Source organism: Microbacterium sp. CH1 (assembly GCF_001595495.1).
In the GTDB taxonomy this organism is placed as follows: Bacteria; Actinomycetota; Actinomycetes; order Actinomycetales; family Microbacteriaceae; genus Microbacterium.
Map to the genome: position 1 here is coordinate 109,807 of NZ_LOSO01000001.1, position 55,191 is coordinate 164,997.

Annotated in this window: 58 protein-coding genes (1 of these 58 only partly in view); 28 read left to right on the plus strand and 30 right to left on the minus strand. The window is 71.7% G+C overall.

Annotated features, from left to right (window positions below; genetic code table 11):
* Positions 1–106: the end of an SDR family oxidoreductase gene (locus tag AUV07_RS00600; RefSeq protein ID WP_062633042.1), read on the plus strand. It extends 722 nt beyond the left edge of the window; only the last 106 of its 828 coding nucleotides appear in the window; its start codon lies off the left edge, out of view; it ends in the stop codon at positions 104–106.
* Positions 107–113: 7 nt separating this feature from the next.
* Here AUV07_RS00600 and AUV07_RS00605 read toward each other — a convergent pair whose 3' ends face one another.
* The 5 genes from AUV07_RS00605 to AUV07_RS00625 all read right to left on the minus strand — a co-directional run bounded on the left by AUV07_RS00605 (position 114) and on the right by AUV07_RS00625 (position 5,989).
* Positions 114–1,520 (minus strand): DUF6716 putative glycosyltransferase, encoded by a 1,407-nt coding sequence (locus AUV07_RS00605; protein ID WP_062632926.1) that lies wholly within the window; start codon positions 1,518–1,520, stop codon positions 114–116.
* Positions 1,517–2,389, minus strand: a complete 873-nt coding sequence (locus tag AUV07_RS00610) for an N-acetylneuraminate synthase family protein (protein ID WP_062632928.1) — start codon at positions 2,387–2,389, stop codon at positions 1,517–1,519. Before AUV07_RS00610 ends, AUV07_RS00605 begins: the two co-directional genes overlap by 4 nt.
* 92 nt (positions 2,390–2,481) lie before the next feature.
* Positions 2,482–3,642 (minus strand): acylneuraminate cytidylyltransferase, encoded by a 1,161-nt coding sequence (locus tag AUV07_RS00615; RefSeq protein ID WP_062632930.1) that lies wholly within the window; start codon positions 3,640–3,642, stop codon positions 2,482–2,484.
* Between the two features lie 11 nt (positions 3,643–3,653).
* A complete protein-coding gene (locus AUV07_RS00620) occupies positions 3,654–5,012 on the minus strand; it encodes a polysialyltransferase family glycosyltransferase (RefSeq protein WP_062632932.1) in 1,359 nt (452 codons plus the stop codon).
* Entirely contained in the window at positions 5,009–5,989 is a 981-nt protein-coding gene (locus AUV07_RS00625) for a glycosyltransferase family 2 protein (RefSeq protein ID WP_062632934.1), read from the minus strand. The genes AUV07_RS00620 and AUV07_RS00625 overlap by 4 nt, the downstream gene beginning before the upstream one ends.
* A gap of 369 nt (positions 5,990–6,358) precedes the next feature.
* Here AUV07_RS00625 and AUV07_RS00630 point away from each other — a divergent pair, with 369 nt between their 5' ends.
* Entirely contained in the window at positions 6,359–7,285 is a 927-nt protein-coding gene (locus AUV07_RS00630) for a hypothetical protein (RefSeq protein ID WP_062632936.1), read from the plus strand.
* 9 nt (positions 7,286–7,294) lie between these two features.
* Positions 7,295–7,585 (plus strand): DUF4229 domain-containing protein, encoded by a 291-nt coding sequence (locus AUV07_RS00635; protein ID WP_062632938.1) that lies wholly within the window; start codon positions 7,295–7,297, stop codon positions 7,583–7,585.
* A 227-nt stretch (positions 7,586–7,812) separates the two neighbouring features.
* On the opposite strand, the gene AUV07_RS00640 is transcribed toward AUV07_RS00635, so the two are convergent.
* The 3 genes from AUV07_RS00640 to AUV07_RS00650 all read right to left on the minus strand — a co-directional run bounded on the left by AUV07_RS00640 (position 7,813) and on the right by AUV07_RS00650 (position 9,629).
* Positions 7,813–8,781 carry a 1,4-dihydroxy-2-naphthoate polyprenyltransferase gene (locus AUV07_RS00640; RefSeq protein WP_062632940.1) on the minus strand — a complete coding sequence of 323 codons (969 nt, stop codon included), beginning with the start codon at positions 8,779–8,781 and terminating at the stop codon, positions 7,813–7,815.
* Positions 8,782–8,817: 36 nt separating this feature from the next.
* Positions 8,818–9,108, minus strand: coding sequence for a DUF4287 domain-containing protein (locus AUV07_RS00645; protein WP_062632942.1), 291 nt, complete (start codon positions 9,106–9,108; stop codon positions 8,818–8,820).
* Positions 9,109–9,170: 62 nt separating this feature from the next.
* A complete protein-coding gene (locus tag AUV07_RS00650; protein ID WP_062632944.1) occupies positions 9,171–9,629 on the minus strand; it encodes an Lrp/AsnC family transcriptional regulator in 459 nt (152 codons plus the stop codon).
* Positions 9,630–9,701: 72 nt separating this feature from the next.
* Here AUV07_RS00650 and AUV07_RS00655 point away from each other — a divergent pair, with 72 nt between their 5' ends.
* Together AUV07_RS00655 and AUV07_RS00660 are read left to right on the plus strand one after the other, a co-directional pair.
* Positions 9,702–11,153 (plus strand): DUF6421 family protein, encoded by a 1,452-nt coding sequence (locus tag AUV07_RS00655; RefSeq protein WP_062632946.1) that lies wholly within the window; start codon positions 9,702–9,704, stop codon positions 11,151–11,153.
* Positions 11,154–11,255: 102 nt separating this feature from the next.
* The gene (locus tag AUV07_RS00660) at positions 11,256–11,915 is read left to right on the plus strand and encodes an SDR family NAD(P)-dependent oxidoreductase (RefSeq protein ID WP_062632949.1); all 660 of its coding nucleotides are present in this window, start codon (positions 11,256–11,258) and stop codon (positions 11,913–11,915) included.
* Between the two features lie 36 nt (positions 11,916–11,951).
* Here AUV07_RS00660 and AUV07_RS00665 read toward each other — a convergent pair whose 3' ends face one another.
* Positions 11,952–13,385 carry an MFS transporter gene (locus AUV07_RS00665; RefSeq protein ID WP_025102459.1) on the minus strand — a complete coding sequence of 478 codons (1,434 nt, stop codon included), beginning with the start codon at positions 13,383–13,385 and terminating at the stop codon, positions 11,952–11,954.
* A 60-nt stretch (positions 13,386–13,445) separates the two neighbouring features.
* On the opposite strand from AUV07_RS00665, the gene AUV07_RS00670 reads away from it, so the two are divergent.
* Entirely contained in the window at positions 13,446–14,513 is a 1,068-nt protein-coding gene (locus tag AUV07_RS00670) for a threonine aldolase family protein (RefSeq protein WP_062632951.1), read from the plus strand.
* Between the two features lie 97 nt (positions 14,514–14,610).
* On the opposite strand, the gene AUV07_RS00675 is transcribed toward AUV07_RS00670, so the two are convergent.
* Positions 14,611–15,216: a DUF4916 domain-containing protein gene (locus AUV07_RS00675; protein WP_025102462.1), complete on the minus strand. Its 606-nt coding sequence runs from the start codon at positions 15,214–15,216 to the stop codon at positions 14,611–14,613.
* A 65-nt stretch (positions 15,217–15,281) separates the two neighbouring features.
* Here AUV07_RS00675 and AUV07_RS00680 point away from each other — a divergent pair, with 65 nt between their 5' ends.
* Positions 15,282–15,962: an alpha/beta hydrolase gene (locus tag AUV07_RS00680; protein ID WP_062632953.1), complete on the plus strand. Its 681-nt coding sequence runs from the start codon at positions 15,282–15,284 to the stop codon at positions 15,960–15,962.
* On the opposite strand, the gene AUV07_RS00685 is transcribed toward AUV07_RS00680, so the two are convergent.
* Positions 15,935–16,204, minus strand: a complete 270-nt coding sequence (locus AUV07_RS00685; RefSeq protein WP_062632955.1) for a hypothetical protein — start codon at positions 16,202–16,204, stop codon at positions 15,935–15,937. The genes AUV07_RS00680 and AUV07_RS00685 overlap by 28 nt on opposite strands.
* Before the next feature lie 281 nt (positions 16,205–16,485).
* Between AUV07_RS00685 and AUV07_RS00690 the strand changes: the two genes are divergently transcribed.
* The 7 genes from AUV07_RS00690 to AUV07_RS00720 all read left to right on the plus strand — a co-directional run bounded on the left by AUV07_RS00690 (position 16,486) and on the right by AUV07_RS00720 (position 25,490).
* A complete protein-coding gene (locus AUV07_RS00690; RefSeq protein WP_062632957.1) occupies positions 16,486–18,114 on the plus strand; it encodes an ABC-F family ATP-binding cassette domain-containing protein in 1,629 nt (542 codons plus the stop codon).
* A 150-nt stretch (positions 18,115–18,264) separates the two neighbouring features.
* Positions 18,265–22,848, plus strand: coding sequence for an ATP-dependent helicase (locus AUV07_RS00695; protein WP_062632959.1), 4,584 nt, complete (start codon positions 18,265–18,267; stop codon positions 22,846–22,848).
* Between the two features lie 55 nt (positions 22,849–22,903).
* Positions 22,904–23,152: a type II toxin-antitoxin system Phd/YefM family antitoxin gene (locus tag AUV07_RS00700; RefSeq protein WP_062632961.1), complete on the plus strand. Its 249-nt coding sequence runs from the start codon at positions 22,904–22,906 to the stop codon at positions 23,150–23,152.
* Positions 23,149–23,415, plus strand: a complete 267-nt coding sequence (locus AUV07_RS00705; RefSeq protein WP_062632963.1) for a Txe/YoeB family addiction module toxin — start codon at positions 23,149–23,151, stop codon at positions 23,413–23,415. The genes AUV07_RS00700 and AUV07_RS00705 overlap by 4 nt, the downstream gene beginning before the upstream one ends.
* An 18-nt stretch (positions 23,416–23,433) precedes the next feature.
* Positions 23,434–24,228, plus strand: a complete 795-nt coding sequence (locus AUV07_RS00710; RefSeq protein ID WP_062632965.1) for an EI24 domain-containing protein — start codon at positions 23,434–23,436, stop codon at positions 24,226–24,228.
* Positions 24,228–25,001, plus strand: coding sequence for a DNA-formamidopyrimidine glycosylase family protein (locus AUV07_RS00715; protein ID WP_062632967.1), 774 nt, complete (start codon positions 24,228–24,230; stop codon positions 24,999–25,001). The genes AUV07_RS00710 and AUV07_RS00715 overlap by 1 nt, the downstream gene beginning before the upstream one ends.
* An 81-nt stretch (positions 25,002–25,082) precedes the next feature.
* The gene (locus AUV07_RS00720) at positions 25,083–25,490 is read left to right on the plus strand and encodes a DapH/DapD/GlmU-related protein (RefSeq protein WP_025102471.1); all 408 of its coding nucleotides are present in this window, start codon (positions 25,083–25,085) and stop codon (positions 25,488–25,490) included.
* A gap of 6 nt (positions 25,491–25,496) precedes the next feature.
* Here AUV07_RS00720 and AUV07_RS00725 read toward each other — a convergent pair whose 3' ends face one another.
* A complete protein-coding gene (locus tag AUV07_RS00725) occupies positions 25,497–26,156 on the minus strand; it encodes a LuxR C-terminal-related transcriptional regulator (protein WP_062632969.1) in 660 nt (219 codons plus the stop codon).
* Complete coding sequence (locus tag AUV07_RS00730) at positions 26,149–27,375, minus strand: ATP-binding protein (protein WP_062632971.1); 1,227 nt, start codon at positions 27,373–27,375, stop codon at positions 26,149–26,151. Before AUV07_RS00730 ends, AUV07_RS00725 begins: the two co-directional genes overlap by 8 nt.
* 114 nt (positions 27,376–27,489) lie before the next feature.
* On the opposite strand from AUV07_RS00730, the gene AUV07_RS00735 reads away from it, so the two are divergent.
* Genes AUV07_RS00735 through AUV07_RS00750 form a run of 4 tightly spaced genes read left to right on the plus strand, consistent with a single transcriptional unit; the run spans position 27,490 to position 30,841 of the window.
* Positions 27,490–29,052: a PspC domain-containing protein gene (locus AUV07_RS00735; protein ID WP_062632973.1), complete on the plus strand. Its 1,563-nt coding sequence runs from the start codon at positions 27,490–27,492 to the stop codon at positions 29,050–29,052.
* A complete protein-coding gene (locus AUV07_RS00740; protein ID WP_062632975.1) occupies positions 29,049–29,324 on the plus strand; it encodes a hypothetical protein in 276 nt (91 codons plus the stop codon). The genes AUV07_RS00735 and AUV07_RS00740 overlap by 4 nt, the downstream gene beginning before the upstream one ends.
* A gap of 10 nt (positions 29,325–29,334) precedes the next feature.
* A complete protein-coding gene (locus tag AUV07_RS00745; protein ID WP_062632977.1) occupies positions 29,335–30,084 on the plus strand; it encodes a substrate-binding domain-containing protein in 750 nt (249 codons plus the stop codon).
* Positions 30,085–30,124: 40 nt separating this feature from the next.
* Positions 30,125–30,841: a glutamine amidotransferase-related protein gene (locus AUV07_RS00750; protein WP_062632979.1), complete on the plus strand. Its 717-nt coding sequence runs from the start codon at positions 30,125–30,127 to the stop codon at positions 30,839–30,841.
* Positions 30,842–30,843: 2 nt separating this feature from the next.
* Here the strand turns inward: AUV07_RS00750 and AUV07_RS00755 are convergent, their stop codons facing one another.
* Entirely contained in the window at positions 30,844–31,317 is a 474-nt protein-coding gene (locus tag AUV07_RS00755) for a hypothetical protein (protein ID WP_062632980.1), read from the minus strand.
* Entirely contained in the window at positions 31,314–32,528 is a 1,215-nt protein-coding gene (locus AUV07_RS00760) for a cation:proton antiporter (RefSeq protein WP_062632981.1), read from the minus strand. The genes AUV07_RS00755 and AUV07_RS00760 overlap by 4 nt, the downstream gene beginning before the upstream one ends.
* 83 nt (positions 32,529–32,611) lie before the next feature.
* Here AUV07_RS00760 and purU point away from each other — a divergent pair, with 83 nt between their 5' ends.
* Positions 32,612–33,463, plus strand: a complete 852-nt coding sequence (purU, locus tag AUV07_RS00765) for a formyltetrahydrofolate deformylase (protein ID WP_062632982.1) — start codon at positions 32,612–32,614, stop codon at positions 33,461–33,463.
* A gap of 11 nt (positions 33,464–33,474) precedes the next feature.
* On the opposite strand, the gene AUV07_RS00770 is transcribed toward purU, so the two are convergent.
* The 3 genes from AUV07_RS00770 to AUV07_RS00780 are packed head-to-tail and all read right to left on the minus strand — an operon-like array spanning position 33,475 to position 35,190.
* Positions 33,475–33,867 (minus strand): type II toxin-antitoxin system VapC family toxin, encoded by a 393-nt coding sequence (locus tag AUV07_RS00770; protein ID WP_062632983.1) that lies wholly within the window; start codon positions 33,865–33,867, stop codon positions 33,475–33,477.
* Positions 33,864–34,121, minus strand: a complete 258-nt coding sequence (locus AUV07_RS00775; protein ID WP_062632984.1) for a type II toxin-antitoxin system Phd/YefM family antitoxin — start codon at positions 34,119–34,121, stop codon at positions 33,864–33,866. Before AUV07_RS00775 ends, AUV07_RS00770 begins: the two co-directional genes overlap by 4 nt.
* 31 nt (positions 34,122–34,152) lie before the next feature.
* On the minus strand, positions 34,153–35,190 hold the full coding sequence (locus AUV07_RS00780) for an NAD(P)H-dependent flavin oxidoreductase (protein ID WP_062632986.1): 1,038 nt from the start codon (positions 35,188–35,190) through the stop codon (positions 34,153–34,155).
* 93 nt (positions 35,191–35,283) lie between these two features.
* Between AUV07_RS00780 and AUV07_RS00785 the strand changes: the two genes are divergently transcribed.
* Both AUV07_RS00785 and AUV07_RS00790 read left to right on the plus strand, forming a co-directional pair.
* Complete coding sequence (locus tag AUV07_RS00785; RefSeq protein WP_062632988.1) at positions 35,284–35,556, plus strand: DUF6412 domain-containing protein; 273 nt, start codon at positions 35,284–35,286, stop codon at positions 35,554–35,556.
* A 64-nt stretch (positions 35,557–35,620) separates the two neighbouring features.
* Positions 35,621–36,385, plus strand: a complete 765-nt coding sequence (locus AUV07_RS00790) for a YidC/Oxa1 family membrane protein insertase (RefSeq protein ID WP_062632990.1) — start codon at positions 35,621–35,623, stop codon at positions 36,383–36,385.
* A 22-nt stretch (positions 36,386–36,407) separates the two neighbouring features.
* On the opposite strand, the gene AUV07_RS00795 is transcribed toward AUV07_RS00790, so the two are convergent.
* The 3 genes from AUV07_RS00795 to AUV07_RS00805 form a co-directional block, all read right to left on the minus strand.
* Positions 36,408–37,325, minus strand: coding sequence for an EamA family transporter (locus AUV07_RS00795; RefSeq protein ID WP_062632992.1), 918 nt, complete (start codon positions 37,323–37,325; stop codon positions 36,408–36,410).
* A gap of 59 nt (positions 37,326–37,384) precedes the next feature.
* Positions 37,385–38,284: an SDR family oxidoreductase gene (locus AUV07_RS00800; RefSeq protein ID WP_062632994.1), complete on the minus strand. Its 900-nt coding sequence runs from the start codon at positions 38,282–38,284 to the stop codon at positions 37,385–37,387.
* 112 nt (positions 38,285–38,396) lie between these two features.
* Positions 38,397–38,735 carry a DUF7882 family protein gene (locus tag AUV07_RS00805; RefSeq protein WP_062632996.1) on the minus strand — a complete coding sequence of 113 codons (339 nt, stop codon included), beginning with the start codon at positions 38,733–38,735 and terminating at the stop codon, positions 38,397–38,399.
* 198 nt (positions 38,736–38,933) lie between these two features.
* Here AUV07_RS00805 and AUV07_RS00810 point away from each other — a divergent pair, with 198 nt between their 5' ends.
* Positions 38,934–39,467, plus strand: coding sequence for an FHA domain-containing protein (locus tag AUV07_RS00810; protein WP_062632998.1), 534 nt, complete (start codon positions 38,934–38,936; stop codon positions 39,465–39,467).
* On the opposite strand, the gene AUV07_RS00815 is transcribed toward AUV07_RS00810, so the two are convergent.
* The gene (locus AUV07_RS00815; protein WP_062633000.1) at positions 39,443–40,120 is read right to left on the minus strand and encodes a DUF6766 family protein; all 678 of its coding nucleotides are present in this window, start codon (positions 40,118–40,120) and stop codon (positions 39,443–39,445) included. The two genes, AUV07_RS00810 and AUV07_RS00815, sit on opposite strands and share 25 nt — an antisense overlap.
* 265 nt (positions 40,121–40,385) lie before the next feature.
* On the opposite strand from AUV07_RS00815, the gene AUV07_RS00820 reads away from it, so the two are divergent.
* Positions 40,386–40,895 (plus strand): CinA family protein, encoded by a 510-nt coding sequence (locus tag AUV07_RS00820; protein WP_062633002.1) that lies wholly within the window; start codon positions 40,386–40,388, stop codon positions 40,893–40,895.
* Positions 40,896–40,899: 4 nt separating this feature from the next.
* Here AUV07_RS00820 and AUV07_RS00825 read toward each other — a convergent pair whose 3' ends face one another.
* The 6 genes from AUV07_RS00825 to phnD form a co-directional block, all read right to left on the minus strand.
* Complete coding sequence (locus tag AUV07_RS00825; protein ID WP_062633003.1) at positions 40,900–41,988, minus strand: alcohol dehydrogenase catalytic domain-containing protein; 1,089 nt, start codon at positions 41,986–41,988, stop codon at positions 40,900–40,902.
* A gap of 9 nt (positions 41,989–41,997) precedes the next feature.
* Positions 41,998–42,705, minus strand: a complete 708-nt coding sequence (locus AUV07_RS00830) for an HAD family hydrolase (RefSeq protein ID WP_062633004.1) — start codon at positions 42,703–42,705, stop codon at positions 41,998–42,000.
* On the minus strand, positions 42,702–43,841 hold the full coding sequence (locus tag AUV07_RS00835) for a TIGR03364 family FAD-dependent oxidoreductase (RefSeq protein ID WP_062633006.1): 1,140 nt from the start codon (positions 43,839–43,841) through the stop codon (positions 42,702–42,704). The genes AUV07_RS00830 and AUV07_RS00835 overlap by 4 nt, the downstream gene beginning before the upstream one ends.
* Positions 43,838–45,445: a phosphonate ABC transporter, permease protein PhnE gene (gene phnE, locus AUV07_RS00840; protein ID WP_231868159.1), complete on the minus strand. Its 1,608-nt coding sequence runs from the start codon at positions 45,443–45,445 to the stop codon at positions 43,838–43,840. Before phnE ends, AUV07_RS00835 begins: the two co-directional genes overlap by 4 nt.
* 275 nt (positions 45,446–45,720) lie before the next feature.
* Entirely contained in the window at positions 45,721–46,548 is an 828-nt protein-coding gene (gene phnC, locus AUV07_RS00845) for a phosphonate ABC transporter ATP-binding protein (protein WP_062633008.1), read from the minus strand.
* A 28-nt stretch (positions 46,549–46,576) separates the two neighbouring features.
* On the minus strand, positions 46,577–47,500 hold the full coding sequence (gene phnD, locus AUV07_RS00850; RefSeq protein WP_062633010.1) for a phosphate/phosphite/phosphonate ABC transporter substrate-binding protein: 924 nt from the start codon (positions 47,498–47,500) through the stop codon (positions 46,577–46,579).
* A gap of 170 nt (positions 47,501–47,670) precedes the next feature.
* On the opposite strand from phnD, the gene AUV07_RS00855 reads away from it, so the two are divergent.
* A complete protein-coding gene (locus AUV07_RS00855) occupies positions 47,671–48,414 on the plus strand; it encodes a GntR family transcriptional regulator (RefSeq protein WP_231868160.1) in 744 nt (247 codons plus the stop codon).
* A gap of 215 nt (positions 48,415–48,629) precedes the next feature.
* Here the strand turns inward: AUV07_RS00855 and AUV07_RS00860 are convergent, their stop codons facing one another.
* Complete coding sequence (locus AUV07_RS00860; protein ID WP_062633014.1) at positions 48,630–49,772, minus strand: sensor histidine kinase; 1,143 nt, start codon at positions 49,770–49,772, stop codon at positions 48,630–48,632.
* 226 nt (positions 49,773–49,998) lie between these two features.
* Here AUV07_RS00860 and AUV07_RS00865 point away from each other — a divergent pair, with 226 nt between their 5' ends.
* Positions 49,999–50,652: a response regulator gene (locus AUV07_RS00865; protein ID WP_231729504.1), complete on the plus strand. Its 654-nt coding sequence runs from the start codon at positions 49,999–50,001 to the stop codon at positions 50,650–50,652.
* A 9-nt stretch (positions 50,653–50,661) separates the two neighbouring features.
* Here the strand turns inward: AUV07_RS00865 and AUV07_RS00870 are convergent, their stop codons facing one another.
* Entirely contained in the window at positions 50,662–51,525 is an 864-nt protein-coding gene (locus AUV07_RS00870; RefSeq protein WP_062633019.1) for an EamA family transporter, read from the minus strand.
* Positions 51,526–51,751: 226 nt separating this feature from the next.
* On the opposite strand from AUV07_RS00870, the gene AUV07_RS00875 reads away from it, so the two are divergent.
* The 3 genes from AUV07_RS00875 to AUV07_RS00885 all read left to right on the plus strand — a co-directional run bounded on the left by AUV07_RS00875 (position 51,752) and on the right by AUV07_RS00885 (position 55,178).
* Positions 51,752–53,035 (plus strand): M18 family aminopeptidase, encoded by a 1,284-nt coding sequence (locus tag AUV07_RS00875; RefSeq protein WP_062633021.1) that lies wholly within the window; start codon positions 51,752–51,754, stop codon positions 53,033–53,035.
* 44 nt (positions 53,036–53,079) lie between these two features.
* Positions 53,080–54,519, plus strand: a complete 1,440-nt coding sequence (locus tag AUV07_RS00880) for a purine-cytosine permease family protein (RefSeq protein WP_062633023.1) — start codon at positions 53,080–53,082, stop codon at positions 54,517–54,519.
* A 134-nt stretch (positions 54,520–54,653) separates the two neighbouring features.
* The gene (locus AUV07_RS00885; protein WP_062633025.1) at positions 54,654–55,178 is read left to right on the plus strand and encodes a cysteine hydrolase; all 525 of its coding nucleotides are present in this window, start codon (positions 54,654–54,656) and stop codon (positions 55,176–55,178) included.
* Positions 55,179–55,191: the final 13 nt, after the last annotated feature.

Below are 55,191 nucleotides of genomic sequence, written 5' to 3' on the forward strand. Positions count from 1 at the left end.
GGCCGCCTACATCTCGGGGGCCTCGGTCGTGATCGACGGCGGCATGCTGCAGATGGGGCCCCAGGCGGGCGCGGCGATCGAGAGCCACGACTGGCGCACGGTCTGAGCGCGGGTCAGCGCCGGATCGAGTCCTGGAAGGGGTTCGGTTCGAGCGTGTAGTCCGTCGTCGGGTCGGCCCAGGTGTCCTGGCCGGTCCGACGACGGCTTGCACGCAGTGCCGAGAGCGCATGCGTCACGGGCACGCCCGCGGCGAGCGCGAGACCGCCGGTGAGAGAGCGGTCCGCGCGGCCGAGCACGCTGGCGCGATGCCAGGCCTCGTGAAACACCCCGCCCCGGGCCGCGGGCACCCGTCGATGCGGCAGAGCGCCGGCCCGACGCAGCGCCACGAGCTCCTGCACCCGATCCCACCAGTCCGACTCCGCCTCCGGGTGGAAGTAGTTGTCGCGGAGCCAGGACGGGTGCGGGTGGCGGAATCGGCCGGCGACGACCTCGCCCGCGCCGCCCAGCAGACCGCTGCCGACGAAGACCGTGTTGAGGAGGCTCTTGTGCACCCCGAACCGGTCGAGCGCGATCACGGGAACCCCGTGGGCCAGCGCCTCGACCGCCGCCGTCGAGCTCACCGTGACCAGACCGGCGGCGGACTCGAGAGCGGTCGCCATCGGCGCGTGCGAGAACACGAGATTCGCCGGGCGGCCCCCCGCGAAGAGACGGGTGTACGGATCGCGGTCGAGGTGGGTCTCGGCCTCCCCCGGCCGGGACCGCAACTTCACGACCACCCGGCGCGACGGATCGGCCTCCGCGGCGCGCACGAGTAGGGCGGCGATCGCTGCGCGCTCCTCCGGCCGTCGGGGCACGAGGGCCTGCGCGGCGAAGACGACGTCCGTCGCCCCGGGTCGACGGACCGCCCCGGGTGTTCCGCCGACAGGACGTTCCGCCAGAGCGATGCCGCCCGCACCCCCGGAGAGCCCTCCGGCCGCCGCGGACTCCCGGAGTCGGCTGCCGCCCCACCGCTCCCGCCCCCGCGCGAAGGGCAGGGTCGCCAGAGCGAGCGGCGTCCGCACCCCGATGCGCGCGCCGAGCTCGGCGAAGGCACGGCGCTCGCGGTGCGAGTGCACGATCAGCAGGTCGGAGTGCCGGCGGTAGTCGAGCGCCCCGCGCTGGGCCGGGATCGCCATACCGGGGAGCCCCGAGACGGTCACGGGGCGATGCGGCAGCGCATCGACGACTCGGCCGAGGAGGCGGACGAACGGTCCCCGGCCGGCGAGCAGCACGACGTCCGGACGCTGCACCTCCAGCCATTCGCGCACACGGTCGAAGTCCAGCCGCGTGACCGCGTCGGCGCTGAGCCCGGTCCCCGCCAGCGCGGCGCGCTCCTGGGCCGCACTCACCGTCAGCGGCGTGCGCACCAGCAGGAGCTGCGCCCGCAGGTCGGGCACGGAACCCAGCAGCGACGCCGCCCACTTCACGAAGGAGTCGGCGTCCGCGATGCCCACGACGCGCATCCCGGCGCCAGCGGTCATGCCGGCACGCGGCGGAGCTTCGCCATCGGCGCACGCTCGCTGTCGAACACGCGCTTGACGCCGTCGCCCACTGCACTCTCGATGACCCGGATGTCGCGGACCAGGTGCTCCAGGCCGCCGGGCTCCAGCGACGCGGCGTGGTCGGAACCCCACATCGTCCGGTCCAGCGTGATGTGGCGCTCCACGGCGACGGCTCCCATCGCGACCGCGGCGAGCGAGATCTGCAGGCCTCGCTCGTGTCCCGAGTAGCCGACCGGGATCCCCGGATAGCGGTCCCGCAGGGTCGCGATCACCCGCAGGTTCGCCTCCTCAGGCTCGAGCGGGTAGGTCGAGGTCGCGTGCATGAGGACGACCCGGTCGGTGCCGAGAGTGTCCAGCGCGCGGTCGATCTGCGCCATGGTGGACATGCCCGTCGAGAGGATGACCGGCTTCCCGGTCTCCCGCAGTGCGAGGAGCAGCTCCGTGTCGGTCAGACTCGCCGAAGCCACCTTGTGCGCCACGACGTTGAGGTCTTCGAGGAAGGCGACACTCGGCACGTCCCACGGCGAGGCGAACCAGTCCAGGCCCTGCATCGTCGCGTGGTCGCCGATCTCGACGTACTCGTCCCGGCCGAACTCCACCCGACGCCGGTAGTCGAGATAGCTCATGGTGCCCCACGGCGTCTCCCGCGGCACGTCGCGCATGTGCTCCGGCGTGGAGATCTCGGGCGTGCGCTTCTGGAACTTCACCGCGTCCGCGCCGGCCCGGGCCGCGACGTCGATCAGGCGTTTGGCGATGTCGACGTCGCCGTTGTGGTTGAGGCCGATCTCCGCGATGACGTAGGCGGGACGGCCGCCGCCGATCACGTGCGATCCGATGCTGACAGTCATGATTCCTCCGGTCGTCGAGCGGTTTTCACCCCGTCCTTCCTGAGTACGGGCCACGGGTGAACGTCCGTGGACCGGACGGTTACCGGGGGCGGTCAGCTCGACAACACCCGCTCCACGAGCTCCCGCACCGCTCCGTCGCCGCCTCGCCGCCCCAGCACGACCCGTGCCTCCGCCCGCACCTGAGGGTGCGCGTTCGCCACGGCGACCGGCCACCCCACGATCCGCATCGCGGGAAGATCGTTGACGTCGTTGCCGAGGTAGGCGATGTCGGCGAGGCCCACATCCTGCTCCTGCGCCCACTGCCGCAGCGCGGCCTCCTTGTCGGCGACCCCGTGCAGGACGGGGACGCGAAGCTTGTCGGCTCGGGCTCGCACCACGGGGTTCACCTCGGTGGAGAGGATCAGCATCGGCACCCCCGCCCGCCGCAGGAGCGCGACACCCATCCCGTCCTCCCGGCTGACCCGCACCCGTTCTCCGCCGTCGGCGTCGAGGATCGCCGTGTCGTCGGTATGCACGCCGTCGAAGTCGGTGACCACGGCGCGGGCGGGGATCCGCACCGGGCTCTCATGAAGAACAGCAAGGGCCCGGGCGGCCTGAAGCTGCGCGGCATCGTCGATCTCGATCGCCGTCTCCTCGGGCACGGGGGCGATCCCGATCCGCCCGAAGAAGCGGTGGCGGTGGGTGCGGAACCCGTCGGCCCGGAAGACGTAGAAGGCTCCGGTCTCCAGGTAGTGCGACTCGCGGTCCTGGCGGCGAGGGCGGTGGCCGGCCTCGTGGTTGATCGCCTCGGCGGTGCTGTCGGCCCCCCGGCGCCAGAGGAAGCCGTAGGTCTCGACGGCGGAGAAGACGCTGTCGGCCTCTCCCTGCCGCACATCGGCGACGGCATCGGCCAGCGCTGCGCTCGGGAGGAACGGCGAGGTGGCCTGCAGGAAGGCGACGACCTCGAAGCGCTCGCCGTCGCGCTCCAGCTCATCGAGCGCATGGAGGAGCGCCGCCTCCGAGGCCGCGGTGTCTCCGGAGAGCTCGGCCGGGCGCCGCACCACCCCTGCGCCCGCCTCCTCGGCCACCGCGGCGATCTCGTCGTCGTCGGTCGAGACGACCACGAGATCGAAGCACGCCGCCGCCCGCGCGGCGTGCACGGCTCTGGCCACGAGCGGAATCCCTCCCACACGCTCGAGGTTCTTCCTCGGGATCTGCTTCGACCCGCCCCGCGCGGGGATGATCGCCACCGCCGGCCGCACGCGTTCGTCCATGTCGTGTCTCCTCATCGTCCCCGGATCTCCCGCCAGGCACGGCCCACGCGGCGTCGGGCCCCGACAGCGGTCAGCCGCCATTCCTCGATCCGCCCCACGCCTCCGCGTGGACGCAGCAGGCCGCGCGCGCCGCGCGGTGCCGAGCCCCCGGGAAGGGCGAGCGCAGCCAACCGATCGGGGGCGAAGTAGCGGCGACGTTCGTCCTCGTCGAGGCCGTCGAGCAACTGCTCCGCCCTGGCGCGAAGGTGCCCCGCGATCTCCGGCTGCATCGTGTAGCCCACCGCATCCACGAGGAGCTGCAGCCGATCCGAGTCGGCGTAGGGCGAGCGCGTCCGGGTGAGCGCATCGACGATCGTCAGCGGGATGCGGTTGCTGTTCTCCACCGGGGTCAGGGTGCGGAGCAGCTCCGTCGCGCCCGCGGCGCCGATCGTCCGTCCGAACAGAGTACGGACCGCGGGTAGAGCCGTCGAGAAGGTCGCCACGACGGCGCGTGCGTCGAGGCGCTCCGCCAGGAGTTCGGCAGGCAGGCGGCCGCGTTCCTCCACGAACGCCAGCCCGCGGCTCTCCGCATGCGCGCGCACGGCGTGGGCGAGCTGCGGCGGTGCCGCGGGGTGGGGCTTGAAGACGATGCGCTCCGGGCGCTCTTCCGCCGCCCGGTCGACCAGGCGGCGCTGGAGCGCAACCTCCTCGGCCGCAGTCATCAGGCCGAGGGCCGCGACGTACTGTCCGAGCACGAGCGCGGTCGCCGGTCCTGCGGCGGTCGACCCTTCGGGTTCCCCCGTCTCCTGCAACGCTGCCGCGAAGGGCTCTGGAGGCACCGGGACTGCTACCGCGTGCGGAGACGCCACCAGCGGACGGACGCCGGGGACCACGTCGGCGTACACGACCCGTCCGATCCGCGCCGTGACGGCGTGCGGCAGTCGTACCCGCATCGGCGCGTAGGTCATGAGGCCGTCGCCGACGATGGTCACCTGTGCCTCCGGGAACAGCGAGAGGAGTGTGCGAGCGGGTGCGACCTGGGGGCTCTGCACGAACAGCTCGATCTCCCGCGGGTCGAGCCGCCACGCTCGCGCGAGAAGCCGCCCCAGCACCGGGAGGTCGGTATCCGCGGGTTCCCACGAGCTCGGGTGCACGGGTCCCAACACGTCGGCCAACGGCTCCACACGATGGAATCGGCCGCGGAGGGACCGCAGCGCGGGATCCGTGTCGATGCCGACGACCGTCTCCGGGACCCGCGACGAGGTGAACGGCACGAGCACCCGCTCGGCAGCGCCGTCGGTGCCCGCGCCCGCGTCGAGCAGGCCCGCATCGATCGCGGCGACCGCGGTCGCCAGTCCATAGGCGCTGTGCAGGGCGAAGAGGCGGGTCATGTCGCGCGACCTCCGCTGCGCAGGCTGCGCGCGAGCACCCGACGACGCGGACCGTCGAGCCGGCCGAGCACCGCGGTGACCTCCGCTTCCGGGAGGTCGTGCAGCAGCGCGCGGATCCGCCTCCGCATCTCGCGACGCACGGGCGGCGCCATGCGCCGCGAGCGCACCAGGTGATGCGCGCTGAGGGCGAGCGCGGTCCAGACGGCCTTCGGAAGGAAGCGGTCGGCGTCGCGGTCCGCTCGGACGAGCTCGATCACTTCCGCCAGCGCCGGGGCGAAGTCGAGCTGTCGGCGGTCGTGCACCTGGGTGAGCGACGTCTCGACGCCTCGGCGGTAGAGCAGCGCCGGGGCGTCCACCACGGCGAAGGAGTCCGCTTCCAGATGCAGGCGCCAGATCCACGGGCGATCCTCGGCTGTGAAGAGGCCGGAGGGGAACGCGGCGAGTCCGCGGTCGAGCACACGGCGGTGCAGGAGTCCCGCCCAGGCGAACGGGTAGTCCACCATGCTGGGCTCATCCACCGGAAGGATCGCCTCACGGGGTGGCACGACCCGCTCGCGCCACGGATGCGGAGCACGGACAAGCGCGCGGCGCATCCCGGTGACGGTGACATGATCCGTCCGGAGGAAGTCGCACCGGAGCTCTCGCAGGCGCGCGGCGAGGACCGTGAGGCGCTGCGGCTGCATCCAGTCGTCCCCGTCGACGAAGCAGAACGCTTCGCCCTCGACGTGCGCGAGCCCCTGGTTGCGTGCCGACGCCAACCCACGCGGCTCGACGTTCCGCAGCACCTGGGCGTGCGGAAACCGCTCTGCGTAGTGCGCCATGAGCGCGCCGGTCTCGTCGCGGGAGCCGTCGTCGATGGCCACGAACTTCAGAGCGGCCGGATCGTCGAACTGTCGGGTGAGCGTCTCGAGGGTGGTGCCGATGTACGGGCCGGCGTCCTTCGCAGGCAGGATGACGGTGACGAGGGGCGTGCGCACGGAGCTCCCGGAGTGGACGATGGGCTCGTCATCGTGACAGGCGACGGTGTCCTCGTGGCGACCGTGCGGTGAACGCCCGGTGACGGCGCGAGGCGGACGCTGAGGTGTGGCCCGCACCCGAACGAGCCACACCCCCAGTGCGTTGCACTGCCGGATGCGAGCATCCGGTGAACCGCCACCGTGAGGCGACGGCCACCTCGCGGCGGTACTGGCCCCCACCAGCGGACCGCGAGGCGTCGTCGAGCGCGACTCCATGAAGATCAGCACTCAACAGGTAACACGATACAACCGTCTGTTCCATCGTGCGAATCGACCTAGGTCAATCCGTGAAAATTCGCACCCACTCTCCGGATCGGCGACGATGGAGGGATGCGGTGGCCGTGGAACACGATGTGGCGCCCGGTGCGCCGGCGCCGTCGGCAGGGCGGCATCGAGCTGCGCTGGCTTACCGCCCGCTCGTGGACGCAGCGCTGGTACCCCCAGGGCATCGACGTCGGCGAGCGCCGCGGACGGCCCGCCCTCGCGGTGAGCTGGTTCCGCCAGGATCGCACCGGTCGCCACCTCGCCTCGCGGGTCGTCCTCGTGGATCGAGCGCGCGCCCGCCGCCTCGACATCGTGCTGGCCCTCACAAACGACGACGGCGTCCTGCAGCCCGCGCCCATCCATGCGGGCGGTCTCGCTTGGTTCGGCGACCGCCTGTTCGCGGCGGCGACGGGGCAGGGCATCTGGGAGTTCGACCTCGGGGCGCTCCGCCGGGTACACGGCGAGGAGGCACAGCGGGTGCGCGGCGGGCACGGACGCCGGGACCGCCGGACGGCCGTGGTCGCAGTGCGGACCCGTCGCCACCCGGTCGCCCTGCGGTGCTCCTTCCTCGGTCGGGTGTTCGACGCGGACGGGACGCCGCTCCCCCGCGTGCTCATCGGGGAGTACCGGGGTCAGGAGACCGGGGCGATCGGCGAGTTCACGATCCCGGAAGGCCCCGACGGCGCCTTCGCCGAAGGCGAGCGCTTCACGCCCGGCATCCCCCACATGCAGGGAGCCGTGCGGTGGGGCGACCGCTACTTCGTGTCGCAGTCCGACCACCTGCGCCCCGGGGTGCTGTGGTCCGGCCGGCAGGCAGCCCTCACGCGGCATCCGGTCCCCCTGCCCGTCGGCTGCGAAGACCTCGCGCTCGATCCGGACGACGAACTGCTGTGGACCCTGGGGGAGCATCCGTGGCGGCGCGTCGTGCGGGGCATCCCCTTCGCGAGCCTCGGACTCCGGCGTCACAGCGGGAGCACGGAGCGGCGAACGTAGACTGAACGGGTGAAGAAGCCCGCCCCCCTCCTCGTCTACACCGTGCTGCGCCTGCTGGCGTTCCTCGTCCCGCTGGCCATCCTGTGGTTCTTCTTCCCGATCTTCCGCGAGTTCTGGTGGCTGGCGGCGATCTTCGCGGCCCTCATCGGCGCGAGCATCTCGATGCTGTTCCTCCGCACCCCGCTCTCCGACGCATCCGCCCGCCTGCATGAGCGTCGGCAGGGCAAGGTCTCCGGCCGACAGGCCGACGCCGCGGCGGAGGACGAACTCGTCGACCGCTCCCCCGACGACCGCCCCTGACGCGGCCCCGCCGTACACAGCTTCGGAGATCCGAGGCAAGTCCGATTGTTGGACCGGGTCTCAAAACTCTCGGCTAAGCCATAGGTTCGACCAGCATCCCGGTCCTTGTGCCCGGGTCGCCGGGTACAACTTCGGAGCGACCGCACGACGCGCCGAGGATTGGCCCGAGACGACGGCGTGTCGGTCGCGAGGTCCGAAGCTGTGCGCGGCGAGGCGCGGGAGGGCCGTCAGCCGACGAAGGCCCAGAACAGGGCGCCGGCGTAGAGCAGCGAGGTCAGCGACGTCAGGGCGAGGGCGATGACCAGCTCCCGCGGCTGCCGGTAGGTCCACACGATCACGATCGCGGGGAGACCGGCGAGGAGGGCGAGCAGCGAGATCCAAGCGATCGGGAACAGCAACGCGAGGAACACGGCGATGCCGAACGGCACGAGCACGAAGAGCGTGAAGAGGACCTGCGTGGCGCGGCGGCCGATGAGGACCGTCAGCGTGCGCTTGCCGACCTCGCGGTCCTGATCGATGTCGCGGAGGTTGTTGGCCAGGAGCACGGCGCAGGCGAACAGTCCGGCGGCGATCGCTCCCAGCCAGGCTTGCTGCGGGAGCATGAAGACCTGCACCCAGGTGGTGCCGAGAGTGGCGACGAGTCCGAAGAACACGAAGACGAAGACCTCGCCGAGGCCGTAGTACCCGTAGGGCCTCTTGCCCCCCGTGTAGAACCAGGCGGCGACGATGCAGGCCGCGCCCACGGCGAGCATCCACCACTGCCCGGTCCGCACGACGATCGCGATACCGACCGCCGCGGCGAGCGCGAAGAACACGAGTCCGATGACGAGCACCGTGCGCGGCTTCACCCGCCCGGAGGCCGTGAGCCGCGCCGGGCCGACCCGGTGGGCGTCGGTGCCGCGGATGCCGTCGCTGTAGTCGTTGGTGAAGTTCACGCCGATCTGCAGCAGCACCGCCACAGCGAGACACGCGAGCGCGATCACCCAGTGGAACTCCGGCCCGGTGCTGCGCGCGGCTCCCGTGCCGATGACGACGGGGGCGATCGCGAGGGGCAGCGTGCGCAGACGAGCCGCGCCGATCCAGTCGCCGATCGTCACGGGACCCGCCTCGACGACCGGCCGCTTGGCCGGGTTGCCGCTGGTGCGCGGCGGGGTGCGCCGACCGGACTTCTTCTTGCGCTGGGAGGATGCTGCCACCCACGGAATCCTAGTCGTCGCGGCGAGGCGGCGAACTCAGCGGTGCGGGTTGCTGTCCTTGCCGTCGAGCCAGAGCTCGTCGGTCTTGTCGGCGTGCGCCCCGGTCGTGCCGACGTGCTTGTCGCTGATCTTCGGCCCCTTGAGGATGACGTGGACCATCGCCTGCGCGTGGCCATGGCCGAGGCCATACTCCTGCTTGAGCCAGTTCAGGACGACGGTGGACTTCGTGGTCTCGTCGAACCCCTGCTCGTGAGCGAGTTCGATGAACTGCCGCGGCGTGAGGCCGGTCTGGGTCTCGACCTTGTCGAGGTACGCCTGGAAGGACATGGTGCTCTCCGCTCTCCGTCCTCGTCGAGGAACGTCGAGACGATGATCCCACGCAGCCCGCCTTAGTCGGTGGTCGAGACCGGGATGATGGGCCGGTGCTCGTAGTACGTCTGCAGGACCACGGTCGTGCGGGTACTGACGTTCGCCGCGAGCCGGACGTCGCGGACGAGCTGCTCCAGGTCGCGCGGCGTCGGCACGCGGACGAACAACATGTAGCTCGCGTCACCGGCGATGGAGTGGCAGGCCTCGATCGCGTCGAGGTGCTCCAGGAGCTCGGGGGCGTTGTCGGGCTGGGCCGGATCGAGCGGCGTGATCTCGATGAAGGCGGACAACGGCGTACCCGCCTGCTCGGGGTCGAGGATCGCGCGGTAGCCGGTGATGACACCGCGAGTCTCAAGGCGCCGCAGCCGGGACTGCACCGCCGATACCGACAGCCCGACGGCGTCGGAGAGCTGCGACAGCGTCGCCCGCCCGTCGCGGGAGATGGTCGCCAGGATCGCACGGTCGACAGAATCATCCATGGCTGTAAGATTATCGTCAGGATTCCGTTATCACCGGAATCTTTCCGTTTTTCACTGCGATCGGAGGTTCCGATGTCCCTCGTTTCCGCCAACAGTTCCGCTGTTCAGGCCGTCGTCGGCGAACCCGAGGTCGTCGAGGATGCGTCGATCGCGGAGGACTCCGCCGCCTGGGCGCAGCTCAAGCAGGCCGCGATCGCCCTCCGTGAGCTGCAGATCAAGGACGGCTCGATCCCTGGCGCTTCGACGAGCGCAGCGACCCAGGACCAGGCCACCGCACTCGTCGGGCAGATCACCGCCGCGATCCGGGCCCTCGCCCCCGCCTTCCCGCACGACGCGGACTACCTCGCCGCCTCCGTGGCCGACTTCGAGCGCTGGGCCTCCGAGGGCTTCGGCGTGCCGGACTTCCTCGACTCGCTCGTGGCGTTCCAGCCGCAGCAGCACCGCGTCGACGGCATCCGCCACCTCGTGGTCTTCCCGATGTACACGCAGAACGGCTCCAGCGACCGCCTGGTCGAGGCGCTCATCGTCGAGACCATCTGGCCGGAGTTCATCGCCGCACTCGAGGCGGGCGACTACGGCAACAAGCTCTTCGTCTCGCTGCGCCTCGTGGACTTCACCCCTGGGTACGACACGAATTCCGCGGTGCTCTTCCCGGAGACCGTCGCCATGCGCGAGATCCCGACCTTCACCTGGGGCGCGATCTTCCAGGACCGTGAGGCCGCCCGCTACCGCCGCGTGGTCCGTGCGGCCTCGGAGATCACCAACCTCGACCTCCCCGAGCGTGCGGCGGCGATGCTGGAGGATCAGGAGGTCGCCGAGAAGACCTTCGTGATGTGGGACATCATCCACGACCGCACCCACATGCGCGGAGACCTGCCCTTCGACCCGTTCATGATCAAGCAGCGGATGCCGTTCTTCCTCTACTCGCTGGAGGAGATGCGTTGCGACATGACGGCGTTCCGCGAGTCGGTGAAGATCGAGCGGGCGCTGGACGCCCGGGTCGCCGCGGGCGAGGAGCTCACGGAGACCGAGCGGGAGATGCACGAGTACGCGCACCTCGTGCAGTACGCCGTGATCTTCGACCGCATCTTCCGCTTCGCCATCACCGGCACCCGTGTGCGCAACTACGACGCGGTCGGCGGTCAGCTCCTGTTCGCGTGGCTGCACCAGCGCGGCGTGCTGCACTGGACCGACACGGCGCTCGCCTTCGACTGGGAGAACGTGCCGGACGCCGTGGTGGCCCTCGGTGACGCGATCGACGACCTGTACTGGCACTCGATCGACCGCCCGAAGGTCGCGCACTGGCTCGCCGCGTACGACCTGGTCCGCGGCACGCTGACCCCGCACCCCGCATCGCAGTGGGCGCGCGGACTGTCGGACGAGATCCTCGCCGGGGCTCCGAAGGGCTACACCGACGCGGTCCTGGACGACGAGTTCCCGCTGTCGATGTTCTTCGAGACGCTCGACAAGAAGATGAAGCCGGTCATCGAGTCGACGGTCGGCATCCGCGGTACGGACGACTGATCCGCATCGCTTCATTGTGACGCTGGGGCGCACCCCCTCTGCGGCCGGAGACCCGGATCCCGGGTCCGGCCGCAGAGGCATCTCCGACCGAGAGGACACCGCATGACGACGCCGACGAGCCAGGGAGCACGGGGCCGCGTGGTCGTGCTGGCGGGGGCAACGAGCGCGGCGGGACTCGCGGCGACGCGAGCACTGCGCGATGCCGGTGCCCGGGTGATCGCCACCGGCCGCACGGACGAGCGACTGCGTCCGCTGGCCGAGGCGGGCGCCGAGACAGAGCTCGCCGATGCGACCTCCCTCGCCGAGATGACGACGCTCGCCGATCGGCTCGAGACGGTCGATGCGGTCGTGCCCCTCGTGGGCGGCTGGCGGGGCGGCGGCGGACTCGCCGGGCAGACCGACGACGACTTCGCGGCGCTGCTGCCGGCGCTGGAGGCGGTGCGGGCGACGAGCCGCGCCTTCGACGGCCCCCTCCGCGCCTCCACCGCCGGACGATTCGCGATCGTGTCGTCGACCGCCGTCGCACGCCCCCTCGCCGGCGGAGCGAACTATGCAGCGGTCAAGGCGGCGAGCGAAGCGTGGACCCGCGCCGTCGCTCAGGGGTACGCCAAGGCGGCGCGCGAGGCCGACGAACCGCTGCGGGCCGCCGCCGTCGTGTTCCGCGCCAAGGCCCTCGACCCCGATGCTCTCGCGGCGCGTCTCGTCGGGCTCTGGGACACCGACGCCGCAGATCTCAACGACCGGGTGCTCGACCTGGGCTGAAACCCGCTCCTCGAACCGCCACCGGGGCTCGGATCGTCACCGGGACTCGGGCGGTATGCCGGGGACGATCGGCGGGGCGTCGCGGAACGTGTCCGGTTCGCCGGTCGCTTCGTGTGCACCGTCGGCAGCCTGTTCCGGAGCCTCGTCGGGAGCTGAATCCGGGGCGGTCGCGTACAGCTCGGTGAGCGTGCGATACGACCGGGTGAAGAAGGCCAGGGTCGCGGCGACCACCATGATCAGACCCGCGAAGAGGCAGATGAGCGCGATCCCGCGCGCCTCACCTTCCCCGAGGAGCCACCCCCACTGGCGCTGTCCCTGCGCGCTGTCCATGTACGGGATCACGAGGAACTCGGCGATCGGGGCGATGAGGAACGCGGTGATCGGGGCCGCCGCCGCCTCCATCGCGGCCGCGGTGCCGAACACCCGTCCCTGGCGCGCGAACGGGACGACCTTCTGGATAACGGTCTGCTCCGCGGCCTCGACGGGCGGCACGAGCGCCATGTACACCCACATGCCGAGGACGTACAGCGGCCACCATTCGCGCAGCATGAAGATCGCCCCGAGGAGTCCCATCGCGATCACGATGAGCAGCATCGTGCGCACGGGCTTCCTGCCGAGGCCGAACTTGGCCACCAGTCCCCCGCCGATCAGGAATCCGGTCGACGCGAAGGCCAGGGCGAACCCCCACATCTGCGCGTCGAAGAGCGTGAGCCCGTACGGATCCATGAGCGCCATGTAGACGCCGCCGATGAGGTTGTTGAAGGTCGAGAAGACGATGAGCGCGAACAGCCCGGGAGCCTGGCGGATGGCCTGGACGCTGCCGCGGAAGTCGACGGCGCTCTTCGCCTCCGGATCGACCTCGGGCTCGGACTCCGGGATCCGGATGAACAGCAGGTGGGCGAAGGTGAGGGCCATCGCCACGATCGCGATCCCCAGGGTCCAGCCCATGCCGAGGAAGCCGATGGAGAGGCCGGAGAAGACGCTCGTGACGAGGAAGGCGAGCCCCTGCACCGTGCCGACGAGACCGTTGGCGTTGGCGCGCTTCTCCTCCGGCACCAGCAGCGTCACCGTGGTGGACAGCGCGATGTTGCGGAGCTGCTCGATCACCCCGCCGAACAGGATGACGCCGGAGAACAGCCAGAACCACGGTCCGCCGAGGTCGAGCAGGGACGCCTCGGGCTGCCACAGGTAGAGGACGCCCGCGACGAGGAACGCCGCTGCCGAGATCACGCTCGACAGGAGCATGACGCGGTGCTTGCGATGACGGTCGACGATGGTGCCGAACACCATCGCGAAGAACGCGACGAACAGCATGTAGGCACCGCCGATGATGCCCGTGGCCAGCACCGACCGGGTCTCGATGTAGACCCAGAAGGTGAGGGCGAACCACAGGAAGCTCGTCGTGACGTTGGCGATCAACGTGTTGACGAGGACGTTCGCGAAAGCGGTCTTCGCCGCGCTGCGTTCCATGGGTTCGAGGGTAGAGCGGGCCTCGGACATCCGGTAGGGGAAGGCGATTAGGCTTGTCCGGTGAGCATCCCGCACGACCCCGCCATCCGGGGCTTCGCCAGTGACAACTACTCCGGCATCCACCCCGAGGTCCTGGCGGCCCTCGCGGCCGCGAACGGGGGCCATCAGGTGGCCTACGGCGAGGACGCCTACACGGCCCGCCTGCAGGAGGTGTTCCAGGCGCACTTCGGCGAAACCGCCGCCGCGTACCCGGTGTTCAACGGCACCGGGGCGAACGTCACCGGTCTGCAGTCGATGCTGCCGCGCTGGGGTGCCGTGATTGCGGCCTCGACCGCGCACATCAACGTCGACGAGGGCGGAGCGCCGGAGAAGATCGGCGGCTTCAAGCTCCTCACCGTCCCCACCGACGACGGCAAGCTCACCCCCGAGCTCATCGACCGCGAGGCCTGGGGCTGGGGCGACGAGCACCGGGCACAGCCGCTCGTAGTCTCGATCACGCAGTCCACCGAGCTCGGCACGCTGTACACCGCGGAGGAGATCCGCACGATCGCGGATCACGTCCACGCGCGCGGCATGAAGCTGCACGTCGACGGCGCGCGCCTGTCGAACGCGGCCGCCGCCCTCGATCTGCCGCTGCGGGCGTTCACGACCGACGCCGGGGTGGACGTGCTGACCTTCGGCGGCACGAAGAACGGCGCCATGCTCGGCGAGGCCATCGTCGTGCTGAACCCGGACGCCGCCGTGGGCCTCAACTACGCACGCAAGTTCAACATGCAGCTCTCGTCGAAGATGCGCTTCGTCTCGGCACAGCTCATCGCCCTGCTCGACGGCGACCTGTGGCTGCGCAACGCCCGGCACGCCAACGCCATGGCGGCCCGGCTCCGCGCGCGGATCGAGGACGGCCTCGCCGACGGATCGATCGTCGGGGTGGAGTTCACGCAGCCGACGCAGGCGAACGGCGTGTTCGCGACCCTGCCCGAGGGCGTCGCCGATCAGCTCCGTGACGTTTTCCGCTTCTACGACTGGGACGCCGCCCGCCGCGAGGTGCGCTGGATGTGCGGCTTCGACACCGAGGAGTCCGACGTCGACGCCTTCGTCGACGCCCTCGCCCGACTCACCCGCCCCTAGTCCCGAGACCCCGGGGTCGCGTCGAGACCCCGGGCTCCGCGCGGGCGTACGCCGGGGTCTCGGCGGGAAGCCGGGGTCTCGGCGGCAAGGAAGCGGGTCAGCGGAGGAGGCCGAGGCTGGCGAGCGCGTGCCGGATGAGGGTGCCGCGGCCGCCCTCCATCTCGGCGGCGACGGCGTCGGAGGCGGCCGCCTCGGGCGAGAACCACGTCACCTCGAGGGCGTCCTGGCGCGGCTCGCACGTCCCGGTCACGGGCACCACGAAGGCGAGGGAGACGGCGTGCTGACGATCGTCGTGATACGCGCTCACCCCCGGGATCGGGAAGTACTCGGCCACCGTGAACGGCAGCGGCTGCGGCGGCAGGAGCGGGAAGGCCATCGGCCCGAGGTCGTTCTCGACGTGGCGGAACAGCGCGTCGCGGATCGTCTCGCCGAAGCGCACGCGGCCCGACACGATCGTGCGTGTGATCTCGCCGAGCGGGGTGGACCGCAGCAGCACGCCGATCTCGGTGACCTGACCGGAGCCGTCGGTGCGCACGGGGATCGCCTCGACGTAGAGCATCGGAAGGTGGCGCCGCGCCTCTTCCAGCTCGACGTCGCTCAGCCAGCCGGGGTTCGCATCCGGCACCGGCGGGTTCGCATCGCGGAACGAACCGAGGCCCTCGTCTTCGGGCTCCGGCTCCGGATCGGGTGTGCGCACCGCCATGCCTCCTTTCTACCAGCCGTCCTCGTCGATGGCAGCACCGGCGCGAGCCCTGGCAGGATGACGGTGTGACCGAGAACCTGACGATCGACGATGCGGCGACGCGCTGGTCGCACACCGACCGCGCCGGGCTCCCGCTGCTCGTGCTGCTGCACGGGTACGGCGCCGATGAGCACGACCTCTTCGGCCTCGTCCCGTATCTCCCCGCCGGCGTCGCCGTGGCCTCGGTCGCCGCACCGCTGACCCCGCCGTGGCCGACCCCCGGTCGCTCCTGGTACCCGATCGAGGGGCTCGACGGACGCAGCTCCACCGCCGTCACCCTCGCGGCGGAGGCGTTCCTGCGCTGGCTCGACGACGCCGCGGCGGACGCGCCGTCGGTGGCGCTGCTCGGGTTCTCTCAGGGCGCCGCGGTGTCACTCCAGGCCCTGCGGCTGGCCCCCGAACGGTTCGGCGCGGTCGTCGCGCTGAGCGGCTACGCCGCCCCGGACGCCCTCCCCGGCGATGCGCACCTCGCGGAAGTCAGCCCCCCGGTGTTCTGGGGCCGCGGTTCCCACGACGACGTCATCCCCGCGCCGCTGATCGCCCACACGGCGCAATGGCTCCCCGCGCACACGTCCCTGTCCGGTCGCGTCTACAGCGGACTGACCCACAGCATCTCCGAGGAGGAGCTCGGCGACGTGCACCGGTTCCTCACGACCTGGGTCGAGGGGATCGGCGCGGATCAGGCGGAGGGGTCCCGGCCGTCCTGAACGCCGTCAGCGGAGTCCGGGTCATCGACATCGCCCTCCGCCGCGTCTCCCCTGCCGCCCGCGGAACCCCGGAAGGCCACGGACAGGGCGACGCCGATCGCGAGACCGATCCCGATGCCGAGGATCCAGTTGCCCAGCGCCATCCCCATCGAGACGCCGATGGCCACGCCCACCGCGAGACCGATGCCGAGCCCTGTCCGTGCGCGCATCTCGTCGGGACTGGGGTTCCGATCGTCTGCCATGCCTCCACGGTACGTGGCGTCGCGCGGCCCCGCATCCTCCGCGCGACGGACCGGCGACACGCCCGGGAGTTGCGCGGCGCGACACGCCCGGGTATCGTCGTGGCGTCCTGTCCGCCGTGTCTGGAAGTCCTTTGATCTGAATCGTCGCCTCCGCGCCCCTCTTCTCGCGCGCTGACCCGACGATCGCCGACTCCCCGGCAGACGCCCTCCTCCGCTTCCGTGACTCCACGGTCCGAAGGGCTCGGTGTCAGTGCACCCTCGCACTCGACAGGAGACACCCCATGTCACAGCCCTCTTCCTCGCACGCCGCCGTCGTCCTCGACCGCCTCTCCCTCACCTGGCCCGACGGCACGGTCGCCCTCGACGGCGTGTCCGGAGCCTTCGGCGCCGGGCGCACGGGACTCGTCGGCCGCAACGGCGCCGGCAAGTCCACGCTGCTCCGGCTGATCGCCGGGGAGCTCGCCCCCACCTCCGGAACGCTCAGCACCTCGGGCGAGGTCGCCTTCCTCCCCCAGCAGCTCACGCTCGACGTGGACCGCCGGGTGTCCGACCTCCTCGGGGTGACGGCCGCCCTCGATGCCGTGCGGGCCATCACCGCCGGTGATGTCGACCCCGCGCACTTCGACGCGGTCGGCGACGACTGGGACATCGAGGCGCGGGCGGAGGCCTCCCTCGCGGAGGCCGGGCTCGCCCCCGCCTTCCTCGACCGCACGGTCGGTGAGCTGTCCGGAGGGGAGGCCGTGCTCGTCGCGATCGCCGGCATCCGGCTGCGGCGGGCTCCCATCACCCTCCTCGACGAGCCGACGAACAACCTCGACCGCGACGCCAGGGCGGCCCTCGCCGCGATGGTGCAGTCGTGGAAGGGCACGCTCATCGTCGTGAGCCACGACCTCGCTCTGCTCGAGCTCATGGACGACACCGCCGAGCTGTATGGACGGAACCTCTCCGTGTTCGGCGGCCCCTACTCCGAGTGGCGCGCCTGGCTGGACGCGGAGCAGGACGCGGCGAAGCAGGCCGAGGTCGCCGCCGCCCAGGTGCTCCGCAAGGAGAAGCGGCAGCGGATCGAGGCCGAGGTCAAGCTCGCCCACCGGGCCCGGACCGCCAAGAAGGCCGAGGTCGAGAAGCGCGTCCCGAAGATCGTCGCGCACGGTCGGAAGATGGCCGCCGAGGTGTCCGCGGGGAGGCTGCGCACCGAGGTCGGCGCGAAGGAGGACGCGGCCCGCGCGGCACACGATGCCGCGGGGCGACGGGTCCGCTCCGACGCGTCGATGAAGATCGAGCTGCCGGACCCCGACGTGTCGCGGAGCCGGCGGATCGCCGAGCTCGGCGGACCGGAGCGGTCGTGGGTGATCCAGGGTCCCGAGCGCGTGGCCCTCATCGGCCGGAACGGCGCCGGCAAGACGACGCTGCTGGAGCGGTTGGTCTCTGGCGCCGCGCCCCACTCCGAAGACGAGGCGTCGGAACGACCGGAACTGCGGGCGGAGGCGCTCACCGACCGGATCGGCTACCTGCCGCAGCGGGTGGACGGTCTCGACGAGGGCCTGTCCGTGTTCGAGAACGTGGCCGCCGCGGCACCCCAGGTCCCGGAGAAGGAGCTCCGCAACCGGCTCGCCCGGTTCCTCATCCGGGGCGGGACGACCGACCGCCCGGTGTCGGCGCTCTCCGGCGGGGAGAGGTTCCGGGTCGCCCTGGCCCGGCTGCTCCTCACGGATCCGGCTCCCCACCTCGTCGTCCTCGACGAGCCGACGAACAACCTCGACCTCGACACGGTCGACCAGCTCGTCGAGGCGCTGCGGGCGTACCGCGGGGCGGTGCTCGTCGTGAGTCACGACGACGCCTTCCTCGCCCGGCTCGACCTCGACCTCACCCTGGAGATCGATGCCGACGGCGGGTTGCGGGAGGTCGGGTGACATCTTCCGTCGTTCCGTCTGCACGACCTGGGTCCGCCCGCACGACCGGAACCGTGGTTCCGTCGTGCGGGCGGAACCGGGTCGTGCGGGTGGGGCAGCAGCGTGTCAAGGTCCGGGCCGGATGTCGGTGGGGTCGGGAATGATGGAGGCATGAGCGACGTGCTCGACCGCTTCACCCCGGCCACACAGGACTGGTTCCGGGGTGCCTTCACCGCACCCACGCCGGCGCAGGCGGGCGCGTGGGAGGCGATCTCCGCCGGCAAGCACGCCCTCGTCGTCGCCCCGACGGGTTCCGGCAAGACGCTGTCGGCGTTCCTCTGGGCCATCGACAGCGTGTTCCGCGAGCGTGCCGACCTCCCGGAGGAGCCGAAGAAGGACGGGTCCCGCACGCGGATCCTGTACATCTCCCCGCTCAAGGCCCTCGGCGTCGACGTGGAGCGCAACCTGCGCTCGCCCCTCATCGGCATCGGGCAGTCCGCGCGGCGACTCGGTCTCACCGCCCCCGGCATCACGGTGGGCGTCCGCTCCGGTGACACCACGTCGAGCGATCGCCGCAAGCTCGTGTCCGATCCGCCCGACATCCTCATCACGACGCCCGAGTCGCTGTACCTCATGCTCACCAGCCGGGCCGGCGACACCCTGCGCGACGTGCACACGGTCATCATCGACGAGGTGCACGCGGTCGCCGCCACCAAGCGCGGCGCGCACCTCGCGGTGAGCCTGGAGCGCCTCGACGCCCTCCGCCGCTCCCACGGGGCGGAGACCGCGGCGCAGCGCATCGGCCTCTCGGCGACCGTCCGCCCGATCGACGAGGTGGCGCGGTTCCTCGGCGGCGCCGACCCGGTCGAGATCGTCGCTCCCCCGGCATCGAAGACCTTCGAGCTCGGCGTCGTCGTGCCGATGGACGACATGACCAACCCGCCACCGCCGCCCGGGGCGCCGCCGGAGGCCCCGGGGATCGATGCGGAGTACACCGAGGTCACCGGCTCGGTGTGGCCGCACGTCGAGGAGGCGATCGTCGACCGCATCCTCCAGAACAACTCGACCATCGTCTTCGCGAACTCCCGCCGCCTCGCCGAACGGCTGACCGGACGGTTGAACGAGATCTATGCGGAGCGGATCGGGGTCGCTCTTCCGGAGTCGACCGTGCCCGCCGCGATGATGGCACAGGCGGGGTCGACCGCCGGCGCCGATCCCGTGCTCGCCAAGGCTCACCACGGCTCGGTGTCGAAGGAGCAGCGCGCGCAGGTCGAGGAGGAGCTGAAGTCGGGGGTGCTCCGCTGTGTGGTCGCCACGAGCAGCCTGGAGCTCGGCATCGACATGGGCGCCGTCGACCTCGTGATCCAGGTCGAGGCACCGCCGTCCGCGGCCTCCGGGCTCCAGCGCGTGGGACGGGCCGGGCACCAGGTCGGCGAGATCAGCCGCGCGGCCCTGTTCCCCAAGCACCGCGGGGACGTGCTGCACACCGCGATCGTGACGGAGCGGATGCTCGCGGGGAAGATCGAGGCCATCCAGGTCCCGCGGAACCCGCTCGACATCCTCGCCCAGCAGACCGTCGCGGCCAGCGCCCTCGGAGCGATCAGCGTCGAGGAGTGGTTCGAGACCGTCCGCCGTTCCGCCCCGTTCCAGTCGCTCCCCCGCTCCGCGTACGAGGCCACGCTCGACCTGCTGGCCGGCCGCTTCCCCTCCGACGAGTTCGCCGAGCTGCGCCCGCGCCTCGTCTGGGATCGCGACGCCGGCACGCTCACGGGCCGTCCGGGGGCACAGCGGATCGCGGTCACCAGCGGCGGCACCATCCCCGACCGGGGCCTGTTCGGCGTCTTCGTGGCCGGCGAGTCCACGGGTGCCCGCGTGGGCGAGCTCGACGAGGAGATGGTCTACGAGTCCCGGGTCGGCGACGTGTTCACCCTGGGCACCACGAGCTGGCGCATCGCCGAGATCACCCACGACCGCGTCAACGTCATCCCCGCCTACGGCCAGCCCGGCAAGGTGCCGTTCTGGCACGGCGACGGCATCGGCCGCCCGTTCGAGCTGGGCGAGGCGCTCGGGGCGTTCTCCCGCGAGGTGTCCGCCGCGAAGCCGGAGAAGGCGGAGCAGCGGCTCATCGCGGCCGGACTCGACGAGCAGGCGCGCGCCAACCTCCTCGCGCATCTCTCCGAGCAGCGGGAGGCCACGGGCACCCTGCCGACGGACCGTACGCTCACCGTGGAGCGCGGACACGACGAGGTCGGCGACTGGCGCGTCATCCTGCATTCCCCGTACGGCATGAAGGTGCATGCGCCCTGGGCGCTCGCGATCAATGCGCGGGTGCGGGAGCGTCTCGGCGTCGAGGGCTCCGCGGTGGCGAGCGACGACGGCATCATCGTGCGCATCCCCGACGCCGAGTCGGAGCCGCCCGGTGCAGAGCTGTTCGTGTTCGATCCGGACGAGCTGGAGCAGCTCGTCACGCAGGAGGTCGGCGGCTCGGCGCTGTTCGCCTCGCGGTTCCGCGAGTGCGCCGCGAGGGCGCTGCTCATGCCCCGCACGAACCCCAACCGCCGCACGCCGCTCTGGCAGCAGCGCCAGCGCTCGGCCCAGCTCCTCGAGGTCGCACGCCGGCACCCCACGTTCCCCGTGATCCTGGAGACCCTGCGCGAGGTGCTGCAGGACGTCTACGACCTGCCGTCGCTCCGGAAGCTCGCGACGAGCATCGCCGACCGCCGCATCCGCCTCGTCGAGACCCAGCCAGGACAGCCGTCGCCCTTCGCGCGCGACCTCCTCTTCGGCTACGTCGGCGCGTTCATGTACGAGGGCGACTCGCCGCTGGCCGAGCGCCGAGCGGCCGCCCTGTCCGTCGATCCGGCACTGCTGGGCGAGCTGCTGGGCACGGTCGAGCTGCGCGAGCTCCTCGACCCCGACGTCATCGCGCAGTTCGAGCGCGAGGCCCAGCGCCTCGACCCGGAGCGTCGGGCGCGCGGCCTGGAGGGCGTCGCCGACCTGCTCCGGCTGCTCGGACCGCTCGACACCGACGAGGTGGCGGCACGCCTCGATCCGGAGTCCACCGGCGGAGCGACCGCGGCGACGCTGCTCGACGACCTCGTGACCGCGCGGCGGGCCATCCCCGTCACGATCGCCGGGGTGGCCAGGGTCGCCGCGATCGAGGACGCCGGGCGCCTGCGCGACGCGCTCGGGGCGGCCCTGCCGACCGGCATCCCCGTGGCCTTCCTCGAGCCCCTGGCGGATCCCCTCGGCGACCTCGTGGCCCGTCACGCCCGCACCCACGGCCCGTTCACCACCGCGTCCGTCGCCGAGCGCTTCGGTCTCGGCACCGCGGTCGCCCGGCACACCCTGCAACGTCTGGAGACGAACGGCCGCCTCACGAGCGGGTACTTCCTCCCCACCGCGGCCGGCAGCGGCGACGACATCGAGTGGTGCGACACCGAGGTGATGCGGCGGCTGCGCATGCGGTCGCTCGCGGCGATCCGCGGGTCCGTCGAGCCGGTCTCCCCGGAGGCCTATGCGCGGTTCCTTCCGGACTGGCAGCATCTCGGTCGCCCCCTGGAGGGCATCGACGGGGTGCTCACGGTGATCGAGCAGTTCGCCGGCGTGCCCATCCCCGCCAGCGCCTGGGAGTCGCTCGTCCTGCCGTCGCGGGTGCGCGACTACAGCCCGGCGATGCTCGACGAGCTCACGGCCGCGGGCGAGGTGATCTGGTCGGGACACGGCACGCTCCCCGGGCGCGACGGGTGGGTCTCGCTGCACCCGGCCGATCTCGCCCCGTTCACCCTGCCCGATCCTGACGCGGAGATCGCCGCGGAGTCGCTGGAGGCGCGCCTCCTCGCGGCCCTCGCGGCGGGCGGCGCCTACTTCGCCGCGCAGCTCAAGGAAATGACCGGCGCCGAGAACGAGCAGTCGGTGCTGGAGGCCCTGTGGTCGCTGACGTGGTCCGGGCACGTCACCAACGACACGTTCGCGCCGATCCGCTCGCTGCTGACCGGGGGCTCCCAGGCCCACAAGGTCAAGCGCCGCGCTCCGCGTGCGCGCACCTATCGCGGTATGTCGCTCACGCGCACCGCTCCGCGCCCGACCTCCATCGGCGGACGCTGGTCGCTGCTCCCCGAGGTCGAGACCGATCCCGCGCGCCGCGCGACCGTCACCGCCGGACTGCTCCTCGACCGGTACGGCGTGGTCACCCGCGGAGCCGTGCAGTCGGAGGGCGTCCCCGGCGGATTCGCGCAGGCGTACCGCGTGCTGGCCGGGTTCGAGGAGGCGGGGCACTGCCGCCGCGGCTACGTGATCGAGAAGCTCGGCGCCGCGCAGTTCGCCGCCTCCGCCACGGTCGACCGTCTCCGCACGTACGCCGGCCTCGCCGACCCACCGCCGCGGAAGGCCGTCACCCTGGCGGCCACCGACCCGGCGAACCCGTACGGCGCGGCGCTCGGGTGGCCGAAGCTCGAGGGCGTGTCGCACCGCCCGGGGCGCAAGGCCGGCGGGCTCGTGGTGCTCGTCGACGGCGCCCTCGTCCTGTCGCTCGAGCGCGGCGGACGGACCGTGCTGTGCTTCACGGACGACGAGGAGGTGCTGCAGGCCGCCGCCGCCGACCTCGCGACGACGGCCAGGGACCGCCGCCTCGACACCCTCACCGTCGAGAAGGTGAACGGCGAGGGGGTCTACGGCACGATCCTCGGGCGGGCCCTGCAGGAGGCGGGCTTCGTGCAGACGCCGCGCGGCTTCACGCTCCGCAAGGCCGTCTGACCCGGCCTCACCACGACACGAGTGGTACCATATTCCGTACCAGAAAGGGAACGACATGGCCATCACGACGAGCGAAGCGCGGCGGGATCTGTTCGGCCTGATCGAGCGGGTCAACCTGGATCACAGCGAGGTCGAGATCACGTCGCGCCGCGGCAGCGCCGTCCTCATGTCCAAGGCGGAGTACGACTCCCTGGTGGAGACGAGTTATCTGCTGCGCTCGCCCGCGAACGCCCGGCGACTCCTCAGCGCCCTGGCCGCGGTCCACGACGGCGACGTCTCGGAGCACGACCTCGACGAGGCATGACCGTTCGGCTTCTCGTCTGGACCCCCGAGGGGTGGGAGGACTACGTCCACTGGCAGACCGAGGACCGGCGCACTCTCAAACGGATCAACCTCCTGATCGCCGACACCCTCCGCGACGATCCCTTCCAGGGGATCGGAAAGCCCGAGCCCCTCAAGCATGCTCTCGCCGGCGCGTGGTCACGGCGCATCGATGAAGCTCATCGCCTCGTGTACACCGCGACCGATCGCCACGTGACCATCCTGCAAGCCCGCTACCACTACTGACCCCCCTACCCTGGAGCCATGATCCGAGAGTTCGCCGCCGGCGTCCGCACCCTGTTCCGCGGCTTCGGCGTGTGGCGCACCCGCCCGGGGCTGATGGCGCTCGGGCTCGTCCCCGCGATCATCGCGCTCGTGCTCCTCGCCGCCGTCCTCGTGCCGCTGATCCTGTCGATGCCCTCGCTGTCGGCCTGGCTCACCCCCTTCGCCGACGGATGGGTCGAGCCCTGGCGCGGGTTCCTGCGGACCGCGGTCAGCCTCGTGGTGGTCGCCGCCGCGCTCGCGCTGGCCAGTTCGGTGTTCAGCGCCCTCACCCTCACGATCGGCGACCCGTTCTACCAGCGGATCTGGCACGCCGTGGAGAAGGACCTCGGCGACCCGCCTCCCGCCGACGGCGGCAGTTTCTGGATCACCGTCGGTGAAGGTCTCCGACTGGTCGTGCTCGGCATCCTCATCGCCCTCCTCGTGCTCCTCATCGGCCTCCTGCCCGGTGTCGGCGGCGTCCTCGGCGCGGTGTCCGGCGTGGTCCTCACGGGCCGCCTGCTCGCGCGGGAGCTGACCGGTCGAGCCTTCGACGCGCGCGATCTCAGCCCGGCCGCCCGCGCCGCACTGTTCTCCGGCAGTCGCGCCCGCGTGCTCGGCTTCGGGGTCGCCACCCAGCTCTGCTTCCTCATCCCGGGCGGCGCCGTCGCCGTGATGCCGGCCGCGGTCGCGGGAAGCACGATGCTGGCGCGCGACATGCAAGCCCGCACCCCGCTCGCGGTCGCCACCCCCGCACCGGCGCCGGGACGGCACGACCGCACGACCGGGATCGCCTGATGCCTGAGGGCGATACCGTCTTCCGCACGGCCCGCCGCCTGGACGAGGCCCTCGCGGGCGGCGAGGTCACGCGCTTCGACCTCCGCGTGCCGCGCTTCGCGACCCTCGATCTGACCGGACAGCGGGTGCAGGGCGCCGTCCCCCGTGGCAAGCACCTGCTGCTGCGGATCGGCGAGAGCACGCTGCATTCGCATCTGCGCATGGACGGCGCCTGGTTCGTATACCGGCCCGGCGAGAAGTGGCGGCATCCCGCGTTCAAGGTGCGGGCGATCGTCGGCACGGCCGAACGCGAGGCCGTGGGCGTGGACATCGCCGAAGTCGAGGTCGTTCCCACCAGGGACGAAGACGACCTCGTCGGCTACCTCGGCCCCGACCCCCTCGCCGCCGACTGGGACCCGATCGAGGCCGCGCGCCGACTCAGCGCCGACACCCGGGCCATCCACGTCGCCCTGCTCGATCAGCGCAACGTCGCGGGCTTCGGCAACGAGTACGCGGCAGAACTCCTGTTCCTCCGCGGAATCCTGCCGACCACCCCGGCCCCGGAGGTCGACGTCGCCGCCCTCCTCGACCTGGGCGTGCGAACCATCCGCGCGAACCGCGACCGCCGCAACCGCACCTTCACCGGCATCGATCGTCCGGGCCAGGCGACGTGGGTCTACGGACGCGCCGGACGCCCCTGCCGACGCTGCGGAACGCTCATCCGCCGCGGGGAGCTGGGGGCCGATCCGACCCGCGAGCGGATCACGTTCTGGTGCCCTCGATGTCAGCGTTGAGCCGTATCCATCCGCGGGAATGAATCTCCCCCTCCCGTGGTTGTTGATATATCCGGAGAACTCCGGAGCACGGGAGGAATCGTGGGCAAGAACTACGTCGACATCGAGAACGACCACGGAGCGACGCTGCGGTACCGCAAGCACGCCAACGGTCGCGGTCTCGTCGCGCATGGCGCCAAGGTGCATCCGAAGGCGCACATCGAGGCGGGAGCCTACATCGAACCGGGAGCACGCGTTGGAGCGGGGGCCATCGTCGCCCGCGGTGCGTGGGTGGACGAGGACGCCGTGATCGGCGAGGGCGCGTACATCGACGCCCACGCGCACGTCGGCCAGGGCGCGGCGGTCGGCGATCACGCGCACGTCGGCGTCCGCACCGACATCGGCGCCGGGGCCCGCATCGTACGAGGCGCCCGCATCGGCGACGACGAGACGGTCGCGGCGGGCCTCACCGTCGCCACCGATCAGAAGGGTCTCTGGCTGGCGGCCTGACCGCTCTCAGAGCAGTCGCCGCTCCGAGGCCCACGCGGTGAGCTCGTGGCGGGAGGAGAGCTGCAGCTTGCGCAGCACCGATGAGACGTGGGTCTCCACGGTCTTGATGGAGATGAACAGCGCGGCGGCGACCTCCTTGTAGGCGTAGCCGCGGGCGATCAGTCGCATCACCTCCGGCTCGCGCGACGAGAGGCGGTCGAGCTCGTCCGTCGCGGTGGCGGTCTCGCCGGCCACGGCGCCGAACGCGTCGAGCACGAATCCCGCGAGCCGCGGCGAGAACACCGCGTCCCCCTCGGCGACGGCGCGCACGGCGTCGCTCACCTCGCGGCCCGAAGAGCCCTTGGTGATGTAGCCGCGCGCCCCGGCCCGGATCACCCGCACGACGTCGGCCGCCGCATCGGAGACGCTCAGGGCGAGGAACCGCGTCGTCGTCGGTCCCGTCCCTCGGATCACGGCCTCCCCACCCGCCGCGTCGTCGCCCCCACCGCCGGGGAGGTGCACATCGAGGAGCACCACGTCCGGGGCCGTCTCCACGATCACGGCGATCGCCGAGGGCACGTCCGCCGCCTCGCCCACGACCTCGACGCTCGCATCGAGATCGGCCCGCAGGCCGGAGCGGAAGATGGAGTGGTCGTCGACGATCACGACGCGGAGACGGTCAGCCACGGGGCTCCTGTCGGATCGGTCCCCGCTCCGGGGACGAGATGGTGGGCAGGCGCAGATGCACCTCGGTACCGGCGTCGTCGCTGCGCACCGACCCCGTGCCGCCCGCGCGACGCAGCCGCCCGATGATCGACTCCCGCACGCCGAGCCGATCGCCGGGCACCTCGTCGAGCCGGAATCCGGGACCGCGGTCGCGGACGAACACGTCCACGCCGTCGACCCGACCCTCGATGTAGACGGAGATCTCGCCGCCCGCGTGCCGGGCGGCGTTCAGCATCGCCTCCCGGGCCGCGGCCGCCAGTTCCCCGCTCGCCCGCTCCGCCGACAGCCCCGCCGAGACCACGTCGATCCGGACCGGGTGGTCGATCTCGAGCGCTCCGGCGTAGTCCCGCAGGTCGGTCGGCAGGTCGCTGTCCGCCGGAGCATCGCCGTCATACAGCCAGGCACGCAGCTCCCGCTCCTGCGCGCGGGCCAGCCGTGCCGCCTCGCTCGATGCCCCGGCCCGGTTCTGGATGAGGGCGAGCGTCTGCAGCACCGAGTCATGCAGGTGCGCGGCCATGACGCTGCGCTGCTCCTCCCGGATGCGGCGCACGCGCTCCCCCGCCAGCTCCCGCCAGCGCGGGATGAGGGCCGAGGCCACCACCGCCACCAGCCCGGCCAGCGGGAGCAGCACGAGCACGACACCCGAGCGCGCGATCGGCCACGAGAGGAGCAGGAGAACGACGAGGCCGAGGATGAGCACCGCGAGGATGCGGACGGTGGTGGTGTGCCGAGGGCCGCGGGCCGTGTCGGTGCGATCGATGAGCGTGGCCCACAGCCCGGAGGCGGTCGCGCACAGCGTGGTGCCGCCGACGACCACGGCCGCCGTTCCCGGAGGAATCGAGCCGTTCAGCCAGTCGCTGCCCCCGCGCCACACCACGACGACGAGGGCGCCGACGGCCGCGAGGACCAGCAGGAGCCAGGCGACCGGGAGGCGACGCGTCGGCGCCGTCGTCCCCTCCGCCCACGGCATGAGGGTCCAGCACCAGGCGTACAGGAGCACACCCGCGCCGCCGCAGAGCGTCAGAGCGACGAACAACGCCCGCACCAGCCCGACGCGCACACCGAGGTGCCGCGCGAGCCCGGCGCTCACTCCGGTCACGAGAGCATCGCGATCGCGGGTCAGCGCCGGACGCGCGGTCGCCGGCGCGGGGCCGGGGAGCGTGGAGACGGCGGAGGGCATACGGTCATCCAATCATCCGCCTCCGCTCTCCGGGACCTCCCCGGCGCGGAATCAGGGTGCGCTCAGGGGATCCCCCCATGGCCCCGCGGCGCCGCCGACCGCGAGGATCGACTCATGACGATTCCGACCGCTCCGCCACCGCCCGCCGACCACGAGGCACCGGCACCGGAAGCCCCCCGCCGACCGCGCGGCGCCGACAGGTTCCTGCTGTGGGTCGCCGGCCTCGGCGTGGTGCGCACGGACGGCTGGCTGGGTGGCGTGGCCGCCGGCCTCGCGATCCGCCTCCGCATCGATCCGCTGATCGTGCGCGGGGTCCTCGTCGTCGCGGCCCTCTTCGGTCTTCCGGCCCTGTTCCTGTACGCCCTCGCCTGGGCGGTGCTGCCGGACGTCGACGGCCGCGTGCATCTGCGTGATCTGCTGCAGCGCCGGTACGACCCCGTGCAGCTCGGCATCCTCGCCCTCGCCGTGATCGGCCTCTTCCCGACGGCGCCGCTCGCCGGGCGCCTGTTCGGCCTCGGCTACGACGGCTGGTCCGCACTGTCGACGGTCACCTGGGTGGTCGGGCTCGTGCTCGCCGCCGCCTTGCTCTTCCTCATCGTGCGTGCCGCGCGCCGCACTCCGGGCGCTTCCGCGCCGGATCCGGCGGGGGCTTCCGCAGATCCGGCGGCCCCGGCCGCGTCCGCCCCCAACGTGGGTTCGGGTCCCGCCACGGGGGCGGACGCCATTCCCTCCACGGCGACGGACGCTCCGGTCTCTGTACCGCTCGCCGACGCCGTCGGGCACGACGTCCTCGCCATTCCCGCACCTCCCGCACCCCTGCCTCCGGGCACCCAGGACCCCGTCGCGCTGGAGGCCTGGCGCGCCCAGCACGCCGCCTGGAAGGAGCAGGATCAGGCCTGGCGGCGCCAGCAGCAGGATGCGGAGCGCGCCGCACGCGACCAGCTCCGCCGGGAGCGTCAGGCCGAGGCGGCCGTGTTCGCCGCCGCAGCCGCGGAGCGCCGACGTATCCGCCGCGCGTCGAATCCGCGCGCCGGCTTCCCGTTCGTCATGACCGCCCTCGGACTCGCGATCGTCGTCGGCGCCGGCGTGGGACTCGCCGTCGGCGAAGCCCTCGGCGGCGCGCTCGGGCTGTTGTCCGGCGCGCTGGTCCTGGCCCTGGCGATGATCACGGCCGGAGCCCTCCGTCGCCGCAGCGGCGCCCTGGCCTTCCTCACCGTGGTGACGCTGGCCGCGGGTCTCCTCACGGGCTTCCTGTCCACGATGCCCGGTCTCACCCTCGGGTACGCCTCGCTCACGAACAACCAGGAGGCGCACGTCCGACAGCCGTTCGGCGACCTGTACCTGCAGCTCCACCGGCACGACGGCGGCCCCCGCCCCATCGAGATCGAGAAGGGGTCGGGGCGGACCGAGATCTTCGTCGACGCCGGCGTACAGCTGCAGCTCCGCGGCACTGTCGGCGACGACGTGGAGGTGAGCTGGCTCCGCTTCGACCCGGACGATCCGATGATCATGGACGCCGGCGTCATCGCCGCGACGCCGCGGGGCGACGAGAACGTCATCTCCGCGAACATCTCCGCCGAGGAGGGCAGTCCCTCGACGATCCAGGCCGTGACCATCGACCAGGCGAGCGGCGTCATCGTCGTGACCCTGCAGGAGCCCGAGGAGGGCCAGGAATGAGCACCGAGACCATCACCGCACCCCGGGTGCGCTGGGCAGCCGTCATCTGGGGGACGACCTTCGCCGCGATCGCCGCGGGGGCGCTGTGGTTCCTCACCGATGCGGAGCGCCGCGCCGCGCTGGCCGACGGCGTCGGGACGATGACTCCCGCCACCCTGCTCACGATCGTGCTCCTCACCGCGGGGGCGCTGTTCCTCGTCGGCGGTGTCGCCGGACTGGTCCGGCGGACCCAGCGGAACTCCCCCGCCGAGGACTCGGAGGACGCCGAGTAGCCTGGATCCCATGGCGCACCAGGGACGACGACCCGCGAAGGGCTCCGGCAAGGGCTCACCCGCCCACCGGGGCCGTGCCGCGGGCAGCGGCTCACGCCAGGGGAAGCCGGCCCCGCGCCGCGCACCCCGTGCCGAGAAGGTCGTGTTCGACGCTCCGGCAGCCGCACCCGAGGAGCCGCGGACGTTCCGCCTCGGTGCCGTGCCCGGAGCGACGCCGGGCAAGTGGATCGACACGTGGAAGCGGCGCCTGCCCCACGTGGCCCTCGAACTCGTCCCGATCGAGGTCTCCGGGCAGCGAGAGGCGCTCGACGATCTCGACGCCGCCCTCGTGCGCCTCCCGCTGGACGACGACGCCCTGCACGTCATCCCGCTGTACGACGAGGTCCCCGTCGTCGTGGCCTCGACCGATTCGCACCTGCTCGCGGCGGACGAGCTGACGACCGCCGACCTCGACGGCGAGGTGCTGCACTCCCTGTCCGACGACGTGCTCGGGCCGGTGGAGGTGCCGGGCACCATCCCCCCACGCGGCGGCCCCCTGTCGACCGCCGACGCGATCGCCACGGCGGCGACGGGTGTCGGCATCGTCCTCGTGCCGATGTCGCTGGCCCGACTGCACCACCGGAAGGACGCCGACTACCGGGTCCTCGCCGACGGCCCGGTCTCGACGGTCGCCCTCGCCTGGCCGCGCGACCGGACCACGCCCGACGTCGAGACGTTCGTCGGGATCGTCCGAGGACGCACCGCGAACTCGTCCCGCTGAGCCGTCAGGACCGGACCCTCCCCCTCGTTAGAATCGCCTGATGGCCTCGCTTCTCTACGTCTGCGTGCGACCCGAGACCGGGGCGGCGGATGCCGAGCACGCCTCGTTCCGGCGGGCGCTCGGAGTCGACGTGGTCGATCGTCTCGATCTGCTGCACGAGCCGCTGACCGAAGCCCACCTCGACCGATACCGCGGGGTTGTCATCGGCGGTTCTCCCTTCAACGTCACCGACGTCGAGAAGACCCCGGTGCAGCGGCGCGTGGAGGCCGATCTGGAGACGCTCGCCCGCGCCGCACGGGAACAGCGGATCGCCGCGTTCTTCACCTGCTTCAGCATCGGGGTGCTCACCCGGCTCCTCGGCGGCGAGGTCGTGACGACCATGCCGGAGGCGGCGAGCGCGACGGTCATCGATACGACACCGGAGGGCGCCGTCGATCCCGTGTTCGGCCCGTCCGGCCCCGCGCTCACCGTCTTCACCGCGCACAAGGAGAGCGCCGCGACGACTCCGCCGGGGGCCGTGCTGCTCGCCACCAACGCGACCTGCCCCGTGCAGGCCTACCGGGTGGGCACCCACCTGTACGCCGCCCAGTTCCATCCCGAGCCGACACCGCGCGACTTCGCCGACCGCATGACGTTCTACCGCACGACCGGGTACTTCGACCCGGCGCAGTTCGACGCGGTGCAGCAGGAGGTCCTCGCGGCCTCGGTCACCGAGGGCGCCGCCCTGCTCCGCCGCTTCGCCGAGATGTTCGGCTGAGATCAGGTCGGGGCATCACCGCGGAGCAGCAGCGGGACGCGCTCACGCAGGTAAGCCTCCAGCGGCATGAACCCGCCTGCCTGACTCCAGCGCACCGACGGCACGCCGTCGATGAGCGCGAGCGGACCGGAGGAGCCTCCCGCGTCGACCGCGTCGACGTCGATCACGCTCCAGCCGACGTGCACGACATCCCCCTCGTGGAAGCCGCCGCGCAGGGCGAGGGCCCGGCGCTCGGCCCGTGCCCGCGCGGACTCGGCGGTGTATCCCCGACGCCCCGGGTCCGCCGCGCGGAGCACCTCCGCCGTCGCCAGGGCATGCGTGTCGGTGAGCAGGATGACGCCGAGGTGCCAGGCCTCGCCGACACGGACGATCCGACGCCCGCGCCAGCGCGAGTCCTTCTCCTCGCCCAGCCCCTCCTTGGGGGCGCCGGCGAGATCCTGCACGGCCTGGGTCAGCAGGGCGGAGGCGGTGGTCACAGCTCCCCCAGCGTGGTCTGGTCGGCAAGGCGCGGGCCCGCGACCTGCGCACGATCGCCCCGCAGCGTCATCCCGATCAGCGGGTACAGGAGCACCGACAGCATGCCCGCCCCGACCAGCGCGGCCGCGGTCCCGGAGTCGAGCATGTCCTGGTCCACGCCGATCGCGGTGACCGCGACGATGATCGGCAGTCCGGTGGCTGCGAGCAGGCCGAGCGCGGCGCGGTCGCGTCCGCTCGCGCCCGCCGGGGCGGACAGCTGGGCGGCCGACCCGCGGATCACCAGGAGCGCCAGCAGGAACACCGGCACCAGGGACATCGCCGAGGGAGACGTCAGCAGCGCCTGCAGGTCGAACGTCACCCCCGTGTAGAGGAAGAACACCGGGACGAGGAAGCCGAACGCCAGACCCTCGATCTTGCTCTCGACCTCCGCCGCATCCTTCTCGGGCGCCCGCGCCATGATGATGCGCCAGATGGCCCCCGCGACGAAGGCGCCGAGGAGCATGTCCAGGTCGAGCATCACGCTGAGGCCGACGAGGGCCGCGATGAGGAGGATCACGAAGCGCACCCCGAACTGGTCGGAGGTGTGGAGGGTCGCGCGCACGATGCCGTGCAGGCGCCCGTGCGGCACCCGGTGCGCGACGAGGACGGCGAGGCCCGCCAGCACGACGAAGGTCAGCAGCACCGCCGTGGCCAGGGGCGTCGTCCGGGTGCTGAGGAAGATCGAGATCGCGATCAGCGGCAGGAACTCCCCCACGGCGCCGATCGTGCTGATGGCACGGCCGAACGGGGTGTCCAGCTCCTTCGCATCGCGCAGGATCGGCATCAGCGTGCCGAGAGCGGTCGAGCTCAGCGCGATCCCGATGACGACCATGCCCTCACCAGGGGCGAAGAAGAACCCGAGCCCGATGCCCAGCAGCACGCTGAGCAGCCAGCCCAGCGACGCCCGGGCGAGGGGCTTCCCGGCCACCTGGCGGAAGTCGATCTCCGAGCCGGCGACGAAGAACAGCACCGCCAGGCCGAAGTCGCTGAGCTTCTCCAGGAGGGGGCCCGGTTCGACCCAGCCGAGCACGGCGGGGCCGACGAGGATCCCGAGGACGAGCTCGAACACGACGATCGGCACCCGGACGAGCGGGCGGACGCCGCGAGCCAGAAGCGGTGCGGCCACCGCCAGCAGCGGGATCAGCACCAGTCCGACGTCGCTCGCATCCACGGTCTCAGGGTAGCGACGCCGTGGGCGATTCGCTCCCCACCCGCGCGGCACGGCAGAATCGATGCACACCCCGAGGAGCAGCCATGACCCAGCCCGATACCGCCCGCCTGCTGATCGCCTGCGACGACCAGCCCGGCATCGTCGCCGCGGTGGCCGGCGTGCTCGCCCAGCACGGGGCCAACATCATCTCGCTCGACCAGCACTCGACCGACTCCGAGGGCGGGCGGTTCTTCCAGCGCACGGTCATCCACCTCGACGGGCTGGCCGCCGCGCGCCCCGCGCTGGAGGCCGACATCGCGACGGTCGCCGAGCGCTTCGGCATGGAGTGGTCGCTGCACGATGTCGCCCGCCGCAAGCGCGTGGCGATCTTCGTGTCGAAGTACGACCACTGCCTGATGGAGCTGCTGTGGCGCACGCAGCGCGGGCAGCTCGACATCGACATCACCATGGTCGTCTCGAACCACCCCGACCTCGCCGAGGCCGTCCGCTCCTTCGGAGTGCCGTTCGTGCACATCCCGTCGACGGACAAGCAGGCGATGGAGGAGCGTCAGCTCGACCTGCTCCGCGGCAACGTCGACCTCGTCGTGCTCGCCCGGTACATGCAGATCCTCAGCGACGACTTCATCACGCGCCTCGAAGCCCCCGTCATCAACATCCACCACTCGTTCCTGCCCGCGTTCATCGGCGCGAACCCCTACGCCAGGGCGAAGGAGCGCGGCGTGAAGCTGATCGGGGCCACGGCGCACTACGCCACGGCCGACCTCGACGAGGGGCCGATCATCGAGCAGGACGTCACGCGGGTCACGCACTCCGAGTCCGCGGCCGAGCTGCAGAGCCGGGGCGCCGACGTCGAGCGTCTAGTGCTGGCGCGGGCCGTGCAGTGGCACGCCGAGGACCGGGTGATCGTGCACGGCCGCTCGACCGTCATCCTGTAGCGCTCCGCCGCTCAGCCACGGTCGAGGATGTCCACGGCCAGCCCGTGCGACGCGGCGGCGAGGCGCTTGTCGTTCGTCCACAGCTCCCTGCACCCCGACAGCTGGGCGGCGGCGAGGTGCAGCGCGTCCGGGGTCTTCAGGCCGAAGTCGGCCCGGAGTTCGGCCGATCGGACGAACGCGGCCGTATCGAGCGCGACGATCTCCATCCGCTCGAAGAGTGCCAGGTACCGGTCGCGGAGCTCCGGATTGCGCTCGCGGGCGGGGAGCACGAGGCATTCGTGGAGCGCCAGCGGACTCGACGCCACCTTGTCATCGACGTCGCGGAGCGCCTGACGCACGGCATCGCCCCTCGGACCGCGGTCCTCGACGGCGTAGATGAGGATGCACGAGTCGAGGTAGATCATTCCCAGGCGTCCCGGCTCTCGACGACCTGGGCGTCCAGTTCCTCGGCGGTCCGTGCGAGCCGCGGCGGAAGTGGATGCTGTTCGATCCACTCGACGAGCAGGCGGCCGCTCCGCACCACGTCGACCGGCCCGATGGGCACCAGACGGGCCACCGGAGTGCCCCGCTTCGTGATGACCACGTCCTCACCCGCCTGAGACTCGGCGATCAGACGCGAGAGGTTGTTGCGCGCCTCCAAGACGTTCTGCGTGGACATGACGCCATTCTAGCCAGGAACCTGGCGTTCCTCACCGGCCGGGGACTCCGGCTGCCAGCTCCGCGAAGACCTCGGCAGCGGTGGTCCCGCGCGCGAGCGGGGCGGCCTGCCCCATCCACAGCGACTGCAGCTCGCCGAGATTCTGCTCCCCTGCCGCCGTGCGGAACCGTCCGGTGAGCCAGTTCTGCATCGGGAACGGGGCGATCGTGCCGCTCGCCTCGATCGCCCGCACCGCGCGGTTGCGGGCTCCGCGGGCGAGGCGTCCGCTCATCGCCCTGGTCAGCACGGTCTCGTCGGCGGCGGTGGTCCGGATGGCGTCGCGGTGCGCGGCCGTCGCGGCGGACTCGGCGGTCGCAAGGAACGCCGTCCCCACCTGCACGCCGGAGGCACCGAGGGCGAAGGCCGCAGCGACCCCGCGGCGGTCCGCGATTCCGCCGGCGGCGATGACCGGCACGTCGACGGCGTCCACGACCTGCGGCACGAGCGCGACGGTTCCCACGAGCGACTCGGCCGCGGAGCGGAGGAACGACACGCGGTGCCCGGCCGCCTCGGCACCTGAGGCGACGACCGCATCGACTCCGGCCTCGGCGAGCGCGACGGCTTCCGCGACGGTGGTGGCGGTGCCCACGACGCGGATGCCGCGGTCACGGGCCTCGGCGACGAGAGCGGCGGACGGCACTCCGAACACCACGCTCAGCACGGCCGGGGCGACCTCCCAGATCGCGTCGAGCTGCTCGTCGAGCTCGGGGACGTAGCGCTCGGGCCGGGCCGGCACCGGAACCCCGACGGCCTCGTAGAACGGCTCCAGCGCCTGGGCGAAGACCGCGTGCTGCGGGTTCGGCGCGACCTCATCCCCCAGGGGCAGCCAGATGTTCAGGGCGAACGGACGGTCCGTGGCGCGGTGCAGCTCGGCCCCGACGGCGCGGATCCGGTCGCCGTCGTACCCGTACAGCCCGTACGACCCCAGCCCGCCGGCGGCACTGACCGCCGCCGTGAGCTCCACCGACGAGCTTCCGCCGAATGGTCCCAGCACGATCGGATGCTCGACTCCCAGAAGTTCTGTCGCCATACCCCGACCGTACGCCCTTCGAATCGCCTGAATGGCTCTATCGGCGGCCCGGATACAGCAATTCAGGCGATTCGAACGGGGTAAGCTCGCGGCATGAGCGAGTGGTTCGGGCAGATGCTCGGCTTCGTCGCGGCCGCGATCGGCCTTGTGACGGTGCCGGATGCCGCCGCGCTCGGCCTCGCGATCGCGCTGCTCGCCGTCACGGTCCTCACGCTCGCGCTCGTGCTAAGCGTGCGCCACCAGGCCTCCGCCGATGCCCCGCACCCGCTGCGGGCGATCGATGTCGGAACGCCCCTGCCTCAGAGCGATCCGGATGCCGCAGGACACCCTCGTCCGCGAGCGCCGGGAGTCGCGACCGCCGCGTAGTCCGTCCGACCGGGACCGCGCGGCCTTCGCCGACCCCTCCCGACCTCATCGAACGGACCTTCCCGTGGACATCTTCGCCTTCCCTCCCCTCGCCGCGCTCCTGGACGCCGCCTACGGTGCCCTGAACGGCCTCTCCACCCTTCTCGAACCCCTCGCCGGCCCCTCCGCCGCCGCCCTCGCCGTGGTCCTGGTGACCCTCCTCGTGCGTGCCCTCCTCATCCCCGTCGGCATCTCCCAGGCCCGAGCCGAGCAGACCAGGGCCCGCCTCGCCCCGAAGCTGCGCGCGCTGCAGCAGCGCCACCGGAGGAACCCGGAGCGCCTGCAGCAGGAGATGATGGCGCTCTACCGCGCCGAGAACACCTCGCCCTTCGCCGGGATGCTGCCCGTACTGGCGCAGGCACCGGTCGTCGGCCTGCTCTACACGCTGTTCCTGCGACCGGAGATCGCCGGACACCCGAACGAGCTGCTCACCCACGACCTCTTCGGCGCCCCGCTCGGCACGAGCCTGGTGTCCGCCCTGTTCGGCGGCACGGCGACCCCGGCGACGTTCGCGGTCTTCGGCGTGCTGCTGGCCGTGATGATCGCCGTCGCCGAGGTCACCCGGCGGGTGTTCCGACCGGCCCCCGTCGAGGGCGACGACTCTCCGCTCAGCTCCCCCGGCATGCTCCGGATGATGGCCGCGCTGCACTACCTCACCGCGGTCTTCGCGGCCTTCGTCCCCCTGGCCGCCGCGCTCTACCTCACGGTCACGGTGGTGTGGACCCTCGTGCAGCGGGTGATCCTGCGCCGCCGGTACCCGCTGCCGCAGCCGGTGGCCGTCCGGGCGTGAGAGCCGCCCGACCGGAGGGGCGTCAGTCGGGAAGCGGGATCGGCGCGGTGAACGGTCCCGCGGGGCCGTCGCCCCTCCGGTCGCGGCGCACGCCCAGCGTCGTCCCCACGCTCGCGGCGATCACGAGCGCCACCGCGAGCAGCCGCAGCGGCGTGGCGTCCTGTCCGAGGATGAGCCACCCGGCGAGGGTCGCGAACGCGGGCTCCAGGCTCAGCAGCACGCCGAACACCCGCTGCGGGAGCCGGCGGAGCGCCGCGAGCTCGAAGCTGTACGGGATGACGGACGACAGCACCGCGGTGACCGCCGCGAGCAGGAGAAGCTGCGGGTCCAGCGCCACCGTCGCCGCCGCGGGCACGCCCACGGGGATGAGGAGCACCGCCGCGACGACGAGTCCCATCGCGAGACCGCTGCTGCCGGGGATGAGGGCACCGACACGCGCGCTCATCCGGATGTACATGACCCAGAATCCGGCCGCAATGAGGATGAAGACGACGCCCAGCGGATCGAGGGGTTCGGCGCCGACGAGGCCGTCGACCCCGAGCAGCGCCATGCCCAGCAGGGCCACACCCACCCAGACTGCGTCGGCGAGACGGCGGGTCAGCACGGCGGCGAGCACGAGCGGACCGAGGAACTCGATGGCCACGGCGGGCCCCAGGGGGATGCGGTCGATGGCCGCGTAGAAGAACCCGTTCATCGCGGCCAGGGACACCCCGAACAGCACGGCGGCGAGCCACTGCGACCGGGTCCAGGCGCGGGGCCGCGGGCGCACGATGACGACCAGCAGCAGCGCGGCGATCGCGACGCGGAGCGACGTCACGCCCCACGGCCCGAGCACGGGGAAGAGCTGCGCGGCCACCGCGGCGCCGAACGGCAGCGAGAGGCAGGATCCGATGACGAGAGCGACGCCCACGAGGGGTCCGGATGCCGCGGGTCTCTGCACCAGACAAGCTTAGGCGGCGGGGGCCTGCCTCCCCGCCGCCTGCGCCGTCCTCGCGCGGATCAGAGCGGCTTGCCGCCCGTCACCGCGAGCACCGCACCGGATACGTACGACGACTCCGCCGAGGCGAGGTACACGTACGCGCCGGCGAGCTCTGCGGGCTGCCCCGCGCGTCCGAGCGGGGTGTCCTGACCGAACGTCTCCAGGCGCTCCGGCCCCCACCCGGTCGCGGGGATCAGCGGCGTCCAGATCGGCCCCGGCGCGACGGCGTTGACGCGCACGCCGCGCGGCCCGGCCTCCTCCGCGAGCGCCTTGACGAACGCGACCTGCGCCGCCTTCGTCATGGCGTAGTCGATGAGTCCCGGCGACGGCTGCGCCGACTGCACCGACGAGGTCACGATGATGCTGGATCCCGGCTCGAGGTCGGGGAACGCAGCCCGGGCCGAGAAGACGAGGCCGGCGAGATTCGTGTCGAACACGCGGCGCATCTTCTCGGTGTCGAGGTTCTCGAAGCCGTCGATGTCGTGCTGGTAGGCCGCGTTGAGCACGAGTACGTCGAGGCCCCCGAGCTCGCGCCGCGCGCGGTGGACGGCTTCGGTGGCGAAGGACTCCTCGCGGACGTCGCCGGGGATGCTGACGCCGGTGCGACCGGCCTCACGGACGAGCGCGAGCGTCTCCTCGGCGTCCTCCTGCTCCTCCGGCATGTGCACGATGGCCACGTCGGCGCCCTCGCGGGCGAAGGCGATCGCGACCGCCCGTCCGATACCGGAATCACCACCGGTGATGAGAGCGCGCCGTCCCTCGAGCCGGCCGTGGCCGACGTAGGACTGCTCGCCGTGGTCCGGCTCCGGGGTCGTCTTCTCGGTGAGGCCGGGCTGATCCTGGCTCTGCGCCGGGAAGCCGTCCTCGTGGTGGGCGTGTCGGGGGTCGGTGAGGCCGCCGTCGCGGGTGGTGTCGGTCATGTCCGCTCCTCCTGTCATGGGGCTGTCGATCAGGTCGTGATCGAGCCTCGTGGCTCCGGAGGAAGGACGGCAGGGGGTTGACAGCCCGGGGCGGTCTCCGCGAAAGCGGGTGTCAGCCGGCGGAGGGGACGTCGCCGTGCGGGGGCTCGGCGCCCTCGGCGGGCTCGGGGACGAGGTAGAGCCCGCTGGGGGAGTTCGCGGTGAAGGCGAGCGCTTCGACCCAGGCCCGGTTGACCGCGGGCTGGCGGCTGCCGAAGTACTTGAAGACGAGAGAGCTGCCCGGCTGGATCCAGACGGTGGTCCGGCCGCCGCCGACGCTGGCGTCCTCGCGCCAGCTGAACGGGAACGGCTCGCCGCGACGCAGCTTGGCCGTGATGACGAGCTGCAGGTGCGTGAGCGCCCGATCCTCGATCTCGGTCTTCACGCTGCCTTCGTAGATGAACTTGCCCATCGGGTGATGCTCCTCGGTCGGGTGGTCCTCAGCCCGGCGGACACTGCCGGGATCGGCCTATGGGTAGAGGGTAAGCCCTCGGGCGGGGCGCACGGCAAATCAGCCCCGGAGGGCGATGCGCGCGTCGAAGTCAAGGCCCTGCGCGCGATCCGCGCGGCGATTAGCCTCGAATCATCGACACCCGAGGAGGGCACCGCCATGACTGACCGCCACATCGACGACCGTCCCGACGAGGGCTACACGCCCGGCACCACCCACGCCGAGCGCGGCGCGGGCAACCCGCGACTGCGCGTGCGGCGCGACGACGAGCGCACCGAGTTCGCGCTCGACATGGAGGAGGTCCGCATCGGATCGGCCGCCGGGAACGAGCTGCGCCTGGCAGACACCGAGCCGGTGCACGCGACGGTCGTGCACGACGACCGCGACGAGTACGTGGTGACCCTGCACGCCGACGGCGAGATGAACTCCAACCCCGATGCCGACGCGACCCACCCGGGCGACCGCACGGAGACGCTGCGTACGGGATCGCGCTTCACGGTGGGCCCGTGGGAGCTGGTCTTCGCCCGCGACGAGTTCGCCGACCACGGCCGTCCGTTCGGCGGACGCCAGGGCGGCGAGTACTCCGACCAGCCGCTGCAGGAGGCGCGTGAGGGCTACGACGCCGATGACGAGCGGCTGTCGCAGGCCGACGTCAACGACGAGCGGTCTCAGTCGGACTCCAAGGCCGACTGATGATGCGGGGTGCCGACGGGCTTCGACTCCGCTGACCCCCGCTGTCGCAGGTAGATCGCGAACGCGACCATCGTCCCCACCGCGAGGAACTCGGACTGCCAGTTCTGCAGCGTGCGGTCCCAGAAGTCGGAGCTGGTCACGTAGTCGCCCCAGGTGATCGCGGCGAGGCCGTGCATCGCGTTCTCCTCGTTCATGACCACTGTCCCGGCGAGCGACTGCGCGAGCCAGGACAGCACGAACACCGCCCCCATCACGAGCAGCAGCGAGTTGCCGAACACCGCCGCTCGCCACCCGCCCGCCCGGGCCCACCGCGGAGAGCCCGGGCGGGCGTGCGCGCCGACGAGCTGATCCGCGTCGCTGCCCGGTCCCTCGTCACCGGGCTTCTTCGACTCCGGGGAGCCCTTCTGCACGAACCAGATCGTCGCGGCGATGAAGAGGAAGAACTGCAGGAACTCCGACTGCCAGTTCTCGGCGACGTCGACCGCGAAGTCGGACGACCAGAGGAAGTCTCCGAAGCCGATCGTCGGCTGCCCGTGGTCGAGGAGCTCGTCGTTGTTCCGGAGGTAGCCGGCGATGGCCTGCCCGGCCAGAGCCAGCACGAAGAGGGCGAGGAAGAAGAGGCTGAGGGCGTGGTCCTTGATCCGCGAGCGCATGTCATCGCCCTCCCAGCGGCAGGCCGATCATCACGGCGAGCCCGACGCCGATGATCCCCGCCCAGATCCAGAAGACCGCCCGCATTCCCGCGGTGTCCCGCGCATCCTCCGCCATGTCCGCCTCCTTCGTCGGTGTGACCTTCCTCGACGATGGTGCGCTGGACCACGGCCCTCCAGGGGCTTGACGCGGGCGTCGTTGTCAATCCCCTGCGTCAGGGCGCTGCAGGGTCCGTAGCGTAGGGAAACCGACGAGAGGAGCGCCCCGATGACCGCACCGAACGAGACCCCCGACCTCGAGCATCTCGGCGAGCTCGCCCGCAGCCGAGGTCTGCGCGTGAGTGTGGCGGAGTCGCTCACCTCCGGACGCCTCGCGAACACGATCGGTGCGGGCGAAGGGGCGTCGGGGTGGTTCGCCGGCGGCATCGTCGCGTACTTCACGGAGGTGAAGGAGAGAGTGCTGGGGCTCACCCCGGGGACGGACCCGACGTCCGCCGCCTGCGCCGAGCAGCTCGCCCGGGGCGCACGGGAGCTCTTCGACGCCGACATCTGCGTCTCGACGACCGGCGTGGGCGGGCCCGGTCCGGAGGGCGGTCATCCCGCGGGCACGGTGTACCTCGGCTGGGCGACGGCCGACGACGCCGGGCACCGGAGGCTGGCCCTGACCGGTGACCCGGACGAGATCCTGTCGGCGAGCGTCGACGCCGCGGTGCGGCTGCTCGCCTTCCACGCCGAAGGACTCCATCCCGCGGGGCCCCGGCGCACCGGTTCCGACTGAGGGCTCAGCGGCCCGGCACCAGCCCCACCCGCAGCGGGGCTCCCGGCGCCGCAGCCTCCGTGAGAGCGGCGTCGATGTCGAGCAGCGGTCGCACGGCGCCCACGGCCTCGGCGAACGGATAGGCGCGCCCGCGCCCCGCGAGGAACGACGCCGCTGCCGCGAGGTCGTCGGCGCCGTAGTTGTGCACGCCGGTCACCGTGACGAGACGGCGGACGAGATCCTCCGCGTCCAGCGGGACGGGCGCCGCCGGGAACACGCTCCCGACGAGGACGACCGTGCCGCCGACGGCGACGCCGGCGAGCGCCTCCCCTACGGCGTGCCCGGAGGCTTCGATGACCACGTCCGGGTCACGGCCGAGCGCGGTGGCCCCGAAGCGGGCGGCGAAGCCACGGCGATCGTCGTCCGGATCGCGCACCTCGACCACGGCCCCGTGCTCGGCCGCGATCGCCGCGGCACTGATCCCCACCAGTCCTGCACCGTGGATGCGCACCGCGGCACCGTCGAGATCGATGTCGCGGGCGGCCCTCGCCACGGCGGCCCATGCCGTCGCCGTCGCGCAGCCGGCCGGAGCCAGCACCGCGGCCGGCAGCGCTTCCGGTACGCGCGCGATCGCGGTGCCGGCCCGCAGCTGCACATGGCTGGCGAAGGCTCCGGTCAGGTCGCCGTGAGTCCCGACGCGGTCGTGACCGTACTTGCCGAGGTCCCGGCACTTCTGCGTGAGGCCGCGCCGGCAGCGATCGCAGGTGCCGCACGACACCGTGACCGACCACACCACGCGGTCGCCGATCCGCAGCGGGGTCCCGTCCACCGCCTCCGCACCGTCGTCGCCCAGCGCGATGACCCGACCGACGCTCTCGTGCCCGAGGACGAGGGGCGCGGGCGCGGACCGGCGGCCCTGCACGGTGTGCACGTCCGATCCGCAGATCGTCGACATCTCCACGGCGACGAGCACGTCCCGATCACCGAGCGCGACCCCGGGGACGGCGATGGTCTCGTGCGGGTGGCCTTCGCCGATCCAGACCATCGCGGTGGCAGCGGGGCGCAGCGCGACGTCCCTCCGGTGGCCGGGTGGGCGGATCAGCACCGTTCCCATGACAGGCCCTCAGACGGAGACGACGGCAGGAAGGAGGTCGCGCTGGGCCAGAGCCCCACGCAGAGCCGTGACGTCGGACAGCACGGCGTCGGCCCCCGCTCCGCTCAGCGCCGCGCGATCGTGGGCTCCGGTGAGGACCCCCGCGACGAAGCCCGCCCCCGCACGACGGCCGGACTCGACGTCGCTCGCGGTGTCGCCGGCGACGGCCACCGCCTGCACCGCGGATGCTCCCGTGCGCAGAAGGGCCGTGAGGACGAGGTCCGGTGCGGGGCGTCCGCGGCCGGCATCGACCGGGGAGAGCGCGAGGTCGACGAGCCCACCCCATCCGAGGCCGTCGATGATCGCCTGCCGCGTGACCGGCGCGAACCCGGTGGTCAGGGCGACGGTGAGTCCGGCGTCCTTCAGGCCCTGGATCGCGTCTGCCGCTCCAGGGATCTCCGCGACGCCGTCCTCGGCGACGATCTCGGCGTACGCGGTCTCGAACGCCGCCGTGGCCTGCCGCGCCGCCACCGCGTCACCGCCGGCGAGATGGAGGAAGACGTCGAACTTGGACTGCCCCATCGTCTCCCGGACGTAGCCGAGGGCGTCCTCCCAGGGCAGCCGCGCGGCGACGCCTGTGCGCTCGGCGGCGCGTTGGAACGCCTGCTCCACCACGCCGTCGTCCAGGACGGTGGTGCCGGCCATGTCGAGGACGACGAGTTCGATCGGAGTGGTCATGGTGTTCCTTCCAGAGCAGGGGTGCCGCCGAGGGCGGCGGTGAGGTGCAGGTCGGCGAGCCCGAGGCCGCAGGTCATGCCGATGCCGGTGGTCGCGGCGAGCACGAGGGCGCCGTGGTCTCCGCGGTCGACGAGGAACTCGCCGGGGGCTTTCGCGTACACGCCCTGCCACCGCTCGATGACCCGCGGCGCCGCCCCGTCGAACAGGGCCTCGGCCTCGTCGAGGAACGCGGTGAACGCGGCCTCCGGCTGGAACGGCGACGGGGCGGCGTCGGTGGCATGGGAGTCTCCGAGGATGAGCGTGCCGTCGGGCAGCTGCGTGTACATCTGGTTGAGGTCGAGGGCCGCGAGGTCGGGGCGCTCGGCGTGCAGGCGCTCACGGAGGACCCGGGCCTGCGGTCCTTCGGCGAACCTCCCGTACCGGATGAGGGACCAGCCGGTCAGCAGGGGTGCGGTCAGCGGACGAGGGAAGGAGACGGCCGCCCGCATCATGTCCAGCGCACAGCGCACCACCCCGTGACGTTCCGCGACCTCGGGCAGGAGCTGATCGATGTCGTGGTTGACGGCCACGACCACCGCCCCGGTGTCGACCGCCCCGCGCGTGGTCTCCACCCGTCCCGCGCCGAGGGCCGTCACCGCGGTGCGGAAGCGAAACTCGACGCCCTGTGCCGTCAGGTGGCGCACGATCGCGGTCGCCGCCGTGCGCGGGTCCGTCTGCAGGTCGACCTCGATGAGGGCACCGCCGACGAGCCCGTCCCGGCGCAGCGGCGCACGGCGCAGGAGCTCGGCGGCCTCCAGCATACGGATGCCGCCGTCCCGTGCCGCCGCGGAGAGCACGGCGAGCTCGTCCTCGTGGCGGGCGGCCACGAGCGTGCCCGACTCACGGAGCCAGAACCCCGCGTCCCGGGCGAGCTGCATCCAGAGCTCACGGGACGCATCCGCGTATCGCCGTGCCTCTCCGCCCTGTGCGCCGATGCAGAGGTGCCCGAAGTTGCGGATCGTGGCGCCGGTCGGGGCGGCGCTGCGCTCGACGACGACGACCCGGAGCCCGCGGCGCACGGCGGCGAAGGCGGCGCCGAGACCGACGATGCCGGCCCCCACCACGACGAGGTCCGGATTCTGCTTCGCCCCGGTCATCGGAACACCTTCCTCATCCACATCGCGAGCCCCTCCACCGCGAGCACGGTGACGAGGATCATCAGCACGATCGCGGTCACGGTCTCGTAGCGCGAGCCCTGGCTGGCGTTCAGCAGGTAGTAGCCGACCCCGCCGCCGCCGACGATGCCGAGGATCGTGGCGGCGCGGATGTTGGTGTCGAGCATGTAGAAGCTGTGCCCGATGAGGGCTCGGGTGCCCTGGGTCAGCGTGGCCGACGTGTACGTCTGCATCCGTGTGGCGCCCACCGCCCGCAGCGCGCGCTCGGGCCCGCGGTCGACCTCCTCGAAGGAGTCGGCGATGAGCTTGCCGAGCAGACCGATGCCGCCGATCGCGAGCGCGATGACGCCGGCCTGCGCGCCGAGACCCGTGATGACGACGAGGACGATGGCGAGGATCAGCTCGGGGATGCCGCGGATGCCGACGAGCAGCAGACGGGCGGTGCCGCGCCCTGCGGCATGCGGGGCCACGTTGCGCGCGGCGAACGAACCGAGCAGCAGCGAGGGCAGGAGCGTGAGGACGGTCGCGGCGAGCGCGATGGCGACGGTCTCCCGCATGGCCTCCAGCATCGCGACCGTGTCGTAGCTGCCGAACGACGGCGGCCAGAAGCGGGCGGCGACGTCGGGCAGCTTCGCCCAGAAGGTGAACAGGTCCGACCAGGTGATCTGGCTCACGACGAGGCTGCCGACCACGACGAGGACCGCGACGATCCCGGCGGCGGTGTGGCGCACCCGCTGGGCGGTCCACGGACGACGCACCGCGGTCTCCGGGCTCGCCGCCCACGCCGGGCGGCCCTCGGCGGGCGCGTGCGACCGCCGACGCAGGCGCGGGTGCACGATCCGGTCCATCCACGACCGGGTGTGCTTCTGTTCACCGAGCATCGCACCCCGCACCGTGCTCGAGATGATCTCCATCACGATGCACAGCACGAAGATCACGAGCGCGATCCCGAGACCCTTGCCGTAGTTCAGCGCCTTGAACGCATAGGACATCTCGAGACCGAGGCCGGCGACGCCCACGTAGCCGAGCACGACGCTCCCGCGCAGGTTGATGTCGTTGCGGTGCAGCACCGTCGCCACCCAGCTCGGCAGCACCTGCGGGAGGATGCCCGCCGTGAACTCCTGGAGCTTCGAGCCGCCGGCAGCGCGGATCGCGAGCCGCGGCCCCTCGTCGATCTGCTCGATGGCGTCCGCGAACATCTTGGAGATCATGCCGATCGAGTGGATGCCGATCGCGAGGATGCCGGGCAGCGTGCCGAGCGAGAACATCAGCACGAAGGCCATGGCCAGCACGACGTCTGGAAGGGCACGGGTGAGGACGCCGAGGAAGCGGGCCGCCGCGCGCCAACCGGCGCCCGGGGTGGTGTTCGCAGCGGCGAGGTAGGCGATCGGCACGGAGAGCACGGCCGCCAGCAGCGTGCCGACGAGCACGAGGCCGACGGTCAGGGCGATGAGCCCGGCGAGGTCGGCCGGCGCGGGGAAGGAGAGTCCACCGACCCGGGCGAGGAAGTTCTCGGCGTTGCCCCAGCTCTGCACCATCGCGGGGATCGAGATGCCCACGTCCCGCAGCGCGACGATGCCGAGCACGACGAGGACGACGAGCGTGAGCCCCGCCGCGATGCGCTCCGCTGAGAGCGGCCGCTTCGGCGCCCGCTCCGCGACGCTCCCGCCACCCCCTGTCGCTGAGGCCCCTCCCTGGGTCGCTGAGCCCCCTCCGTGGGTCGCTGAGCCCGTCGAAGCGCCCTGGTTCGCTGAGCCCCCTCCCTGGTTCGCTGAGCCTGTCGAAGCGCCCTGGTTCGCTGGCCCCCCTCCCTGGGTCGCTGAGCCTGTCGAAGCGCCCCGCGTCGAGGCCCCCACCGTCGTCATGACGCCCCCACCGTGGTCGCGGCGTCGACGAGTTCCACCTGCACGGCGCGGATCTCCGCCGTGGTCGTCGCGACGCGGCCGTAGATCTCCATCACCTCGGCCTTGGTGAGTCCGTCCGTCGGTGTGTCCAGGACGACCTCGCCGTGCCGGAGCCCGACGATCCGGTCGGCCCAGCTGATCGCGAGGTCGACCTGGTGCAGGCTGCACACGACGGTCAGGCCTTCGTCGGCGGCGATCTCGCGGATCAGGGCCATCACCTGCTCGCTCGACTCCGGGTCGAGGGAGGCGACGGGCTCGTCGGCCAGGAGGATCGCCGGCTTCTGCATCAGCGCCCTGGCGATGGCCACTCGCTGCTGCTGGCCACCGGACAGGGTGTCGCTGCGCTGGTAGGCGCGGTCGAGGAGGCCGACACGGTCGAGGTGCTCCAGCGCGGTCAGCTTGGCAGCGCGGGGGTAGCTCCACAGCCCGAGCCGCGGCCCACGCATCCGCGAGAGCGACCCGGTCAGCACGTTCTCCAGCACGGTCAGCGAGGGTACGAGCTCGAACTGCTGGAAGATGAAGCCCACGCTGCTGCGGAGCTGTCGCAGCGCCCGCCCCTTCATCGAGGGAACGGACGCGCCGAGCACCTCGACGGACCCGGAGCTGGGCAGCTCCAGGCCGTCGAGATGCCGCAGCAGCGTGGACTTGCCGGAACCGGAGAGCCCGAGCAGCACGACGATCTCTCCCTGGGCCACCTCGAGCGTGACGTCCTTGAGGGCGGTGGTGCTGCCGAAGGTCTTCGTGACGCCGGCGAGGCGGATGAGGGTGTCGGATGCCGCGGTCATGGCTTCTCCTGTCGTCAGGCGCGGGGCGTCAGCCCTGGCACTGCTCGGCTGCGGTCTCGGCGCAGATGTCGCGGATGAGGTCGTAGTACGCGTCGTCCACCGGCTTGGTGGCGAAGAACACGCTGCGGAACGCGTCCGAGTCCGCGCCGTCGATGCCCGCCGCGATGATGTCGTCAATGGTGACCTCGCCGAGGGCGTCGACGAGCTGCGTCGCCACCTCGTCCGGCAGGGACGAGGAGTAGACGAGCGGAGCGCCCGGGACCATGGTCTCGGCGATGACCTTCACCTTGTCTGACTTCTCGACCTCGGAGTCCTCGGCGAACCCGGCCTCGCACTCGACGCCCTCGCCGACCTTCTGCACGCTGACATCGTGCTTGCCCGCGAACACGGGGGTGATGTCGGTCTTCGGGTCGACGCCCGCCTCCATGAGGTTGTACGACGGGAAGAGGTAGCCGGAGGTGGAGGAGGGATCCACGAAGCACACCTTCTTGCCCGCGAAGTCCTCGAGGCTGGAGATGTCGCTGTCCGCCGGCACGATCGCCTGCGAGTAGTAGCCGGGCTCCTGGCCCTCCTCGGTGACGATGGAGGAGATCGGGGTGAGCTTCGCGCCGTTGTTGGTCGCGGTGACGTAGGTGAACCCCGAGAACGAGGCGACGTCAACCTTGCCGGCGACGGCGGCCTCGATGAGCGCGGCGTAGTCGGTGGACTCGTGGTACTCGACGGTCTTTCCGGTGACCTCGGCGATGTAGTCCATGAGCGGCTGGTAGTTCGTCTCGGTGTCCACCGAGTCGGGGACGACGCCGAAGACGAGCGTGTTCTCGTCGACGGCGAATCCGCCGGCTGACTGTGCGTCGCCGGGGGCGTCGGTGGCATCGGCCGATCCGGAGCAGGCGGCGAGGCCGAACGCGAGGATCGCAGCGCCGGCGAGGGCAGGGAGAGCGCGGAGCTTCATGAGGACCTTTCAGGGTGGGAGGAGTGATCCAGGGACGACTCTCCCAGCCGCGCGGCCGAGATGTATACCTATCTCGGAAGAGTTCAGGCGGCGTTCACCCGGCATTCGCCTGGGTGAACAGGCATGCAACGCCCGCCGTGCGATGGCGTCGAACGAAGTAATGTACCTATGTGGCCGAAGCTGTGTACACCCAGATCGCCGACGACCTCCGCGCGCGGATCGCCGACGGGACGCTCCGCCCCGGGGACGACGTGCCGACCGAAGCGGAGCTCGCGGACCGCTGGCGCACGTCACGCGGCCCGATCCGCAACGCCCTGGCGGCCCTCCGCGCCGAAGGGCTGATCGAGACGGGCCGCGGCCGCCCCGCGCGCGTGGTGGCACGGAAGGCGAATCAGGCGGTGGACGTCTCGGTCCCCTTCACCCGCTGGGCGCGGGACCTCGGCGTCGCGCCAGGCGCGCAGACGCAGGAGCTGAGCCTGCGCCGCGCGGGAGACCTCGCGTCAGCCCTGGGCGTGGGACCGGACGACACGATCGTGAGCGTGGTCCGGCTGCGGCTTCTCGACGGTCGGCCGACGATGCTGGAGCGCCTCGCGTACACCGAGGACGTCGGGCGCCGGCTGTTCGAGGTGGACCTCGACGAGGTGTCGATCACCGAGTACCTCGCCTCGGCCGGCCATCCCATCGTCACCCTGCAGCACGTGATCGACGCGGTCGCCGCTGACGACCAGGACGCCGCGCTCCTGCGTGTGCCGCGCGGAACGCCAATCCTCCGCCTCACCCGGACGTCGCGGGACGCCGAGGGGCGCATCTTCGAGGCATCGGAAGACCGCTACCTCAGCGAGGTGGTGCGCTTCACAGTGGCGGCATCCGGGATCTCGACGGACGGGCACTTTATGAGAGCGGTGGGCGGCTGAGCCCCGGGGACAGATTCGCGACCGCGGGCGCGGGAGTCTAAGAAGCCAGAAAGATCGCGCCCGCGATCGCAGCGCTGGGGACGCTTTATCTGGGGAGCCTTCAGGATATGTCGGCGTCGTGAAGGCGATGAAGTACCGAATGGCGAGACACTCGTAGACTTTCGTCTACGGTCTCAGGCCCGGAATCACGGGCGTCCTCTCAGACTACGTGGGGCTCACACCACCGGCAAAACGGCGGAGACGAGCCAATGCCCGTCCACCTCCCCGGCGCTGAACTCGCCGCTGGCTCCCATCACGCGTTCGGCCATCCGTCCGAGTCCGGTCCGGCTGGAGGAGAGCTCGCGACGTGGCGTCGTGGGCAGCGGGCTGCGCAGCGACAGGTGGGCCTTGTCGTCGTCCACGGCGAGACGGATCTCGACGGTACCGGGGCCCGCATACTTCAGGATGTTGGTGGCCGACTCGCGCACGATGCGCGCGAGCACGATCTCCACGGCCCGGGGGATGCGTTCGTCGCCGGGGTCGCCATCGAGGATGACGTCGTGCCCGGCCGCTTCGAACTCGGTCTGCGCCTCCTCGACCGCCGCGACGAGGTCGCCCGTCGGCATGCCCGCGGCGCGAGGCCCGTCGTCGGCGAGGTCGATCACGAAACGGAGGTCTGTCATCGCTTTTCGAGCGGCGACACGGATCGCCTCCCGGGAGCCATCGCTTGCTTCGGGGTCTTCGAGCATCTGCACGTGCAGCGACACCACCGTGAGGTGGTGCGCGATGCTGTCGTGCAGCTCGCCGGCGATCCATCGTCGCTCGGCGAGGACGGCTTCCCGTTCCTGCTCCGCCGCAGCCTCCAGCTCGTGCTCGAGACGACGACCCCGCGCGAATGCGAGACGAAGCGCGAGCCCGACGGCACCGGCCGCGGTTGCGAAGATCAGATAGATGCCGACATTCACCGGCACTTCCGAGTCGCCGTAGGCGATCACGCCTGTCGCGACCAGGAATCCGGCCGTGTAAGAGAGGACGAGTGACGTCCATCCCAACCGCATCACCAAGGCCGCCGCAAAAGCGGCGGTGATGAGCACCTGGGTCTCGGTTCCGGTGAGGAAAGAGAGTCCGAGGGCCACTCCCATCGCGCAGGTCGCGACGAGGGGGGACCAGAGAAATAGGGCAAAGACCGCGGTCGAAGCGATGCTCACCGCGGATGTGAGGGGATTGACGTCCGGATCGGTGATGAGTCCGCTCACGTCAACGGCGATCATGATGCAGATGATCGCGAGGATGACATAGCGCTCCACGCGGCTGAGCCGCTCTCCTCGACCGAGGCGGAAGATTTCGGGCGTCGCCCGTTTCGTCTGGTCGAAGGCCATGGTGCCCTATCTCCTATTTGCCAGCTATTCTAGCGGTAGAGACCGAAGAGCTTGCCAACCTGCTGCCAGAAAGACATACTTTTCACCTCCTTGATGTGGTCGTTTGTCGATGTCTGTATTCATCTTCTCGGCGGCGCGCGGAGCGCACATCTGGCGTTCGTCCAGACCTCGATAGCCAAAGGTCTACATCCTCAGAGCGCCCGCTTCACGCCGTTAGGCTTCCTCCATGCAGGAAATCCGCGTCGTGATCGTCGATGACGATCCTCTGGTCCGCTCCGCGCTGTCGCACTTCGTGTCGCGCGCGCCCGAGATCACGGTCGTGGCGCAGGCGGAGGACGGTGTGGAGGCCCTCACGACGGTCGAGCGCGAGAAGCCCGACGTCGTGATGATGGACGTCCAGATGCCGGAGATGAACGGCATCGAGGCGACTGCGGCGATCGCCGAACGGTGGCCCGACGTGCGCATCCTCGCCGTGACCACGCTCGATGGCAGCGACACCGTGCTGCCCATGCTGAGCGCCGGCGCCTCCGGCTACCTGCTCAAGGACTCCAGTGCGGAGGAGATCGTCACGGGTGTGCGCGAGGTGTTCGCCGGAGCGAGTTCGCTGTCGCCCCGCATCGCGTCGATGCTCATCCGCCACGTGCGCGACTCCACTCCCACCGCGGCGGCAGAAACCCTCGAACCGCTCACCGAGCGCGAGGAGGAAGTGCTGCAGTGCCTCGCGAAGGGCATGTCCAATGCCGAGATCGCCAAGGCGCTCATCGTGTCGGAGGGAACCGTGAAGGCCCACCTCGGTCGCATGATGTCGAAGTGGCACCTGCGTGACCGCGTGCAGATCCTCGTCACGGCCGCCCACGCCGGCCTCGTCACCTTCCGGTGAGCCTCCGCCTCAGAGCGCGAGCAGCACGATCCCGGTGAGGACGACCAGCGAGGCGCCGATCCGCCAGCCGGGCCGGGACTCCCGCAAGACGAAGGCGCCGAACAGGCTCACGAGCACGACGCTGACCTCGCGCAGCGGCGCCACCAGCGCCACCGGAGCGATCTGGATGGCCGTCAGCACGAGGATGTAGGACAGCGGCGACAGGATGCCGAACGCGAGGATGCGGCGCCACTGCGTGCGCCCCAGCGCCCGCACCGCACCCCATCGTTTGCGCACCGCCACGGAGTAGAACGGCACCTGCAGCAGAGTGGTGCCGACCATGAACGCCACGGGAGACAGCTCCCACTCCCGGACGGCGTGGACGTCCCAGATCGTGTAGACCGCGATCGCGACGCCGGTGAGGGCACCGAACAGGAGCCCGGGGTCGACACGGCGCCGGCTGCCCGCCGGACGGCGGTCGACGAACCCGATCGCGACGACCCCGGCGATCACCGCCGCGACGCCGACGAGCGCCAGGGCCGAGGGGCGTTCGCCGAGCAGGAGCACGGCGACGATCACGGAGAGGAAGGGGCCGGTGCCGCGTGCCGTCGCATAGACGGTCGACAGGCTGCCCTCCCGGTAGCCGCGCTGCAGCACGGCCAGGTAGGCCACGTGCAGGACCGCGGAGACGGAGACCCCGAGCGCGAACGAGCCGAGGTCGGCCGCACCGAGTCCGCCCGTGAACGGCACGGCACCGATCCAGACGACCGTGCTGGCGACCGCACCCCACCACAGGAACGGCGAGCCGGCGCGGCTGATGCCGTGCGCGATGACGTTCCAGGACGCGTGGGCGATCGCGGCGGCGAGGACGAGGACGAGAGCGACAGCGGACACGGCAGACCCTTCCCTCCGCCGCGGGCGCGACGAATCGGGTCCTCCGGGCTTTTGTCCTGTCAGATGACGGTCCCCCTGCGGAGGAGGACCGTGGCGCCGCTCGGACCAGACGGGCGCAGACCCCGGAACCCTAGGCGCTATCGCCACCACCCTATCCCCGACCGGGAAGGGGGCGGTGACCGGCGCGACTACGCTCGAAGGACACCCCGCGCAGGAAGGTCATGCCATGCCCGTCACCCCGGACGCCCTCGCCCACGCCGAGGACCTCGCCGACTTCGTCGCCGCTTCCCCGTCGAGCTATCACGCTGCCGCCGAGACGGCCCGCCGCCTGGAGGAGGCCGGCTTCACGCGGCTGCAGGAGGAGGACGCCTGGCCTGCGCAGCCCGGCGGCCGGTACCTCGTGGTCCGCGACGGCGCGACGATCGCGTGGGTGGTGCCGGAGGATGCGACCGCCACGACGCCCGTGCACGTGTTCGGGGCGCACACCGACTCCCCCGGCTTCAAGCTCAAGCCGCAGCCCACCACCGGAGCCCGCGGCTGGCTGCAGGCCGCCGTCGAGGTGTACGGCGGTCCGCTGCTGAACTCGTGGCTCGACCGGGAGCTGCGCCTCGCGGGCCGGCTCGCCCTCGCCGACGGCCGGGTCGTCCTCGCCGACACCGGAGCCCTGCTGCGCCTCCCTCAGCTCGCCATCCACCTCGATCGCGGGGTCAACAACGGCCTCGCGCTCGACAAGCAGACCGAGACGCAGCCGGTGTGGGGTCTGGGCGATCCGACCGAGGCCGATCTGCTGGCCGAGCTCGCCGACTCCGCCGGCATCGACGCCGCAGAGATCCGCGGCTACGACGTCGTGGTCGCCGACGCCGCGCGGGGCGCCGTGTTCGGCAAGGACGACGCGTTCTTCGCCTCCGGCCGGCTCGACGACCTCGCCTCCGTGCACGCGGGCGTCGTGGCCCTCGCGGCACACGCCCCCGTGGCGGGCGCGCCGATCGCGATCCTCGCCGCGTTCGACCACGAAGAGCTCGGTTCCGAGTCGCGCTCCGGCGCCGCAGGCCCCTTCCTCGAGGACGTCCTGGAGCGGCTGTACGCGGGACTCGGCGCCGACGGCTCCGCCCGCCGCCAGGCGTACGCGTCGTCGTGGTGCCTGTCCAGCGACGTGGGGCACTCCGTGCACCCGAACTACATCGGCCGGCACGACCCCGTCGTGCAGCCCGTGCTCGGCTCCGGACCCATCCTCAAGCTCAACGCCAACCAGCGCTATGCGACCGATGCGGTCGGCGCCGCCTCGTGGCGGAACTGGTGCGATCGGGCCCAGGTGGTGACGCAGGAGTTCGTCTCGAACAACAGCGTGCCGTGCGGCTCGACGATCGGCCCGATCACCGCAACCCGGCTCGGCATCCGCACGGTCGACGTGGGCATCCCGGTCCTCTCGATGCACTCCGCCCGCGAGCTCGCCGGGGTCTCGGACCTGCACGACCTGACCCGCGTGGCCGGGGCCTTCTTCGCCGGCTGAATCGGGCCGCGCGGAGTGCGCCCCCGGAGTGCCAGGATGTGAGGATGACCGACATCAGGCCGGCTCTCATCGAGCGTGCAGGCATCGAGATCATCCCCGAGTCCGAGCGGACCGCCCAGCCCCGTGACCTGTTCTGGCCGTGGTTCGCGGCGAACGTCTCGGTGTTCGGGATGTCGTACGGCTCGTTCGTGCTCGGCTTCGGCATCTCCTTCTGGCAGGCGACGGTCGTCTCGGTCATCGGCATCGTCGTGTCGTTCCTGCTCTGCGGGCTCATCGCGATCGCGGGCAAGCGCGGGTCGGCGCCGACGATGGTGCTCTCCCGGGCCGCGTTCGGCGTGCAGGGGCAGAAGGTGCCGGGGATCGTGTCCTGGCTCACGTCGATCGGGTGGGAGACGTTCCTCGCGATCATGGCCGTGCTCGCGACGGCGACCGTCATCACGCAGCTCGGCGGCGACGGCGACAGCCTGTGGCTGAAGATCCTCGCGACCGTGATCGTCGCTGCGCTGATCGTCGCGGCCTCCGTGCTCGGGTATCACACGATCATGCGGCTGCAGTCGGTGCTGACGTGGATCACCGGCATCGTGACGATCGTCTACATCATCCTCGCCGCGCCGACCATCGACCTCGCCGCGGTGCTGGCCCGTCCTGACGGGGGCATCGGCCAGGTCGTCGGCGCGCTCGTCATGGTGATGACCGGATTCGGGCTGGGCTGGATCAACATCGCCGCGGACTGGTCGCGCTACCAGAAGCGCACCGCGTCCGACGGGGCGATCGTCGCCTGGAACACCATCGGCGGCTCGGTGGCACCGGTCATCCTCGTCGTCTTCGGTCTGCTGCTCGCGGGATCGGACGAGGAGCTCATGGTCGCGATCGCCGCCGATCCGATCGGTGCACTGGCGAGCATCCTGCCCGTGTGGGTGCTCGTGCCGTTCCTGTTCACGGCCGTGCTCGCGCTCGTCTCCGGCGCGGTGCTCGGCATCTACTCCTCCGGCCTGACCCTGCTCAGCCTCGGCATCCGCATCCCGCGGCCGTCGGCGGCGGCGATCGACGGCGCGATCCTCACCGCGGGCACCATCTTCGTGGTGTTCTTCGCGACCGACTTCCTCGGCCCGTTCCAGAGCTTCCTCATCACCCTCGGCGTGCCGCTGGCCTCCTGGGCCGGCATCCTCATCGCCGACATCCTGCGTCGCCGGAAGGACTACGACGAGGAGGCCCTGTTCGACAGCCGCGGCCGCTACGGCGCCTGGGACTGGACCGCGATCGGCACCATGGTCGTCGCGAGCGTGATCGGCTGGGGCCTCGTGCTCAACGGTTTCGCCGACGCGGCGCCGTGGAACAACTGGCAGGGATACCTCCTGTTCCTCGTCGGCGGAACGGACGGGGACTGGGCGTACGCGAACCTCGGGGTGTTCATGGCGCTCGTGCTCTCGTTCCTCGTGACCTGGTTCGCGCGGGCGGGGAAGATCCGGCGGCAGGAGTCGTGAGCCCTTCGACAGGCTCAGGGACCCAGGAGGCGGCGGGATCAGGGACCCAGGGGGCGGCAGGCTCAGGGACCCAGGGGGCGACAGGATCCGGGGCCGAGGAGGCGGCAGGCTCTCCGGGCGAGAGCTGGCTCGTCGTGGTCGATCCGCAGGTGATCTTCGCGTCGCCCGACTCCGCCTGGGGCTCGCCGTTCTTCGCCTCCGCGATGACGAACATCCGGCGCCTCGCGGACGCCTTCGGCGAGCGCGTGCTCGTGACCCGGTGGCTGCCGACGGCCGACCGCTCGACCTCCTGGGGCGACTACTTCGCCGCGTGGCCGTTCGCCGACCGCCCCGCCGACGACCCGTTGTACGCGCTCGTCCCCGAGGCGGAAGGCCTGTCTCCTCATCCCACCGTCGACCTCCCGACGTTCGGCAAGTGGGGTCCGGAGCTGGAGGCGATCGTGGGGCGCGGTGGTCGGATCGTGCTCGCAGGTGTGTCCACGGACTGCTGCGTCGTGTCCACCGCTCTCGCTGCCGCGGACGCCGGGGCACGCGTGACGCTCGCGGCGGATGCCTGCGCCGGCTCCACGGCCGAGAACCACGCCGCCGCCGTGCAGGTGATGTCCCTGTATCCCCCGCAGATCACCGTGACCGACACCGCCCCCCTCCTCTCCCCCTGACCCCCCTCCCCGG

Coding starts and splice junctions, on each gene's coding strand:
- AUV07_RS00605 (WP_062632926.1), bottom strand. CDS start 1,520: ATGACCGCTGGCGCCGGGATGCGCGTCGTGGGCATCGCGGACGCCGAC.
- AUV07_RS00610 (WP_062632928.1), bottom strand. CDS start 2,389: ATGACTGTCAGCATCGGATCGCACGTGATCGGCGGCGGCCGTCCCGCC.
- AUV07_RS00615 (WP_062632930.1), bottom strand. CDS start 3,642: ATGGACGAACGCGTGCGGCCGGCGGTGGCGATCATCCCCGCGCGGGGC.
- AUV07_RS00620 (WP_062632932.1), bottom strand. CDS start 5,012: ATGACCCGCCTCTTCGCCCTGCACAGCGCCTATGGACTGGCGACCGCG.
- AUV07_RS00630 (WP_062632936.1), top strand. CDS start 6,359: ATGCGGTGGCCGTGGAACACGATGTGGCGCCCGGTGCGCCGGCGCCGT.
- AUV07_RS00645 (WP_062632942.1), bottom strand. CDS start 9,108: ATGTCCTTCCAGGCGTACCTCGACAAGGTCGAGACCCAGACCGGCCTC.
- AUV07_RS00650 (WP_062632944.1), bottom strand. CDS start 9,629: ATGGATGATTCTGTCGACCGTGCGATCCTGGCGACCATCTCCCGCGAC.
- AUV07_RS00655 (WP_062632946.1), top strand. CDS start 9,702: ATGTCCCTCGTTTCCGCCAACAGTTCCGCTGTTCAGGCCGTCGTCGGC.
- AUV07_RS00660 (WP_062632949.1), top strand. CDS start 11,256: ATGACGACGCCGACGAGCCAGGGAGCACGGGGCCGCGTGGTCGTGCTG.
- AUV07_RS00665 (WP_025102459.1), bottom strand. CDS start 13,385: ATGGAACGCAGCGCGGCGAAGACCGCTTTCGCGAACGTCCTCGTCAAC.
- AUV07_RS00675 (WP_025102462.1), bottom strand. CDS start 15,216: ATGGCGGTGCGCACACCCGATCCGGAGCCGGAGCCCGAAGACGAGGGC.
- AUV07_RS00685 (WP_062632955.1), bottom strand. CDS start 16,204: ATGGCAGACGATCGGAACCCCAGTCCCGACGAGATGCGCGCACGGACA.
- AUV07_RS00690 (WP_062632957.1), top strand. CDS start 16,486: ATGTCACAGCCCTCTTCCTCGCACGCCGCCGTCGTCCTCGACCGCCTC.
- AUV07_RS00695 (WP_062632959.1), top strand. CDS start 18,265: ATGAGCGACGTGCTCGACCGCTTCACCCCGGCCACACAGGACTGGTTC.
- AUV07_RS00700 (WP_062632961.1), top strand. CDS start 22,904: ATGGCCATCACGACGAGCGAAGCGCGGCGGGATCTGTTCGGCCTGATC.
- AUV07_RS00705 (WP_062632963.1), top strand. CDS start 23,149: ATGACCGTTCGGCTTCTCGTCTGGACCCCCGAGGGGTGGGAGGACTAC.
- AUV07_RS00710 (WP_062632965.1), top strand. CDS start 23,434: ATGATCCGAGAGTTCGCCGCCGGCGTCCGCACCCTGTTCCGCGGCTTC.
- AUV07_RS00715 (WP_062632967.1), top strand. CDS start 24,228: ATGCCTGAGGGCGATACCGTCTTCCGCACGGCCCGCCGCCTGGACGAG.
- AUV07_RS00730 (WP_062632971.1), bottom strand. CDS start 27,375: ATGCCCTCCGCCGTCTCCACGCTCCCCGGCCCCGCGCCGGCGACCGCG.
- AUV07_RS00735 (WP_062632973.1), top strand. CDS start 27,490: ATGACGATTCCGACCGCTCCGCCACCGCCCGCCGACCACGAGGCACCG.
- AUV07_RS00740 (WP_062632975.1), top strand. CDS start 29,049: ATGAGCACCGAGACCATCACCGCACCCCGGGTGCGCTGGGCAGCCGTC.
- AUV07_RS00745 (WP_062632977.1), top strand. CDS start 29,335: ATGGCGCACCAGGGACGACGACCCGCGAAGGGCTCCGGCAAGGGCTCA.
- AUV07_RS00750 (WP_062632979.1), top strand. CDS start 30,125: ATGGCCTCGCTTCTCTACGTCTGCGTGCGACCCGAGACCGGGGCGGCG.
- purU (WP_062632982.1), top strand. CDS start 32,612: ATGACCCAGCCCGATACCGCCCGCCTGCTGATCGCCTGCGACGACCAG.
- AUV07_RS00770 (WP_062632983.1), bottom strand. CDS start 33,867: ATGATCTACCTCGACTCGTGCATCCTCATCTACGCCGTCGAGGACCGC.
- AUV07_RS00775 (WP_062632984.1), bottom strand. CDS start 34,121: ATGTCCACGCAGAACGTCTTGGAGGCGCGCAACAACCTCTCGCGTCTG.
- AUV07_RS00780 (WP_062632986.1), bottom strand. CDS start 35,190: ATGGCGACAGAACTTCTGGGAGTCGAGCATCCGATCGTGCTGGGACCA.
- AUV07_RS00785 (WP_062632988.1), top strand. CDS start 35,284: ATGAGCGAGTGGTTCGGGCAGATGCTCGGCTTCGTCGCGGCCGCGATC.
- AUV07_RS00800 (WP_062632994.1), bottom strand. CDS start 38,284: ATGACCGACACCACCCGCGACGGCGGCCTCACCGACCCCCGACACGCC.
- AUV07_RS00805 (WP_062632996.1), bottom strand. CDS start 38,735: ATGGGCAAGTTCATCTACGAAGGCAGCGTGAAGACCGAGATCGAGGAT.
- AUV07_RS00810 (WP_062632998.1), top strand. CDS start 38,934: ATGACTGACCGCCACATCGACGACCGTCCCGACGAGGGCTACACGCCC.
- AUV07_RS00815 (WP_062633000.1), bottom strand. CDS start 40,120: ATGCGCTCGCGGATCAAGGACCACGCCCTCAGCCTCTTCTTCCTCGCC.
- AUV07_RS00820 (WP_062633002.1), top strand. CDS start 40,386: ATGACCGCACCGAACGAGACCCCCGACCTCGAGCATCTCGGCGAGCTC.
- AUV07_RS00825 (WP_062633003.1), bottom strand. CDS start 41,988: ATGGGAACGGTGCTGATCCGCCCACCCGGCCACCGGAGGGACGTCGCG.
- AUV07_RS00830 (WP_062633004.1), bottom strand. CDS start 42,705: ATGACCACTCCGATCGAACTCGTCGTCCTCGACATGGCCGGCACCACC.
- AUV07_RS00835 (WP_062633006.1), bottom strand. CDS start 43,841: ATGACCGGGGCGAAGCAGAATCCGGACCTCGTCGTGGTGGGGGCCGGC.
- phnC (WP_062633008.1), bottom strand. CDS start 46,548: ATGACCGCGGCATCCGACACCCTCATCCGCCTCGCCGGCGTCACGAAG.
- phnD (WP_062633010.1), bottom strand. CDS start 47,500: ATGAAGCTCCGCGCTCTCCCTGCCCTCGCCGGCGCTGCGATCCTCGCG.
- AUV07_RS00860 (WP_062633014.1), bottom strand. CDS start 49,772: ATGGCCTTCGACCAGACGAAACGGGCGACGCCCGAAATCTTCCGCCTC.
- AUV07_RS00865 (WP_231729504.1), top strand. CDS start 49,999: ATGCAGGAAATCCGCGTCGTGATCGTCGATGACGATCCTCTGGTCCGC.
- AUV07_RS00875 (WP_062633021.1), top strand. CDS start 51,752: ATGCCCGTCACCCCGGACGCCCTCGCCCACGCCGAGGACCTCGCCGAC.
- AUV07_RS00880 (WP_062633023.1), top strand. CDS start 53,080: ATGACCGACATCAGGCCGGCTCTCATCGAGCGTGCAGGCATCGAGATC.